Annotated in this window: 42 protein-coding genes and 1 pseudogene (1 of these 43 running past the window's edge); 28 read left to right on the plus strand and 15 right to left on the minus strand. The window is 72.8% G+C overall.

Going from position 1 to position 57671, the window contains the following annotated elements:
- Positions 1–540 precede the first annotated feature (540 nt).
- The 9 genes from QSK52_RS35080 to QSK52_RS35120 all read left to right on the plus strand — a co-directional run bounded on the left by QSK52_RS35080 (position 541) and on the right by QSK52_RS35120 (position 18558).
- Positions 541–1257, plus strand: a complete 717-nt coding sequence (locus QSK52_RS35080; protein WP_285740308.1) for a thioesterase II family protein — start codon at positions 541–543, stop codon at positions 1255–1257.
- A 1-nt stretch (position 1258) separates the two neighbouring features.
- On the plus strand, positions 1259–2083 hold the full coding sequence (locus tag QSK52_RS35085) for a mycofactocin-coupled SDR family oxidoreductase (RefSeq protein ID WP_285740309.1): 825 nt from the start codon (positions 1259–1261) through the stop codon (positions 2081–2083).
- Positions 2080–5046 carry a non-ribosomal peptide synthetase gene (locus tag QSK52_RS35090; protein ID WP_285740310.1) on the plus strand — a complete coding sequence of 989 codons (2967 nt, stop codon included), beginning with the start codon at positions 2080–2082 and terminating at the stop codon, positions 5044–5046. The genes QSK52_RS35085 and QSK52_RS35090 overlap by 4 nt, the downstream gene beginning before the upstream one ends.
- The gene (locus QSK52_RS35095) at positions 5043–6299 is read left to right on the plus strand and encodes an ATP-grasp domain-containing protein (RefSeq protein WP_285740311.1); all 1257 of its coding nucleotides are present in this window, start codon (positions 5043–5045) and stop codon (positions 6297–6299) included. The genes QSK52_RS35090 and QSK52_RS35095 overlap by 4 nt, the downstream gene beginning before the upstream one ends.
- Before the next feature lie 29 nt (positions 6300–6328).
- Entirely contained in the window at positions 6329–9439 is a 3111-nt protein-coding gene (locus QSK52_RS35100) for an amino acid adenylation domain-containing protein (RefSeq protein ID WP_285740312.1), read from the plus strand.
- Between the two features lie 26 nt (positions 9440–9465).
- Positions 9466–14670: a non-ribosomal peptide synthetase gene (locus tag QSK52_RS35105; RefSeq protein ID WP_285740313.1), complete on the plus strand. Its 5205-nt coding sequence runs from the start codon at positions 9466–9468 to the stop codon at positions 14668–14670.
- Entirely contained in the window at positions 14667–15905 is a 1239-nt protein-coding gene (locus tag QSK52_RS35110; RefSeq protein WP_285740314.1) for a cytochrome P450, read from the plus strand. The genes QSK52_RS35105 and QSK52_RS35110 overlap by 4 nt, the downstream gene beginning before the upstream one ends.
- Before the next feature lie 86 nt (positions 15906–15991).
- Complete coding sequence (locus QSK52_RS35115; RefSeq protein ID WP_285740315.1) at positions 15992–17251, plus strand: ATP-grasp domain-containing protein; 1260 nt, start codon at positions 15992–15994, stop codon at positions 17249–17251.
- Complete coding sequence (locus tag QSK52_RS35120; protein ID WP_285740316.1) at positions 17248–18558, plus strand: MFS transporter; 1311 nt, start codon at positions 17248–17250, stop codon at positions 18556–18558. The genes QSK52_RS35115 and QSK52_RS35120 overlap by 4 nt, the downstream gene beginning before the upstream one ends.
- A 170-nt stretch (positions 18559–18728) precedes the next feature.
- Here QSK52_RS35120 and QSK52_RS35125 read toward each other — a convergent pair whose 3' ends face one another.
- From QSK52_RS35125 to QSK52_RS35155, 7 genes are all read right to left on the minus strand, one after another.
- Positions 18729–19721: a 2-hydroxyacid dehydrogenase gene (locus QSK52_RS35125; protein WP_285740317.1), complete on the minus strand. Its 993-nt coding sequence runs from the start codon at positions 19719–19721 to the stop codon at positions 18729–18731.
- A 76-nt stretch (positions 19722–19797) separates the two neighbouring features.
- Positions 19798–20823, minus strand: coding sequence for a 6-phosphofructokinase (locus QSK52_RS35130; protein WP_285740318.1), 1026 nt, complete (start codon positions 20821–20823; stop codon positions 19798–19800).
- A 313-nt stretch (positions 20824–21136) separates the two neighbouring features.
- The gene (locus QSK52_RS35135; RefSeq protein ID WP_285740355.1) at positions 21137–21862 is read right to left on the minus strand and encodes a type 1 glutamine amidotransferase; all 726 of its coding nucleotides are present in this window, start codon (positions 21860–21862) and stop codon (positions 21137–21139) included.
- A 296-nt stretch (positions 21863–22158) separates the two neighbouring features.
- Positions 22159–23415 (minus strand): Mur ligase family protein, encoded by a 1257-nt coding sequence (locus QSK52_RS35140; protein ID WP_285740319.1) that lies wholly within the window; start codon positions 23413–23415, stop codon positions 22159–22161.
- A 472-nt stretch (positions 23416–23887) separates the two neighbouring features.
- Positions 23888–25252 carry a GNAT family N-acetyltransferase gene (locus QSK52_RS35145; protein WP_435053444.1) on the minus strand — a complete coding sequence of 455 codons (1365 nt, stop codon included), beginning with the start codon at positions 25250–25252 and terminating at the stop codon, positions 23888–23890.
- Between the two features lie 106 nt (positions 25253–25358).
- Positions 25359–26807, minus strand: a complete 1449-nt coding sequence (locus tag QSK52_RS35150; protein ID WP_285740320.1) for a pyridoxal phosphate-dependent decarboxylase family protein — start codon at positions 26805–26807, stop codon at positions 25359–25361.
- 47 nt (positions 26808–26854) lie between these two features.
- Entirely contained in the window at positions 26855–27976 is a 1122-nt protein-coding gene (locus QSK52_RS35155) for a hypothetical protein (protein WP_285740321.1), read from the minus strand.
- A 281-nt stretch (positions 27977–28257) separates the two neighbouring features.
- Between QSK52_RS35155 and QSK52_RS35160 the strand changes: the two genes are divergently transcribed.
- A complete protein-coding gene (locus QSK52_RS35160) occupies positions 28258–28563 on the plus strand; it encodes a hypothetical protein (RefSeq protein ID WP_285740322.1) in 306 nt (101 codons plus the stop codon).
- Between the two features lie 40 nt (positions 28564–28603).
- Positions 28604–30445 (plus strand): glutamine--fructose-6-phosphate transaminase (isomerizing), encoded by a 1842-nt coding sequence (gene glmS, locus QSK52_RS35165; protein ID WP_285740323.1) that lies wholly within the window; start codon positions 28604–28606, stop codon positions 30443–30445.
- Positions 30446–30485: 40 nt separating this feature from the next.
- Here glmS and QSK52_RS35170 read toward each other — a convergent pair whose 3' ends face one another.
- Positions 30486–31226, minus strand: coding sequence for a hypothetical protein (locus QSK52_RS35170; protein WP_285740324.1), 741 nt, complete (start codon positions 31224–31226; stop codon positions 30486–30488).
- Positions 31227–31418: 192 nt separating this feature from the next.
- Complete coding sequence (locus QSK52_RS35175; protein ID WP_285740325.1) at positions 31419–31679, minus strand: GlsB/YeaQ/YmgE family stress response membrane protein; 261 nt, start codon at positions 31677–31679, stop codon at positions 31419–31421.
- A 226-nt stretch (positions 31680–31905) separates the two neighbouring features.
- Here QSK52_RS35175 and QSK52_RS35180 point away from each other — a divergent pair, with 226 nt between their 5' ends.
- Positions 31906–32283, plus strand: a complete 378-nt coding sequence (locus tag QSK52_RS35180) for a PRC-barrel domain-containing protein (protein ID WP_285740326.1) — start codon at positions 31906–31908, stop codon at positions 32281–32283.
- Between the two features lie 336 nt (positions 32284–32619).
- Here QSK52_RS35180 and QSK52_RS35185 read toward each other — a convergent pair whose 3' ends face one another.
- Together QSK52_RS35185 and QSK52_RS35190 are read right to left on the minus strand one after the other, a co-directional pair.
- Entirely contained in the window at positions 32620–33126 is a 507-nt protein-coding gene (locus tag QSK52_RS35185) for a hypothetical protein (protein ID WP_352230350.1), read from the minus strand.
- A 195-nt stretch (positions 33127–33321) separates the two neighbouring features.
- A complete protein-coding gene (locus tag QSK52_RS35190; protein ID WP_285740327.1) occupies positions 33322–33636 on the minus strand; it encodes a helix-turn-helix domain-containing protein in 315 nt (104 codons plus the stop codon).
- Here QSK52_RS35190 and QSK52_RS35195 point away from each other — a divergent pair.
- The 11 genes from QSK52_RS35195 to QSK52_RS35245 all read left to right on the plus strand — a co-directional run bounded on the left by QSK52_RS35195 (position 33635) and on the right by QSK52_RS35245 (position 48376).
- Complete coding sequence (locus QSK52_RS35195; RefSeq protein WP_285740328.1) at positions 33635–34126, plus strand: KUP/HAK/KT family potassium transporter; 492 nt, start codon at positions 33635–33637, stop codon at positions 34124–34126. The genes QSK52_RS35190 and QSK52_RS35195 overlap by 2 nt on opposite strands.
- A 97-nt stretch (positions 34127–34223) precedes the next feature.
- Positions 34224–34598, plus strand: coding sequence for a hypothetical protein (locus tag QSK52_RS35200; RefSeq protein WP_285740329.1), 375 nt, complete (start codon positions 34224–34226; stop codon positions 34596–34598).
- 65 nt (positions 34599–34663) lie between these two features.
- Positions 34664–35782 (plus strand): universal stress protein, encoded by a 1119-nt coding sequence (locus QSK52_RS35205; protein WP_285740330.1) that lies wholly within the window; start codon positions 34664–34666, stop codon positions 35780–35782.
- A gap of 214 nt (positions 35783–35996) precedes the next feature.
- Entirely contained in the window at positions 35997–37841 is a 1845-nt protein-coding gene (locus tag QSK52_RS35210; protein ID WP_285740331.1) for an APC family permease, read from the plus strand.
- Between the two features lie 207 nt (positions 37842–38048).
- Positions 38049–40082 carry an APC family permease gene (locus QSK52_RS35215; protein WP_435053446.1) on the plus strand — a complete coding sequence of 678 codons (2034 nt, stop codon included), beginning with the start codon at positions 38049–38051 and terminating at the stop codon, positions 40080–40082.
- A gap of 341 nt (positions 40083–40423) precedes the next feature.
- Positions 40424–40513 carry a K(+)-transporting ATPase subunit F gene (gene kdpF, locus QSK52_RS35220; protein ID WP_033214986.1) on the plus strand — a complete coding sequence of 30 codons (90 nt, stop codon included), beginning with the start codon at positions 40424–40426 and terminating at the stop codon, positions 40511–40513.
- 2 nt (positions 40514–40515) lie between these two features.
- Positions 40516–42177: a potassium-transporting ATPase subunit KdpA gene (gene kdpA, locus QSK52_RS35225; RefSeq protein WP_285740332.1), complete on the plus strand. Its 1662-nt coding sequence runs from the start codon at positions 40516–40518 to the stop codon at positions 42175–42177.
- Positions 42177–44282 (plus strand): potassium-transporting ATPase subunit KdpB, encoded by a 2106-nt coding sequence (gene kdpB / locus QSK52_RS35230; RefSeq protein ID WP_285740333.1) that lies wholly within the window; start codon positions 42177–42179, stop codon positions 44280–44282. Before kdpA ends, kdpB begins: the two co-directional genes overlap by 1 nt.
- 16 nt (positions 44283–44298) lie before the next feature.
- Entirely contained in the window at positions 44299–44916 is a 618-nt protein-coding gene (gene kdpC / locus QSK52_RS35235) for a K(+)-transporting ATPase subunit C (protein ID WP_285740334.1), read from the plus strand.
- A gap of 206 nt (positions 44917–45122) precedes the next feature.
- Positions 45123–47702, plus strand: coding sequence for a sensor histidine kinase (locus tag QSK52_RS35240; protein ID WP_285740335.1), 2580 nt, complete (start codon positions 45123–45125; stop codon positions 47700–47702).
- Positions 47699–48376: a response regulator gene (locus QSK52_RS35245; RefSeq protein WP_285740336.1), complete on the plus strand. Its 678-nt coding sequence runs from the start codon at positions 47699–47701 to the stop codon at positions 48374–48376. The genes QSK52_RS35240 and QSK52_RS35245 overlap by 4 nt, the downstream gene beginning before the upstream one ends.
- Positions 48377–48472: 96 nt before the next feature.
- Here QSK52_RS35245 and QSK52_RS35250 read toward each other — a convergent pair whose 3' ends face one another.
- Together QSK52_RS35250 and QSK52_RS35255 are read right to left on the minus strand one after the other, a co-directional pair.
- Entirely contained in the window at positions 48473–49261 is a 789-nt protein-coding gene (locus QSK52_RS35250; protein WP_285740337.1) for an alpha/beta fold hydrolase, read from the minus strand.
- Positions 49262–49294: 33 nt separating this feature from the next.
- The gene (locus tag QSK52_RS35255; protein WP_285740338.1) at positions 49295–49702 is read right to left on the minus strand and encodes a hypothetical protein; all 408 of its coding nucleotides are present in this window, start codon (positions 49700–49702) and stop codon (positions 49295–49297) included.
- Between the two features lie 257 nt (positions 49703–49959).
- On the opposite strand from QSK52_RS35255, the gene QSK52_RS39750 reads away from it, so the two are divergent.
- Both QSK52_RS39750 and QSK52_RS39755 read left to right on the plus strand, forming a co-directional pair.
- Complete coding sequence (locus QSK52_RS39750; protein ID WP_435053447.1) at positions 49960–50679, plus strand: helix-turn-helix domain-containing protein; 720 nt, start codon at positions 49960–49962, stop codon at positions 50677–50679.
- A gap of 147 nt (positions 50680–50826) precedes the next feature.
- Positions 50827–51906, plus strand: a pseudogene (locus QSK52_RS39755) (IS630 family transposase).
- A gap of 65 nt (positions 51907–51971) precedes the next feature.
- Here QSK52_RS39755 and QSK52_RS35280 read toward each other — a convergent pair.
- On the minus strand, positions 51972–53105 hold the full coding sequence (locus QSK52_RS35280; protein ID WP_285740339.1) for a hypothetical protein: 1134 nt from the start codon (positions 53103–53105) through the stop codon (positions 51972–51974).
- A 443-nt stretch (positions 53106–53548) separates the two neighbouring features.
- Between QSK52_RS35280 and QSK52_RS35285 the strand changes: the two genes are divergently transcribed.
- Both QSK52_RS35285 and QSK52_RS35290 read left to right on the plus strand, forming a co-directional pair.
- A complete protein-coding gene (locus QSK52_RS35285; RefSeq protein ID WP_285740340.1) occupies positions 53549–55333 on the plus strand; it encodes a family 43 glycosylhydrolase in 1785 nt (594 codons plus the stop codon).
- Between the two features lie 68 nt (positions 55334–55401).
- On the plus strand, positions 55402–56643 hold the full coding sequence (locus QSK52_RS35290) for a benzoate/H(+) symporter BenE family transporter (protein ID WP_285740341.1): 1242 nt from the start codon (positions 55402–55404) through the stop codon (positions 56641–56643).
- A 66-nt stretch (positions 56644–56709) separates the two neighbouring features.
- Here QSK52_RS35290 and QSK52_RS35295 read toward each other — a convergent pair whose 3' ends face one another.
- Entirely contained in the window at positions 56710–57318 is a 609-nt protein-coding gene (locus QSK52_RS35295; RefSeq protein ID WP_285740342.1) for an ester cyclase, read from the minus strand.
- Between the two features lie 341 nt (positions 57319–57659).
- Here QSK52_RS35295 and QSK52_RS35300 point away from each other — a divergent pair, with 341 nt between their 5' ends.
- Positions 57660–57671: the beginning of a DUF6325 family protein gene (locus tag QSK52_RS35300; protein ID WP_285740343.1), read on the plus strand. The gene runs 450 nt beyond the window's last position; the window shows 12 of its 462 coding nt (coding positions 1–12); its start codon is at positions 57660–57662; the stop codon falls past the right edge of the window.

Consider the following 57671-nt stretch of genomic DNA (forward strand, 5'->3'; position numbering starts at 1 on the left):
GCCATGGACGCCCCGCCGCTCCCCCCACCGGTCCCGGCGCCGCTCGCGCCGCCGGCGGGACACGCGGACCCGCCCGCCGCCACGACCGGCCCGGTTCCCGGACGGATTCCGGTGGCCGGTTCCGGCCGACACCGAGGGCCGGAAACCCCGCGGCGCATCGACGCGTCCCGTTTCCCGACGCCTCGACCGGCCGAATTCCTCCCGTCCGGCCGATTCGGCCGGACGGAGAGTTCCCCCGGCCCTGGATTTGCGCTAAGGGGCGCCGCACCTCCGCCGCACCGGAATCACCCCTCGACAGCCGCCGCGACCTGTTGCATGATCCGCTTGTCGAGCGGCGCGGGGGCTGTCTGACGGCATCACTGTCTTCTTTTGTGCGAGGTGGAATCGGCGCGCAGTCGATTTCCGGCCCAGGTGGTACGGGCCGTCTTTCTCGTCAGGGAATTGACCAATGCCGGCCGCTCTGCCGGCAGCCCGCGCACGAACACTCGTGCCGGACCGATCCCGTCAATCTTCGAACTTTCCCACGGAGCCGAGAGCCCGATGCTTCCTGCCACGCCTCTGTTGTGCCTGCCCTTCGCCGGAGCAGGCGCCAGCTTCTACATGCCCTGGCGCTCACTCGGCGTCGAGGGCGTCGACGTCCGGCCCCTGCAACTGCCGGGCCGCGAGCGCCTGGTCGACCAGGAGCCGTACACCAACGTGCAGGACGCGGCCGACGGTCTGCTCGCCGCCGCCCTCGAAGCGGCCGGAGAGGGCCCGGTGGCCGTCTTCGGCCACAGCCTCGGCGGGATCCTCGCGTACGAACTGGCTCACCGGATCGCCGACCACGGAACCAATGAACTGGTCCACCTGTTCGTGAGCGGATCGCAGGGGCCCTGGAACGGCCGGTCGGAGCGTGCGACCGGACTGGACGACGACGCGTTCCTGGCCCGCGTCCAGGAGTTCGCCGGCTACACCCACCCGGCCTTCGACATCCCGGAGATGCGGGAACTGCTGCTCCCCGCGCTCCGGGCCGACGTGGAGATGCACGAGGCCTACGTGCCCACCTCCGACCGCAAGCTCGCCGCGCCCATCACCTCGATCCGCGGCGTCGACGACCACCTGGTCTCGGCCGACGCGGCCGACCACTGGCGCGACGCGACCACCGAGACGTTCACCGCCGTGGACGTGCCCGGTGACCACATGTACCTCGACGCGGACGCCGAGTCCCTGCTCGAACTGATCGCCTCGCGGCTCCGGCCCGCGGCTACGGAGAGCTGACGTGCGACTTTCCCAGAAGACCGCCCTCGTCACCGGAGCGGCCCGCGGCCTCGGCCGCGCCTGCGCCCTGAGGTTCGCCGAGGAAGGCGCCGACCTCGTGCTGCTCGACGTGGCCGCGGACATCGCCGACGTGCCCTACCCGCTCGGCACCCCGGACCAGCTGGAGGCGACCGCACGGCTGTGCCGCGAGCGCGGCGCCTCCGTGCTGGCCGCCCGGGCGGACGTGCGGCAGCAGAAGGACGTCGACGCCGTCGTGGCCGACGCCCTCGACCGGTTCGGCCGGATCGACGTCCTCGTCAACAACGCCGGGATCGCGGCCCCCTCGGGCAAGGCCGTCCACGAGATCACCGAGGACGAGTGGGGCGTCATGCTGGACGTCGACCTCTCGGGCGCCTGGCGGACGATCAAGGCCGTGGTCCCGTCCATGGCGAAGCAGCGCTCCGGCAGCATCGTGAACATCTCCTCCACGGCGGGCCTCGTGGGCTACCGCTACTTCGCCGGCTACGTCGCCGCGAAGCACGGTCTGATCGGGCTGACCAGGGCGGCGGCGCTCGACTACGCCGCCCTGCAGATCCGCGTCAACGCCCTGTGCCCCGGTCAGGTCCGCGAGGAGCCGACCCTCGAAGGCCGGATGCTCTCGGAGGTCGCCCGCTCGCTCGGCGTCGCGCCCGAGGACCAGGAGACCGCCTTCCTCGAGTCCCAGCCGATGAACGCGCTGGTCAACCCCGAGGACGTCTCGTCGGCCGCCCTGTGGCTCGCCAGCGACGACGCCCGCCAGGTGACCGGGAGCGTCGTCACCGTCGACGGCGGATTCAGCACGCGATGAGCGCACCCGACCACACGACCGCGCCCACCGCCCGCACCAGCCAGGAGACCAGCATGTCCACCCGGATCAGCCCGCCCCCGACGGCCGGACCCGGCAGCGCGGCCGCCTTCTTCGCGGGGACGACCTTCGACGCGAGGCCCGCCCGCGCGTGCCACGGCCTCGTCCGCCGGATGCCCGAAGGACTCACCGCCGACCGGATCGCCGAACGGCTGGCCGCCGCCCAGGAGAGCGGTGCGCTCCCCGCGGACCTCCGCCTGTGGGTCGAGGACGTGGCCACGGCCGCCGCCGACCCGGCCTCCGAGGCGCTGCGCGTCCGTGAGGCCTCCCGGGCGACCCGGCACGACGGCCGCCTGCGCGCGGTCCTGCTGTCCTACGCCGACGGCGTGGTCGACCTGGTCCTCGTCGCCCACCGCCGTGCCGCGGACAGCGCCGGACTCGACCTCGTCGGCCGGATCCTGGCCGGTGCCGCGGACGACACCGAGCGGCTGACCCTCCCCGGCGACCTGCCGCGCCACACCGCGGCGGACGCCGCGCCGCCGGCCTGGGGCATGGGCGACCCGCGGCGCACGGGTGTCACGGGCGCGGTGCGGATCGGTCCCGTGGCGATCGCCCCGCAGTCCGCCGCCCCCGTCCTGCTCGCCGCCACCGCCCTCCTGCTGGCCCGCTACGCGGATCGGGACCGGACCGTCGGCCTGCTCGCCGTCGACCGCGCGGACCGCGACCGGTTCGCCGCGGTGGACCTGCCGGTCGACGACGGCACCCCCCTCGTCGACCTGGTCCGGCACGCCGAGAACGCCCTCGCCTCCGCCGCGCCCGTCAGTGCCGACCGGCCCGTTCCCGCCGTGGGCATCGTGGTGCTGTCCGAGCAGGACGAGGGCTACCGGCCCTTCCTGGAGCTGCCGTTCCCGGTGACCTTCACCTGGGACCCGCGGCGGGACGGCACCCACGTCGGCCGACTCGACTACGACGAGGCCGCGCTGCACCCCGAGGCGGCCGAGCAACTGGCCCGGCACGTCGGCCGCCTGACGGCCCTCGTCGGCGCCAAGCCGGACGACGCCTTCGGCGACCGGACCCCGGTGAGCGGGGACGTCGAGCTGATGACCGACGAGGAGCGCGCGGCCCTCCTGGACCTCGGACGGCCGCAGCCCGCGCCCCTCCGGCCGGCCACCACCGTCCACGCCGCCTTCGCCCGGCGCGCCGCCGAGCGGCCCGGCGCCACGGCCCTGTCCGACGCCACGCGCGAGCTGACGTACGCGCAGCTCGACGAGGCGGCGACGCGGATGTCCGCCGCCCTGGCGGAACGCGGCGCCGGCCCGGGCACCTTCGTGGGCGTGTGCATGGACCGCGACACCGACCTGGTCGTCACCCTGCTCGCGGTCCTCAAGACCGGCGCCGCCTACGTCCCGATGGACCCGCGCTACCCCGTCGAGCGGTTGCGGTACACCACCGAGGACGCGGGGCTGCGCCTGGTGGTCACGACCCTCGACGAGTTCCCCGCCGCCGACGGCGTCACCGCGGTGCACCCGGGCGCGCTGACCGGATCCACGGCCGCGACCCCCGCGCCCGCCGACGACCCCGACGCGCCCGCCTACGTCATCTACACCTCCGGCTCCACCGGCAAGCCCAAGGGCGTGGTCGTGCCGCACCGCAACGTCGGCGCGCTCATGGCGGCCACCACCGAGGACATGCGGCTGGGCCCGGACGACGTCTGGACGCTCTTCCACTCCAGCTCCTTCGACTTCTCGGTCTGGGAGATCTGGGGCTGCCTCCTCACCGGCGGCCACCTCGTCGTGGTCCCGTACTGGGTCTCGCGCTCGCCCGAGGAGTTCCACGCCCTGCTGGTCCAGCGCCGCGTCACCGTGCTGAGCCAGACCCCCTCCGCCTTCGCATCGCTGCGCGACGTGCACCTGAACCAGCAGCAGTCGCTCGCCCTGCGGCTCGTGGTCTTCGGCGGCGAACCGCTGGACGTCCGCTCCCTGGAGCTGTGGTTCCGGCGCGAGCCGCACGACCGGTGCCGACTGGTGAACATGTTCGGCATCACCGAGACCACCGTGCACGTCACCACCTCGACGGTCACGCCCGTCGAGGTGGCCGCCGGGTCCCGGTCGGTGGGAACGGCCCTGCCCGGGTGGACCCTCTCGGTGCGCGACGCCCGGGGCCGCGTCCAACCCCTCGGCGTTCCCGGCGAGATCTACGTGGGCGGCGCGGGGGTGGCCGACCGCTACCTGAACCGTCCGGAGCTCACCGCCGAGCGCTTCGTCGACGACCGGCTGACCGGCGAGCGCGCCTACCGCAGCGGCGACCTGGGTCGGCTCCGCCCCGGCGGACGGCTCGACCACCTGGGCCGGATCGACGACCAGGTCAAGGTGCGGGGCTTCCGCATCGAACTCGGCGAGATCCGCTCCGTCCTGCTCGACGACCCCACGGTCTCGGCGGGCGCCGTCGTGCTGAACCAGGGCGACGGCGACGCCGCCGGGGTGCGCCTCGACGCCTACGTGGTCCTGCGGCCCTCCGGCTCGGTGGCCGAGGTCAGGCGCCGGCTGCGCGAGGTCCTCCCGGAGCACATGGTGCCGGCCACCCTCACCGCGGTGCCCGGGATACCGCTCACCGTGAACGGCAAGGTGGACAGGGCCAAGCTGCCCGAGCCCGACCAGCTCCCCGCGGCGGAGGCCGCCACCGGGGCCGCTCCCGCGGCCGAGGAGGGGGCCCCCGCGCAGGAGGGCCTCGCCGACGTGGTCCTGCGGGCCTGGCGGGCCACCCTCGGGCCCGAGGTCGGGCCCGACGACGACTTCTTCGACCTCGGCGGCAACTCGCTGCTCGCGGTGCGGCTCTCCGCGGCCCTGCGCCGGGAGGGACTGCAGTCCGTACCGCTGCGCGACCTGTACCTGCAGCCGACGGCGGCGCGCCTCGCGGAGCACCTCACGGCACGGCAGGCGGCCGAGGCCGGGACGGGGCGCCCGTGACCGGCCACGCGCGGAAGGCGCCCCGGGTCGCGGTCGTCCACGACTTCGGCTCCGCCACACCGAACGACGTCCTGGCCGCTGCCCACCGGCTCTGCGACGTGCTCTTCGTCGCGGACTTCGACCGGCCCGGCGCCGCTGCCGCCAGGCCGTCCATGCTGGCACTCGCCGAGGTGGTCGACGTCACCGGGCGCGATCCGGAGGAGCGGGTCCGGCTGCTCCGGGAGGCCGGGGTCGACGGCATCGTCACCTACAGCGAGTACCAGCTCGCCGAGACGGCCCGGCTGGCCCGGGGGCTCGGGCTTCCCCACCACGACCCCGACCTCGTCCCCGCGCTGGTCGACAAGCTGGTGCAGCGCAGGATCCTGGCCGAGGCCGGGGTCCAGGCCACCCGCTGCGCGGTGATCGGCGACGACCCGGCGCAGGCGCTCGACCTCGTCGGCGTGCCCGCCGTGATCAAGCCGCGGATCGGTGCGGGCAGCACGCACACCACCCGGGTGGACTCGGCCGAGGAGTTCCTCGACGCCGCGGCCGTCCGCCCCGACGGCATCGAGTTCGTCGCCGAGCAGATGCTGGAGGGCGACCCCGCGGTGGCCGGCGAGTTCTGGGGGGACTACGTCTCCGTGGAGTCCGTCCACACCGGCTCCACCAGCCGACAGGTCTGCGTCACCGGGAAGTTCGCCCTTGCCGAACCCTTCCGCGAAACCGGGATGCTGCTGCCGGCCACGCTCACGGAGGAGGCCGCCGCCGAGGTCCTGGCCCTGGAGGCCGCCGCGGTGCGGGCCCTGGGGATACGGCACGGCATCACCCACACCGAGATCAAGCTGACGGCCGGCGGCCCCCGCATCATCGAGGTCAACGGCCGACTGGGCGGCTACGTCCCGGAGATCCTCCGCCGGGCCACCGGGATCAACCTGGTGCGGACCGCGCTGGAGGTCGCACTCGGCAAGGAGCCCCGCATCCCGGCGGCACGCCACCGGGGCGTCACCTACCAGTTCTTCCTCACGCCGCCGGCCGTGGCGGGCACGCTCACCTCGGTCGACGGGGTGGCCGAACTCGCCGAACTCCCCGGCGTGCGCAACGTCGAGACGCACGCGGAACCGGGGCGGCTCGTGGACTGGCGCGAGGGCACCCAGAGCCACTTGGGCGTGGTCTTCGGCTCCGCCCCGGACCACGCCACCCTGCGGAAGGTCGCGGAGTCGATCACCGCCACCTTCCGCCCCGTCATCGCGCCGCCCGTCGGCGCGGGCGCCTGAGGCAGGAGCACGAGGAGATGGAACGAACGATGCAACCGACGCAGGGCTACCCGCGCGACGCCACGATCCACGAGCTGTTCCTCCGCCAGGCCCGAGCCACGCCCGACGCCCCCGCGGTGGTGAGCAGCCACGGCACGCTGACCTACCGCGACCTCGCGGAACGCTCGGCCGGACTCGCCGCCCGGATCCGCGCCCACGGGGTGCGCACCGGGGAACTCGTGGCCGTCCGCGCCGAACGCAGCCCCGAGTGGGTCGTCGCCAACCTGGCCGTCCTGCGGGCCGGAGCCGCGTATCTGCCGGTCAGCCCCGCCGAGCCGGAGCGCCGGGTGGAGTACCTGCTCGACGACGGCCGGGTGCGCCTGCTGCTGGGCGACCGCGAGGGCGAACTGCCCGGCGGCCGCGGGACCGAGATGGCGATCTGGGGCGACGGGACCCCGGCGGCCGGTGAACCGGCCGCGGTCGTCGCGGAGGACCTGGCCTACGTGATGTACACCTCCGGCAGCACCGGACGGCCCAAGGGCGTCATGGTCTGCCACCGCAACGTGGTCCGCCTGGTCCGCGGGACGGACTTCGTCGCGTTCTCCGACCGGATGCGGGTCCTGCAGACCGGTGCGGTGTCCTTCGACGCGAGCACCTTCGAACTGTGGGGCCCCCTCCTGAACGGCGGCGCGGTCGTGCTGCCCGAGGAGGACGCCGTCCTGGACGCGGGGCGGCTCGGGGCGGCCCTGCGGGAGCACGGGATCACCACGCTGTGGCTCACCTCGCCGCTCTTCAACCGGCTCGCCCGGCAGGACCCCACCGCGTTCGCCCCGCTGACCGACCTCGTCGTCGGCGGCGACGTGGTCGCCGGCGAGCACGTCGCCGCGGTGCTGGCCGCCTGCCCCGGGGTCCGCGTCGTCAACGGCTACGGCCCCACCGAGAACACCACCTTCTCCACCACCCACCGCATCCGCCCGGAGGAGACCGGTGGAGCGCTGCCCATCGGGCGGCCCATCGCCCACTCCACCGCCTACGTCCTCGACGCGGCGGGCGCCCCCGTCCCCCGGGGCACCGAGGGCGAGCTGTACGTCGGCGGCGACGGCGTGGCGCTCGGCTACCTGGGCCGGCCCGAACTCACCGAGCGGGTCTTCCTGCCCGACCCCTTCCTGCCCGGCGGCCGCATGTACCGCACCGGGGACCTCGCGCGACAGCGGCCGGACGGGACCATCGAGTTCCTCGGCCGCGCCGACGGCCAGGTGAAGATCCGGGGCTACCGGATCGAGCCGGGGGAGGTCGAGTCCGCACTGCGCGGCCACCCCTCCGTCGGGGAGGCCGTGGTCGTACCGCGGGTGCGCGAGGGCGGGGACGCCACGGACCGCTACCTCGCCGCCTACTTCACGGCACTCGAACCGCTCGACGTCCGCGAGGTGCGCGAGTACCTGGCGGAGCGGCTCCCGCGCCACCTGGTCCCCGGCCACCTCGTCGTGCTCGACGCCCTCCCGCTGACCGTCCACGGCAAGGTCGACCGGTCGGCGCTGCCCGACCCGGCCGACCTGCACGACCTGCCGGTGGAGCACGTGCCGCCGCGGGATCCCGTCGAGGAGCGGCTGGTGGCGATCTGGGAGCGCACGCTGCCCGGTGCCACCGTGGGCGTGCTCGACTCGGCGTTCGACCACGGCGTCGACTCCCTGGTGGCAGCCGGTCTCGCGACCGCCATCGGTGCGGAGTTCCACCTCCCGGTGACCGTCGCGGACATCTTCCGCAACCCGACCGTCGAGGACCTCGCCGTCCTGCTCGGCGAACGGGCGCCCGAGCCCCGGCCGCCCGCGGCACTGCCCGCCGCACCGCAGGCGGACCACTACCCGCTCGCGCCCCAGCAGTACCCGCTGTTCGTGGCGCAGCGCAGGGACGAGAACTCGGTCCAGTACAACGTGCCGCTGCTACTGGACCTTCCGGCCGACGTGGACGCGGCGCGGCTCGCGGACGCCTGGCGCGCCCTGGTCGGCCGGCACGAGGTCCTGCGCACCTCGTTCCTGCTGAAGGACGAACCCGTGCAGGTCGTGCACGCCGACGTCGTGGCGGAGCTGAGCCTCGCCGAGGGGGAGCCGCGGCTCGCGGAGCTCGTGCGGCCCTTCGACCCGGCCACCGCTCCGCTGGCCCGGGCGGTCCTGCACCGCTCCGGCGACCGGGCCGTGCTCTTCGTGGACCTGCACCACCTGGTGGTCGACGGGCTCTCCCTCAAGCAGCTCTTCGGCGACCTCGACGCGCTCTACCGGGGCCGGGAGCTGCCGCCGGTGGCGCACCCCTACCGGGACTACGCCCACTGGGCGGCCGCGGGGGAGGGCAAGGAGGTCGCGGAGCGGCAGCGGGCCCACTGGACGTCCGTGCTCCGCGACCGCCCCGCCCCGGCCGAACTGCCCACCGACCGGCCCCGCCCCGCGCTGCGCGACCACGCCGGTGACCTCCTGCCGTTCGGGCTGGGGACCGACCGCACCGCCGCGCTGCGCGCCTTCGCCGCGCAGCGCTCCGTCACGCTCTTCGCGCCGCTGGCCGCCGCGTACGCGGTCTTCCTGTCCCTCGCCACGGGACAGGACGACGTCACCGTCGGGGTTCCGGCGTCCGGGCGCACCGCCCCCGGCCTCGACGCGGCGGTGGGGATGTTCGTCAACACGGTGGCCCTGCGGCTGCGGCCCGCGGGGGACAAGCCGTTCGGCGTCCTCGTCGAGGAGACGGCCGTCACCGCCCGGGAGGCGTTCGCGCACCAGGACTTCCCGTACGCCGAACTCGTCCGGGAGGCCGGGGAGCCCACGCCCGGCCGCAACCCCCTCTTCGACACCCTGCTCGCCCTGCAGGCGAGCGCGCTGCAGACCGTCGACCTCCTCGGGGAGCGCGTCCTGCTCAGGCCCCGCCACACCGGGCAGGGGATGGCCGACCTGAACATGCAGGTCTTCGAGGAACAGGACGACCTGCACATCGAGTGGGAGTACTCGACGGAGCTGTTCGACCGGGCCACGGTCGCCGCCTTCCGCGACACCTTCCTCGGCGTCCTCGACCGGGCGCTCGCGCACCCGGACACGACGGTCGCCGCACTGGGACGGCCCGCCGGGTCCGCCGACACCGCCGCCACGCCGGAACTCCCCGGCATCGCCTTCGACTTCTGATCCACACGCCGAGGAGCACCTCCTTCATGAGTTCTCACCTGACCGTCGGGCAGCGGAAGATCGCCGCCTCGCAGCGGCCCGCCTCGGCTGCGTTCTGGGCCCGCCTCCTCGACGGGTCCCGCGCCACCGGCTTCCCGGCCGACCGCCCCGCCGCCGCCCGCACCGGACGCACCGCCCCCGCCGCGGTGCTCGACCTCGACCCCGCGCTGAGCGAGCGGCTGACCGCCGTCAGCCGCGGCGACGCGACCACCCTGCACACGCTGCTCACCGCGGCCGCGACCGCGCTGTTGAACGCCTACACCGGGGAGTGCGACCTGGTCGTCGGGCAACCGCCGACCCTGCCCCAGCCGCTGGCCCGGATCCTGCCGAACCGGATCGAACTGCTGGCCGACGACACCCTGAAGACCCTGCTGGGCCGTCTGAGCCGGACCACCCTGGACGTGCTCGCCCACCAGGACTACCCGGTCGAACTGACCGGCGCCGAGGTGGAGGTGGTCGTGGCGCTGGAGGGCCTGCACGCCCCGGAGGCCGTCGAGGCGGTCGCCACCGACGTGCTGTTCCACGTGCGGCGCACCGGGACCGGCTTCGCCCTGGACGTGCGGACGGAGGCGGAACGCTTCTCGGCGCAGAGCGCCACCCGTCTCGCCGCCCACTACGCGCGGCTGCTCACCGCGGCCCTGGCCGCTCCGGACAGCGCGCTCGCGGAGCTGGACCTGCGCACCGCGACGGACGCGGACGTGGTCGCCGCGGCCAACGACACCGCCGCGCCGTTCCCCGACGACGTGACCCTCCCCGAGCTCTTCGCCCGCACGGTGGCGGCCACCCCCGACGCCGTGGCCGTCGTGTCCGGCGACGCCTCCCTCACCTTCGCGGAACTCGACCGCGCCACCACCCGGCTGGCCCGCACCCTCCGGGAACGGGGCGTCGGCAGCGAGACCGTCGTCGGCGTCCTGGCCGAGCGGTCGGTCGAGATGCTCGTCGCCGTCATCGCCGTCCTGAAGGCCGGTGGCGCCTACCTGCCGCTCGACGTCTCGCTGCCGCCCGCCCGCATGACGTACATGCTCGAGGACAGCAAGGCGGCGATCGTCCTGGCGCAGGCCGACCGGGCCGCCCTGGTGCCGCCGTCCGTCACCGTGCTGGAGCTGTCCGCGGACACCTCCGAGGACCCCGGGGAGCCCCTGGGGGCGGGGTCCGCGACCGACGCCGCGTACGTCATCTACACCTCCGGCTCCACGGGCGCCCCCAAGGGCGTGGTGGTGGAGCACCGGAGCGTCGTCAACCGGCTGCACTGGATGCAGCGCGCGTACGCCATCGGTGCCGCCGACACGGTCCTGCAGAAGACGCCGGTCTCCTTCGACGTCTCGGTGTGGGAGCTGTTCTGGTGGCACATCGAGGGTGCGCGCGTCGCCCTGCTGGCACCGGGCGGCGAGCGCGAGCCGGAGGCCATCGTCGCCGCCGTCGAGCGGCACCGGGTCACCACCCTGCACTTCGTGCCGACCATGCTCGGCGCGTTCCTCGACTACGTGGCGGCCACCGGCTCCCGGGGACGCCTCACCTCGCTGCGCCGGGTCTTCGCCAGCGGCGAGGCCCTGGGCGCGCACCACGTGCGCCGCTTCGCGGAACTCCTCGGCCACGCCGAGCTGGTGAACCTCTACGGTCCCACCGAGGCGACCGTGGACGTCAGCCACCACCGCACCACCGCGGACGACACCGTGGTGCCGATCGGACTGCCCATCGACAACACCCGGCTCTACGTGCTCGACGAGCAGCGCCGCGAGCGGCCGGTGGGCCTGCCGGGCGAGCTGTACATCGCCGGCGACGGCCTGGCCCGCGGCTACCTCCACCGCGCGGAACTCACCGCCGAGCGGTTCGTGGAGAACCCCTTCGAGGGCGAGTCCCGCGCCTACCGCACCGGCGACCTCGTCCGGCGCCTGCCGGACGGATCCCTGGAGTACCTGGGCCGCAACGACTCCCAGGTGAAGCTCCGCGGCTACCGCATCGAACTCGGGGAGATCGAGCGCCGCCTCCTCGACCACCCGGGCGTCGGCGACGCCGCGGTCGTGGTGCGCACCGGCGCGGACGGCCACCAGCGACTGGTCGGCTACGCCGTGGCCGCCGGAGCCACCGGTGACCGGCCGGCCGAGCAGCAGTTGCGCGAGCACCTCGCCGGGACGCTGCCCGAGTACATGGTCCCGGCCCGCGTCGTCGTGATGGACGCCTTCCCGCTCTCGCCCAACGGCAAGCTCGACCGGGGCGCCCTGCCGGAGCCCGCCGCCGAGGCCGTCGGCCACGTCGAGCCCCGCACCGTGAGCGAGAAGGCGCTGGCGGGCCTGATCGCCGAGGTGCTCGGCCTCGACCGGGTCGGCGTGCACGACAGCTTCTTCGCGCTCGGCGGCACCTCGATCCACTTCGTCACCGTGCTGGCCGGGGCGCGCAAGCTCGGCCTCGCCTTCACCTTCCAGCAACTCTTCGCCAACCCCACCGTCGCCGCCCTGGCGGCCGTGCTGGACGAGGGCGGCACCCGGGAGGACCTGCGCCACGAGTTCGCCCCGTTCGAGCTGATCGGCGAGGAGGAGCGCAGCCGCCTGCCGGAGGACGTCGAGGACGCCTACCCGATGTCGATGCTCTCGGCGGGCACCATCTTCCAGAGCGAGATGACCCGGGGAAGCTCCCAGTACCACGACATCATCGGCTACCTGATCAACAGCTCCTTCGACGCCGGGGCGTTCACCGAGGCCGTGCGGATCCTGGTCGACCACAACCCGATCTTCCGGACGAGCTACCGGCTCAGCGGCTTCCGCGACTACCTGCAGCTCGTCCACAGGTCCGTGGACCCGCCGCCGGTGTTCATCGCCGACATCCGCCACCTCGACGACGCGGCCCAGGAGGCCTGGTACGAGGAGTGGGAACGCGAGGAGAAGGCCCACGCCTTCGACTGGGAGTACCCCGGCCTCATCCGGCTGCACGTCCACGTCCTGCGGGACGACCTCTACCGCTACAGCATCAGCCAGCACAACTCGGCGCTGGACGGCTGGAGCATCAACCTGGTGCACACCAAGCTGTTCGAGATCTACCACGCCCTGTGCAGCGACGGCACGTACACCGGCGAGCCGGTCCCCAACCACCTGCGCAACTTCATCGGCCTGGAACAGCAGTCGATCAACTCGGCGGCGGACCGCCAGTACTGGCTCGACCGGCTGGAGGACCGCCCCCGGACCGTCATCCCGCGCCTGCGACCGCGGGACGAGGAAGCGGCCTTCGACGTCGTCCTGCAGGACGTGCCGCTGCCGCGCGGGCTCTCCGACCGGATCGTCGCGCTGGCCGGACGCCTCGGCGTCCCGGTGAAGACCGTCCTGCTCGCCGCCCACATGAAGGTGCACGCCGTGGTGACCGGCGAGCGCGACGTCATGACCGGCTACGAGCACAGCGGCCGCCCGGAAGCCGCGGACGCCGAGAAGGCGTGCGGCCTCTTCCTCAACTCGGTGCCGATGCGGATGGAGCTCGTCGACGGCAGCTGGGAGGCGCTGATCCGGCAGGTCTACGACACCGAGACCTCCTTCCTCCCGCACCGCCGCTACCCCATGGCCAAGATGAAGCAGGACCTGCAGACCCAGGTGCCGCTGTTCGAGACCGTCTTCAACTTCACGCACTTCTACTCGTTGAAGAAGCTGCGCGAGCTGCCCGAGTTCTCCCTGCTGGACGTCCGCGCCGTGGCCATCACGGAGTTCCCGTTCCGCTCGGAGTTCTCCCGGCACTTCTACACCGACGAGGTGCAACTGAGCCTGCACTACCACACCGACGCGTTCGACAACGACCACATCGTGCGCATCGGCGGCTACTTCGTCGCCGCGCTCGACCGGATGACCGCCGATCCCTCGGACTCGCACGTCTCCAGGCCGCTGCTGGGCGACGAGGAGCTCGCCGCGCTGGCGGAGTTCGGCTCCCGCCCGCTGCCGACCGTGGCCGGCAGCGGGGCCCCCGCGTCCGTCGCCGTCCTCGACCCGGCGGGCCTGCCCGCGGCCATCGGCACTCCCGGCGACATCGTCCTGGTGGACGCGGACGGCACCCGTTCCGTCGTCGGCCGGGGACGCTGGCTCCCCACCGGCGTGCTGGAGCGGATCGTCGAGGACGCGACCGGGCCGGAGGCGCCCGCGGCGGCGGAGGCCGTCGAGGAGGCCGACGGCGAACTCTCCTCGGCCGCCCTGCGCGTGGCGGCGGTCTGGGGCGAGGTGCTCGGCATCGACCCCACGACCATCAGGCTCACCGACGACTTCTTCGAGCTCGGCGGCAACTCGCTGGCGGCGATGCGCGCGGTGATGATGCTCAACGGCCTGCTGACGATCAAGGACGTGATGCGCAACTCCCGGCTGGGCGAGCAGGCCGACCTGGCCGAGAAGCTCGCCCAGGACGAGGGGTCCGGCGTCCTGGTGCGGCTCACGCCCGCCGACGACCGGCCCTCGGCGACCCTCGTCTGCTTCCCCTACGGTGCCGGTCACGCGGTGCACTTCCGCCCGGTCGCCGACGCGATGCGGCGCAAGGACCCCTCCTTCGCCGTGCTGGGCGTCGAACTGCCCGGCCACGACCCCAAGTCCGGTGCCGACGAGCTGAAGCCGGTCACCGACATCGCGGCCCTGGTGGTCGAGGAGCTCCTGGGCCAGGAACGCGGCAGGATCGTCCTGTGGGGCCACTGCGTGGGCTCCGCCCTGGCCATCGAGGTGGCCCGGCTGCTGCGGGCGCGCGACGTCGCCGTGGAACACCTGTTCATCGGCGCCAAGCTGCTGTACGACGCCGCGGCCCTGCGCGAATCCATCGACTACGTCTCCTCGATGACGTACGAGGACATCAAGCACTGGCTCACCGTCGAGACCGGCTTCACGGGCTTCGACGAGCTCGGTGCCTCCTACGCCGACCTGCTGGTGCGCACCTTCCGGCACGACTCCACCAGCGCCAACGCCTACTACCTGACCGCGTACGGAGACGGCGGGAAGACCCCCGGCGCGCCGCTCGACGTGCCGACGACGGCCGTGTACGCGGCCGACGACCCGGTCACCGCCGACTTCGCGGAGCACTACCGGGACTGGGCGCCCTTCACCGGCGTCCCGCGGATGCTGGAAATGCCCGGCGGCGGCCACTACTTCACGCGCACCCGGCCGGCCAAGGTCGTCGAGATCGTCCTGGAGACGCTCGCCGTCCGGCCCGCCTCCGCCGCCCCGAACGGAGCCGAGCGATGACGACCGAAGCCCAGCGGACCGCCTTCCCGGACCTCGCCTCCCCGGCGCAGTTCGTCCCGGAACCGCCCTACCGTGCCTGGGCCGCCATGCGGGACCTGCCGGAACTCCCCTGGCAGGACCGGCCGGACGCCCCCGGCTTCCACTCGGTGACCAGGTACGACGACACGCGGACCGTCCTGCGCGACGTCGCCACGTACAGCTCCGAGTGGGGCATGACGCTCGACAGCACGCTCGGCGTCCGCGACCCCGCGGCGGGCCTGATGATCGAGCTGACCGACAAGCCCCGGCACGCCCGGCTGCGCAAGCTCGTCACCGGCGCCCTCACCCCGCAGTTCGTCCACTCGCTGACCCCGGTCATCGAGCAGCACGCCCGGCGGCTGGCCGAGGCCGCCGTGCGGCAGGGCGAGGTCGACGCGGTCAGCACCCTCACCGCCCCGATGCCGCGGCTGGCCATCGGCTCCATCCTCGGCATCCCCGAGGAGGACCGCGAGGGCGTCGCCGCGATGGCCAGCAGCGCCATCACCGGCACCGAGGCGGCGGGCGCCGCGGCCCCCACGCTGGCCGAGCGCCGCCGCTGCAGCGAGTCCGCCAACAACGACCTGCTGATGTACTTCGTCGAGATCATCGAGGGGGAACCGCACCGGCTGGACCCGAACGGCATGGTCCGCCGCCTGATGGACATCGAGATGGACGGCGAGCGCCTGACGACGGACGAGGTGCTGCTCAACTGCCTCAACCTGGCCATCGGCGGCTACGAGACCACGAAGAACGCCGTGGCGGCGGGCCTGTTCCGGCTCGCCACCACGCCGGGCGCCTGGCAGTGGCTGCGCGAGGACCACGGGCGGATCCCCGCGATGATCGAGGAGGTGCTCCGCTTCGACACCCCCGCCATGCACCTCATCCGCACGGTGACCCGGCCCGCCGTGCTCGGCGGGACCGAGCTCCAGGAGGGCGACACGGTCTGCGTCTGGCTCTCGGCGGCCAACCGCGACCCCCGGGTCTTCGAGGCGCCCGACGAGTTCCGGCCCGACCGCACGCCCAACAACCACCTGTCCTTCACCATCGGACCGCACTTCTGCCTGGGCGCCGTACTGGCCCGGCTGGAGATGCGCTCGCTCTTCACCGAGCTGCTCACGCGCGCGGAGTCGGTGGAGGCCCTGTCCGGTCTGATCCGCAGGCCGTCGAACTTCATCGCCGGAATCGACCGGTTCGACATCGCGCTGCGCCCGGCCTGATCCCACCTTCCCGGTCCGGTGCGCCCCGGAGCCCCGGCCCCGGGGCGCACCCCCGCGCCCCCAACGAGAGAGAAGAGCCAATGCAGATGGAACTCCCCGCCGGCCGGGTGGTCATGGTCGGCTTCGGCAAACTGCTGCTGAACCAGATGGAACAGTTCCTGCCGGAGAACAGCGTGGTGGTGGTCGAGGACCCCGACATCATCCGCAAGCGCGCGGTGCACGACGCCGCGGCCGACCTGCGCTGCGTCGGCTCCGTCGTCGCCGCCCCCTACCACCAGGACCTCGCCCTGGTGGCGGCCGTCGAGGAGCACCTGGCGGGAGAGCCCGTCGCCCTCGTCATCGCCGGTCTGGAGTACGGCGTCCACGGCGCGGCCGTCCTGGCCGAGCGGTTCGGGAGGCCCGGGGCGGGCGTCGGGGCCGCCGCCGTCCTCACCGACAAGCTGAGGCTCCGGGCGGCCGCTCAGGCCGGGGGGCTGCGCAACCCCGAGTGGACCGAGGTCCACGGCCCCGCGGACGCCGAGGCGTTCGCCGCCGGCGGGCCGGTCGTCCTCAAGCCCGCGAACCGGCACGCCTCGCTCGGCGTCCAGCTGCTGGAGCCGGGCGACGACATCGCCGCGGCCTGGGAGCTCACCGTGGCCGCCCAGGACGACCTGATGCTGCCCGACCGGGAGCTGGCCTGGCGCTACATGGCCGAGCGCCGCCTCCACGGTCACGAGTACAGCGTCGAGGCCCTGGTGCGCGGCGGGGACATCCTGTTCCTGAACGTCACGGACAAGCTCACCGCCGGCGGGCGCCACCCGGTGGAGCTGGGCCACGTCGTGCCGGCCGACCTACCGGCCGACGTGCAGTGCGGCTTCGAGGAGGCCATGGCGCGCTTCGTCCGGGCGATCGGGTACGACACCGGCATCCTGCACGCCGAGTGGATGCTCGACGAGGAGGGTCCGGTCCTCATCGAGTGCGCGGGCCGGGTGCCCGGTGACTCGATCACCTTCCTCCTCGACGCGGCGTACGGCGGCAACGTGATCCGCACCCTGGTGGAGCTCCTGGCCGGACGCAGCCCGAAGCTGCCCGCGGGCGCCCCGATGAGCGCCGCGATCCGTTTCCTGACCGCGCCCGCGGGCACGGTCCGGGAGGTGACGGGTGTCGAGGAGGTGCGGCAGCGGACCGGTGTGCTGCGCGCCGCCGTCACGGTGGCCCCCGGCGACCGGGTGGCGGAACTGCGCTCCTCCTGGGACCGGATCGGCGAGATCATGGTGCTCGCCGCGGGTCCGGCCCAGGCCCGGACCGCCGCCGAGGACGCCGCCGCCGCCGTCCGCATCACGGTGGACGCCGAGGACGCGCGGTGAGCGCCGGGCAGGTGCAGGACGGCCGCGCGAACCGCCTGCGCGAGAGGCTGCTGGGCCCGGCCGTCATCCGGGGGGGCGCCGCCTTCCTCGCGATCGGGCTGATCGACGCCGTCGGCACGGGCATGTACCTCGCGGGATCGGCCCTGTTCTTCACCAGGGTCGTGGGACTGACCGCTTCCCAGGTGGGCATCGGCCTCTCGGTCGCCGGCGTGCTGGGACTCGCCGCCCAGCCGGTGATCGGATGGCTGGCGGACCGCTGGACCCCGCGCAAGCTCCTGCTGTTCCTCAACCTCTACCGGGCCTCCGGCTTCATCGCCTACGTGTTCGCCGACGACTTCCTCGGCTTCCTGCTCATCGCGGCCTTCCTCGGCGTCGGCGAGCAGGCGGTGTTCCCGATCTACCAGGCCCTCGCCGAGCAACTGGCGGGCGCGGACGGGCGCGTCGCGATGATGGCGCGCATGCGCGTCGTGTTCAACGTCGGCTTCACCCTCGGCGGCCTGCTCGCCAGTGTCGCCATCGCGGTGGGCACCCGCGAGGCGTTCAGCGCGATCGTGCTGGGCAACGCGGCGTCGTTCGTCGTCGCCGCCCTGCTGCTGACCCGCTTGCGGCTGCACAACCCGGCCGCCCCGGGAGGGCAGAAGGCCGAGAAGCCGCCCCTGCGGCTGGTCGCCCTGCGTGACCTCCGCTATGTGGCCGTCGCCGGGATCAACGGCGTGCTGGTCCTCCACATCGCCCTGCTCGGCATCGGCGTGCCGTTGTGGGTCAGCGAACACACCAGCGCGCCCAAGGCGCTGGTCGGGCTGCTGCTGGTGGTCAACACCGTGCTCGCCGTCCTCTTCCAGGTCCGGGCCTCGACCGGCACCGAGAACGTCGCGGGCGGCATCCGGGCGATGCACAAGGCGGCGGCGGCCCTGGTGGGAGCCTGCGCGCTGTTCGCCCTCGCGGGCGCCGACCTGCCCGTCGCCGCGGTCGTCACCGCCCTGCTCCTCGGGCTGGTCCTGCTGACCGCGGGCGAGCTCTACCAGTCCGCGGGCGGCTGGGGGCTGTCGTACGCCCTGGCTCCGGACCGCTCCCGGGCCGAGTACCTGGCCACCTTCAACCTGGGGACGAGCGCCCAGTTCGTCCTCGGCCCCACCGTCGTCACCGTCGGGGTGATCGGCAGCGGGACCGCGGGCTGGGGGGTGCTCGGCGTCGTCTTCCTGCTCGCCGGCGCGCTGGTCGGCCCGCTCGCCAGGGCCGCCGCGAAGCGGCCCGCGCTGCGCACCGAGGACCTGCCGGCGGAGACCGCCGCGGCAAGCACCGCCTGACGGCGAGGACGTCCACGAGCGCCTCCCGGCAGGCCCGGCCCCGCCGCCCGCCCGCCCGGCCCCGGGCCCCGTCCCCGGACGGGGCACCGGCGGTCCGACGGAGCCCTGCCGGACGGTCCCGCCCCGCTTCCTCGCAGGGCGGGACCGGGCCGTCGGCAGGAGGCGGCCGGTCAGCCCTGCGGCACCAGGGTGTTCTCGCTGGTGCGGCCCTGCGCGAAGTCGTCCACGTTGCGGGCGGTGGCCTCGATGATCTGGCCGACCGCGGTGCGGGTGAAGTACGCCTGGTGCGAGGTGACCAGGACCTGCGGGAAGCTGATCAGCCGGGCCAGCGTGTCGTCGGTGATGCCCTGCACGGAGCGGTCGGTGAAGAACACGTCCGCCTCCTCCTCGTACACGTCCAGGCCGACGCCGGCCAGCCGCCCGGCGCGCAGCGTCTCGACCAGGGCGGTGGCGTCGACCAGGCCGCCGCGGGAGGAGTTCACCAGGATCGCGTCGTCCTTCATCAGGGCCAGCGCGTCCCGGTCGATCACGTGGTGGGTGGAGTCCAGCAGCGGCACGTGCAGCGAGACCAGGTCGCTGCGGGAGAGCAGCTCCTCCTTGCCGACGTACTGCATGCCGAGCGCCTCGCACTCGGGGTTGGGGGCGATGTCCCAGCCGAGCAGGGTGGTGCCGAAACCGGACGCGATCCGGGCGAAGCACTCGCCGATCTTGCCGGTGCCCAGCACCCCGACCGTCATCCCGTGGATGTCGCGGCCCATCAGTCCGTCCAGCCGGAAGTCGAACTCGCGGGAGCGGTTGACCGAGCGGATCAGCCGCCGGTTCACCGCCAGCGCCAGCGTCCAGGCGTGCTCGGCCACCGAGAACGGCGAGTAGTACGAGACCCGGGCCACGGTCAGGCCGAGCTTCGCGGCGGCGTTCAGGTCGATGTTGTTGAAGCCGGTGGAACGCTGGGCGACCAGCCGGGTGCCGCCGGCCGCGAGCAGCGAGAGCACCTCCGCGTCCAGGGCGTCGTTGACGCTGCTGGAGACGACCGGGAACCCGGCGGCCAGCGGGGCGGTGTCGGCGGTGAGGAAGACGTCCAGCATGCGCAACTGGTGCCGCTCCAGGGCGGCGTCGAGCAGCGGGCGCTCGTCGGACTGGACGCCGTACGCGAGGATCTCCATGCGGTGAGGCTAGCTCCGGGGGCGCGCGCGGCGGGCCGCGACGCGCCCCCGGAGCGGGGGAGGAACCGACCGGCCGTCAGATGACGGTCTCGGCCTCCCGGTAGCGCTCCGCCGGGACGGTCTTCAGCTCGGCCACGGCCTCGCCCAGCGGCACCAGCTTGATCTCGGTGCCCTGCAGCGCCGTGATGTGGCCGAAGGCGCCCTTGTGGGCGGCCTCCACCGCGTGCCAGCCGAAGCGGGTGGCCAGGACGCGGTCGTACGCGGTCGGGGTGCCGCCGCGCTGGGTGTGGCCCAGGATCACCGGACGGGCCTCCTTGCCGAGGCGGTGCTCCAGCTCGCGGGAGAGCTGGGTGGCGATGCCGGTGAAGCGCTCGTGGCCGTACATGTCCTTGACGCCCTCCTCCCACGGCATGCTGCCGGGCTCGGGCTTCGCGCCCTCGGCGCAGACCACGATCGCGAACTTCTTCTGCCGGTCGAAGCGCTCGCGCACGACCTCGGTCAGCTTGTCGATGTGGAACGGGCGCTCCGGCACGATGATGGCGTGCGCACCGGCCGCCATGCCCGCGTTCAGCGCGATCCAGCCGGTGTGCCGGCCCATCACCTCGACCACCATGACGCGCTGGTGCGACTCGGCGGTGGTCTTCAGCCGGTCCAGCGCCTCGGTGGCCACCGAGACGGCGGTGTCGAAGCCGAAGGTGACGTCGGTGCAGGCGATGTCGTTGTCGATGGTCTTCGGCACGCCGACCACCGGCAGGCCCGCGTCGCTCATCAGCTTCGCGGCCTTCAGGGTGCCCTCGCCGCCGATCGGGATCACCGCGTCGATGCCCAGGTCCGCACAGTGCTGCTTGGCACGCTCCACGCCGTCGCGCAGGTGGCTCGGCTGCACCCGGGAGGAGCCCAGGATCGTCCCGCCCTGGGCGAGGATGCCGCTCACCGAGTCGAGCGTCAGCGGGCGGTGCACGCCCTCCAGGAGACCGCGCCAGCCGTCCTCGAAGCCGATGATCTCGTCGCCGTGGTCGACCACCCCCCGGTGGACCACGGAACGGATGACGGCGTTCAGGCCGGGGCAGTCACCGCCGCTGGTCAGGACACCAATACGCATTGCTTTGCCAACTCCCGAGCAGGATCGGACGGCCGGACTGGTGGGTGGGAATCGGACATCTCGCCCGAAACTGACCTGCTGTACAGCATACGGTTCCTGCGTCCGGCCGAGCCGAAACCGACGCGGGAGCGGCTTCCTCGACGCACCACACGTAACTGCGACCCGACCGCCGAGGAGGGTGTTGCGCCCGGGCACTCCTATTCTCCTATGAAGTTGCCCCGCCGTGGGACGGCTGACCACATGGCGGTCAGCCGTCCACCGCCGTGACCTCGGCTTACGCGCGGATGAACGCGCGGCGGGGCCGCTCCGGCCGCTACGCGGGGCGGGCCGCGGCGATCCGCTCGGCGCGCAGCTCGTCGTACCAGGTGGTGTCGGCGGGCGGCAGCGCGTTCACGTCCAGCGCCAGCTTGATCAGCATGTCGGCGACCGCGGGGTTGCGGGCCATCACCGGGCCGTGCAGGTAGGTGCCGAACACGGTGTCGCGCCAGGCGCCCTCGGTGCCGTCGCCGGTGCCGTTGCCCCGGCCGACCTGCACCGTGGCGAGCGGGCTGACGCCCTCGCCGAGGTGGGTGACGCCCTGGTGGTTCTCGAAACCGGTCAGCTGCGGCAGGTTCAGCTGCGGGTTCACGTCCGCCAGCACGTCGCCGACGCAGCGGGCGCCCTCGCCGCGGACCGTCCACACGTCCAGCAGGCCCAGGCCCGGCTCGCGCTCGCCCAGGTCGTTGACGAACTCGTGGCCCAGGATCTGGAAGCCCGCGCAGACCGAGAAGATGATCGCACCGTTCTCGGCCGCCCGGACCAGCCCGCCGTCGTTGCGCAGCCGCTCCGCCGCCAGCCGCTGCGGCCGGTCCTCACCGCCGCCGATCAGGTAGATGTCGCCACTGGTCGGCACCGACTGGTCGGAACGCACGTCGATCCGCTGCACCCCGAGGCCGCGCTGCCGCGCCCGCCGCTCCACCACCAGCGCGTTGCCGCGGTCGCCGTACGTCGACAGCAGGTCCGGGTACACCCAGACCACCCGCAGGCTGCTCTCGCTCATCCTCGAAGACCTCCCGAACTGCTGCTGGGGCGCGGGCTGCTGCGGAGCGTCCCCGCCGTACTGCTGGTGCTGCTGGTGCTGCTGCTGGTCGCCGTACGCCTGCTGCCGGTCGTACTGCTGCTGCTCGTACTGCTGCTGCGGGGGCTGCTGCTGGTGCTGCTGCTCGTACCGGTCGTACTGCTGCCGGCCGTACTGCTGCTGGTGCTGCTGCTCGTACTGGCCGTACTGCTGCTGCCCGTAGTCGCCCTGGCCCGGCTCGCCGAACTGCGGCTGCTGCCCGTAGTACTGGTCGCTCATCAGGCCACCACGGCCTTGCGCAGCTGCTGGAAGGCCGTGTAGTTGGCGATGGCCTCGATCCGGCCGCCCGGGGCGGCGTCCACCGCCTGGGCGAGCGTGTCGATCACCTGGAACTGCAGGTTGGCCACCTCCAGCCGGACGGCGAGGTCGAGCTTGCGCTGGCCCATCACGAAGATCGGGTGCCCGGCCAGGCGCTCGTAGTCGACGTCCCACAGCCAGGAGGTGTCGGTGCCGTCCGCGTCCAGCGCGTTCACCGACAGGACCACCGGCGCGGGCGGACCGTCGATCAGCGAGAAGGTCTCCAGCCAGCCGGCCGGGTTCTTCGCCAGCAGCAGCCGGATGTCCCGGCCGCGGTACTGCACCACGTCGTAGCGGCCCGCGACCGCGGCCACCGACTGCATCCGCTGCAGCGCGACCTGCGGGGCCACCCCGAAGACCGCCGCGACGGCGGCCGAGCTGGTGGCGTTCGCCAGGTTGGCGCGGCCCGGCAGCTGCAGCTGGATCGGCCAGGCACCGCGGTGCGGGTCGATCACGTGCGTGCCCTGGAGCGCCCAGTGCGGGTTCGGGCGGCGGAAGCCGCACTCGCCGCAGAACCAGTCGTCACCGGGGCGCTGCATCACGCCGCCGCAGGACGGGCACGACCAGGCGTCCTCCTTCCACGCCTGCCCGGCGGCCACCCAGACCACCTTCTTGCAGGAGGAGGCGGCCCAGGTCACCAGCGGGTCGTCCGCGTTGGCGATGATCACCGCCTCGGTGTCCTTGAGGCCCTCGCGCCACTTCTCGGCCATCATCCGGGTCTCCGCCGCGCGGTCCAGCTGGTCGCGGGAGAGGTTCAGCAGCGCTATGGCCTTCGGCCGGGTGTCCCGGGCGACCATCGGCAGGTACTTCTCGTCCACCTCGATCACGCCGAAGCGGGCGGTGGTGTTGTTGGCCAGCGCACCGGTGATGCCGGCCGGCATGTTCGCGCCCAGTGCGTTGGAGACCACCGGGCCGGCCGCCCGCAGTGCCTCGGCGATCAGCCGGGTGGTGGTGGTCTTGCCGTTGGTGGCGCTGACCAGGACCACGTCCAGGTGCTCGGTGAGGGTCGCCAGCAGGTCCGGGTCGAGCTTGAGCGCGACCTTGCCGCCGATCACCGAACCACTGCCGCGGCCCGCCTTCTGGGAGAGCGCGGCGGCCATCTTGCCGGCCGTCACGGCGATCTTCGCGCGAGCGGGCAGCGAGGCGTCGCGCGGGGCTTCCGAATCGGTGCCTGGCATGCTCAGGGGTTCCTCCTTGCAGCGGCACCGCCCGGGCCGTTCGACGACTCACGGGCGGCGGGGTCGGGCTCAGCCTACCGACTCCCGCCCGCACACTTGAGCAGGGGCGACAACCTGCGGCGCGAGCCCAGCCTTCCGGCAGACGCTCCAGGAGGAACCAGGGGCCCGGGGAACCGCCGGGCACACGGGCATGCACCACCAGGGGCCGGGGAACCGTCGGGCACACGGGTCGTGCAATCCAGGGGCCCGGGGAACGGCGGGCTCGGGGCTGCTGGCGGTGCACTGCCGGTGCGTGCGGTGGCTTCGGGTTCTGTCACGGCGGCCCGAAGCAGCACGGACACGTCGATGGGCTCCGACCGGCAGCAGCTCGGACTCGCCGTTCCCCGAGCCCCTGACGGTGCATCCCGCCGTTCTCCCCGAGCCCCTGAATGCGCATCCCGCCGTTCTCCCCGGGCCCCTGACGGGGCCCTTCTCAGCGGGTCGGCCAGGGGGCCGGGAGCTTCTCGGCGGCCTCGGCGAGGTGGGCGGTGATGACCAGGGTGCCGTCCTCGACCTGGTAGTCCAGCGGGGCGGAGAGCCGTCGCATGGTGGAGATCAGCCCGGTGTTGGCGGCGGTGGTGACGGCGTAGACGGTGCGCACGCCCGCCTCCAGGGCGAGGGCGGCCATCCGGCGGACCAGGTCGACGCCCAAGCCGCGGCGCTGCCAGGCGTCCTCGACCAGCAGGGCGATCTCCGCGCCCTCGTCGTCCCACATCAGGTGGGCGAGGGCGACCAGGCGCCCGTCGGCGGTCTCGACGGCGAGGGTCTGGCCGTGGCGGTGGTCGAGCAGGTGGTCGAGGTAGCGGTCGGCGTCCTTGACCGGGCCGTGGTAGCGGCGGCGCAGCGACTCCGCGGAGCAGCGGGCGTGCATGGCCAGGGCGGCGGGCTTGTCCGCGGGGGTGGCGCGGCGGACGGTCAGCTCGGCGCCGTCCAGGTGGTCGATCCGGGCGGCGACGGCCGGAACGCGCGGGCCGAGGACGGTGTCGAGCTCGACCAGGGCGCGGGCCCGGGCGAACTCGGTGGGCGTGAAGGGCAGGTGGGGCCGGGAGAGTTCGAGCAGGTCGCCGCCCGGGAGGGGCAGTCGCATCAGGTGTCCTTCCAGGCCGGCCTGGGTGCCGTCACCGCGGCCGGGGTACTGCCGGATGGTGGCGCGGCCGAACAACTGGCGCAGTGCGACCGGCAGCTCGGCGGCGTCCAGGGCGGTGCGGGTGGCCAGCGCGAGGACCTGCCGGGGGACGTCGACCAGCTCGTGGGCGTCGGCCCGGTCGGTCCAGATGTCCCAGCCGCCGCCGGCCGCGACGGCCGCGGCGAGTTCGGTGCGGGGCAGCGCCTCGGGAGCGCGGACGATGAACTCGTCGACGGTGCAGTCGGGCAGCGGGTGCGCCTGCATCGAGACGATGTTGACCCGCAGCGCGGCCAGTGCCGTGCACACCCGGGCCAGGCTGCCGGGCGCGTCGGAGACGCTGGTGCGCAGCCGCCACAGGACGGTCGGCTCCTCGACGGGGGTCATCGCGTCGCCGCCCGGCGGTGCGGCCGGGCCGGGCGGGCCGTGCGGGTGCCGGTGGGCGAGCCAGCCGCGGAACAGCGCGGTGGCGAGCATGGCCGCCGCCGAGGCGACCAGCAGCACCGGCCCGTCGTGGCCGTGCACGACGACGTTGGCGACCAGGTCGGCGGCCGCGACGGCGGCGAAGACCGCCGCGAGCTCGACCGTCTCCCTGCGCCAGCGGTGCCCCCGGCTCCGCCGCCGCTCCTGCCGCTCGTCACTGACTCTGTCGTGGGTGTACGCCATGGTGTCCATGCCTGCATGGTGGCGCTCCGCTGTTTCACGATCACGAATCCCCCGTGACCTGACGGTAAATGTCTCGGCGGGCCCCCGTCGGATCGGCGCTGATCCGCTCCCGCGCTCAGTTGGACGTACGGCACCGGTCCAGGAGTTCCGCTCCCGCGGACTTCACCTCGTCCAGCAGCAGCCGCAGGTCCGCCTCGGTGGTGGTGGCGTTCAGCAGGCAGGCCCGGAGCATCTCGCGGCCGCGGTACACGGCGCCGGTGACGAAGACCCGCCCGCGCTGCTGGACGGCCACCGGCAGGAGCGAGTTGAGCCGCTGCAGCCCGGCCTCGTCGAGCCCGGCGGGGCGGTGGCGGAAGGCCACGATGGAGGTCTCGACGGGGGCGACGAGCTCCAACTCCGGGTCCTGCTCGATCCATTCGCCCAGCCGGCGGGCCTGCGCGGTGCAGTGCGCGATGTCCCGGGCGACGCCGGAGCGGCCGCGGTGGGCGATGGACGCCCAGACCTTCAGCGAGCGGAACGGGCGGGTCTGCTCGGTGCCGTACTCGGAGAACCAGCCGAGGTCCCCGGCCGCGTCGTCGCGCAGGTAGGACGGGACGAGGCTGAAGGTGCCGCGCAGCTCCTCGGCGTCGCGCACCAGGGCGCAGCCGCAGTCGACCGGCACGCCCAGCCACTTGTGCGGGTCGAGGGCGATCGAGTCGGCCCGGTCCATGCCCGCGTAGCGGTGCGCGATCGTCTCGTCGAGGACGCCGAAGGCGCCGTACGCGCCGTCGACGTGGAACCACAGGCCCTCGCGCTCGGCCAGGTCGGCGATCGGCCCGAACGGGTCGACGGCGCCGGTGCCGACGGTGCCCGCGGAGGCGACCACCAGGAAGGGCAGCCGCCCGGCCGCCCGGTCCTCGGCGATCGCGGCCGCCAGGGCGTCCAGGACGAGGTGGCCGTCGGCGTCGGAGGCGACGGTGCGCAGGTGCTTGGAGCCGAGGCCGAGCAGTTCGGCGGCCTTGCGCACGCAGCTGTGCGCCTCGCCGGTGACGTAGCCGACCAGCGGGGGCATCCCGGCCAGGCCGTCCTCGCGGACGTCCCACCCGGCCCTGCGGGCGGCGCGGCCGCGGGCGGCGGCCAGGCAGACGATGGTGGCCATCGAGGTGCCGGAGGTGAGCAGGCCGCCGCCGGGCGGGTGCGGGAAGCCGACCAGTTCGGCGATCCAGCGCACCACGGCCCGCTCCAGGTGGACGTCGGCGTGGTCGCCGCCGGCCGAGCTGGGGTTCATCGCGCTCGCGGCCAGGGTGGCGAGCACCCCGGCGGGCTGCGGGGCGGAGTTGACCCAGCCGAAGAAGCGCGGGCTCCCGTTGCCCATCGGGTGCGGCATGATCCGCTGCTCGACGGTCCGCAGCAGCTCCTCCAGCGGGGTGCCGTCCTCGGGCAGCGGGAGGTCGAGCAGCGCGGCCCGCTCCGCCGGGTCCGTCGGCTGCCACACCGGGCGGTCGGGCACCGCGTCGAGGTAGTCGGCCACCAGGTCTGCGGCCGCCCGTGCGGCCCCGCGGAAGTCGTCGTTCACACCGGGCATCGTATGCCCAGGCGGAACCGGCACCACCGGCCCCACCTGGGGAAAGGTCAGTCCAGGGTGCTGGAGAGGCCGCCGGCCGAGCGGCAGTAGCCCTGGATCTGCTTGTCGGTGATCTGGGCGCACAGGCGCCCGGCGGCGCCCGCGCTGGTGTCGTTGACGGTGTAGTAGCTGACCAGGCCCTGGGTGCAGGCCTGGCGCTGCCAGGTGTCCTTGGGGGTGGCGCACTGCTGGGCGGCCCAGTCCGGGCGGTCCAGGTTGTACTTCATGATGCGCGAACCGGCGCCCCGCGAGCAGTCCTGGGCGCCGCCGCTGGCCTGCGCGTTCAGGCACCACTGCAGGGCCTGGGGGAACGCCTCGGGGTGGTTGGCGTAGTCGTGCGAGGAGAGGAAGAAGGTCGGCGCGTAGAAGAAGCAGGCCGACTGGTAGAGGGCGGGCTGCTCGGGGCACGGGTAGAGCGGCTCGGCGGCGAGCTTGTCCGCGGGGAGGTTGGCCTTGGCCTTCTCGTCCTCCTCGTCGGGCGCGAACAGCTGCATGAAGACGCCCTCGGAGCAGGTGATCCGGCGGCTCTGGCTGGGGAACTTGTCGCACAGCGCGCGGGCGGCCGGGATGTCCTGCTTGGTGACGAACATGATGCCGTGGCCGACGCCGTGGATGCACGGGCCGGTGTTGGCCGGGGCGCACAGGGTCAGGATGTCGCTCTGCGGGTCCTTGGAGTTGGCCAGCATCTCCTCGACCGCACCGTGCAGGTAGCCCGCCGCGCAGGTCTCGTGCGGGAAGGAGATCACCTTCTGGAAGTCCTGGTGGTAGCGCTGCACCGCGGCGTGCCCGAGCTCGTGCGCGATCGGGTGGCAGAACCGCACCGTGTACGGCTTGTCCTTGGAGATCTTGTCGAGGTCGGCGAGGGCGACCCCGGGGTCGGTGGCCTCCATCTCGGCCATCAGCTTGTTGCGCAGGGTCGAGCGCGTCCACACCGCCGGGTCGCCGGTGGGGGAGGGGGAGGCCGCCGGGGCGCTCGCGGCGCTGTCGGGCACGGCACCGGGGCGCGGGCCGCCCGCGCCGGTGGTGGCGGCGCCGGCGGACTTCGGCGTCCAGTCGGTCACCATGACCGACCCGAGGCCGAGGACGGCCAGCAGGACGGCGGTGACGACGGCGAACACGCGCGGTTGCATGACGGACGTTCCCCCTGTGATCGACACGGACAGTACGCGGCCCATCCTGCGGGGTGACCGCCGGAAACCCGGCCAGGAACACCGCCAACGGGGTCAGATGCCCGCCACGATCACCCGAACACCGATCCGCCCACCGCCCTACAACGACGGCCCCACATCATAGGTGGCGCCCCACCCGCCCGTTCGGCCACCGTCCTTGAGTACGCCGCGGCTCCGGGAAAGGTTGCGGCGGGGCGCCCCGACTGGTCGTCCTGCCCGAATTCGGGCAGGATCTTTGGCAAATGAACCCTTCCCGCCTAGGCTCCCGCATCGTGCCTGCCTCACCACACCCTCACGAGGACCTGCTCGCCCACCTCGCCAGGACCACCCCCCTGGCCCCGGGGGAGGCCGCGCGGGTCGTCGCGGAGGTGCTGGCGTACTTCGCGGAGACCACCGAGGAGTACGTCCGCCGCCGCCACGGTGAGTTGCAGGCCCGGGGACTGACCAACGAGCAGATCTTCACCCGCCTCGGCGGGGAGCTGGCCGCCCGCCGGGTGGCCGCCCCGCAGCTGTCGGTGCGCCAACTGCGGCGGATGGTCTACGGCTGACGGTCCCCGCCCACCCACGACTGACAGAGGAGCCCACGTCATGTGCGGAATCGTGGCCTACATCGGCCCCAAGGACGCCTCCCCCATCCTGCTGGAAGGGCTGCAGCGGCTGGAGTACCGCGGGTACGACTCGGCGGGCGTCGCGGTGGTCGCCCCCGTCACCAAGTCCGCCCCCGCCAAGCTGCGCCTGTGCAAGGTCAAGGGCCGGGTCGCCGACCTCGCCGCCGCCCTGCCCGCCCGCTTCAAGGGCGGCGCCGGCATCGGCCACACCCGCTGGGCCACCCACGGCGTCCCCTCCGACGCCAACGCCCACCCGCACACCGACAACGAGGGCCGGATCGCCGTCGTCCACAACGGCATCATCGAGAACGCCGACGAACTGCGCGCCAAGCTCGCCGCCGACGGCGCGGTCTTCCGCTCCGAGACCGACACCGAGGTGCTCGCCCACCTGGTCGCCGCGCACCGCGCCGAGGGCGGCGAGCTGGAGGACGCGGTGCGCGCCGCGCTCAAGCTGGTCGTCGGCACCTACGGCATCGCGGTGCTGGACGCCGGGCAGCCCGACCGGATCGTGGTCGCCCGCAACGGCAGCCCGATCGTGCTCGGCATCGGCGAGAAGGAGATGTTCGCCGCCTCCGACGTCTCCGCGCTGGTCCGCTACACCCGCCAGGTCGTCCACCTGGAGGACGGCGAGCTCGCCACCGTCCGGGCCGACGGCTTCCGCACCTTCACCGAGGACGCCCGCACCGTCACCCGGCAGCCCTCCACCGTCGACTGGGAGGTCGGCTCCTACGACACCGGCGGCTACGCCCACTACCTGCTCAAGGAGATCCACGAGCAGCCCGGCGCCGTCGAGCGCACCCTCTCCGGACGGCTCGACGAGCGCTTCGCCACCGCCCACCTCGGCGGCCTCAACCTGGACGCCCGGGAGCTGCGCGAGATCCGCCGGGTCAAGATCCTCGGCTGCGGATCGGCCTACTACGCGGGCGAGATGGGCGCCCAGCTGATCGAGGAACTGGCCCGGATCCCCGCCCACTCCGAGCCCGCCTCCGAGTTCCGCTACCGCAACCCCGTCATCGAGGCCGACACCCTGTACGTCGCGGTCAGCCAGTCCGGCGAGACCTACGACACGCTCGCCGCCGTCCAGGAGGTCAAGCGCAAGGGCGGCCGCGTCCTCGGCGTGGTCAACACCGTCGGCTCGGCGATCGCCCGCGAGTGCGACGGCGGCATGTACCTGCACGCCGGGCCCGAGGTCTCGGTCGCCTCCACCAAGGCGTTCACCTCCACCGTGGTCGCCTTCGCGCTGCTCGCCCTGCACTTCGGCCGCATCCACGACCTCTCGCCCGCCGACGGCCGGCGCATCGTCGCCGGGCTCAAGGCGCTGCCCGACCAGATCCGGCAGGTGCTGGAGCAGCAGCAGGAGATCGAGGCGCTGGCCGCCGAGTACGCCCACAGCCAGGGCATGATGTACATCGGCCGGGTCCGGGGCTACCCCGTCGCCCGGGAGGGCGCGCAGAAGCTCAAGGAGATCTCCTACGTCCACGCCGAGGCGTACCCCGCCAGCGAGTTGAAGCACGGGCCGCTCGCGCTGATCTCCCCCGAGCTGCCGACCGTCGCGCTGGTGCCCGACGACGAACTGCTCGACAAGAACCTCACCGCCCTCGGCGAGATCAAGGCCCGCGAGGGCCGGGTGCTGGCCGTCGCGCACCGCCCGATCGAGGCCAAGCACGCCGACCACTGCCTGGTCGTCCCGAAGAGCGAGCCCGAGCTCGACCCGCTGCTGCTCAACATCCCGCTCCAACTCCTGGCCTACCACGCGGCGGTGGCCCTCGGCCGGGACGTCGACAAGCCGCGCAACCTGGCCAAGAGCGTCACCGTGGAGTGACCGCCCGGTGGTGCTCGGCCGCCCACCGCCGCCCGGCCGCCTACCGGTGCTCGGCCGCCCACTGCGCGAGGGCGGCCCGGGCCGCGGCGGCGAGCTGCGCGGGGTGGGCGGTTCCGGCGGAGAAGCCGCCCAGCGGGAGGCGGGTGCCCGGCTCCGCCGGGAAGTCGTCCAGGAACCACTCGTCCTCGTCGTGGGAGTGGAAGTACAGCCGCCACTCACTGCCCTCGTGGCGGAGCCTGGCCCAGCCCTGGTGGTCGGGCTCGTCCGGATCGCCGAAGACCTCGACCGCGTCCTCCTCCGGCACCAGCAGGTCCCCGAGCAGCTCGGCCGTCCCGCGCAGCGCCCCGGCGAGCGTGCCGGGCACCGGACGCAGCAGCGGAACGGTCGACAGCTCGGCGAGCAGGCGGTCGGCGGCCTCCTCGGACGGGGCGGCCGCTAGCAGCTCCGGCAGCCCGGGCGGGACGGGCCCGGCCTCGCCGCGCTCCGCCATCGCCGTCAGCAGGTCCAGCAGCCGCCGCTTCGCCCGCTCGGCGTGCCACTGGACGGCGGTCAACGCCGCCGCGACGGCGCCCACCTGCTCCGGGGTGTGCAGCGCCCAGGGCGAGGCGAGCGCCCCGGCGAGCTGCTCCGTGTGGTCCGCGGCGCAGAAGGCGTACCAGGCGGTGGCCTCCGGCCCGGTGACGCCCAGGCCGTCGAGTTCCTCGGGCGTGCAGCCCGCGCAGTCCCTGCCCCAGCCCTCCAGCAGCTCCAGCCAGGCCGCCCTCGTCGTCGTCTCGCTCATGCGGGGTCCCTCCGGGAGTCGCCCCGCCCGGATCGGACCCGGTGGGGCAGTCGTTGCCGCCACCTTGGTACGGCGAGGGGCCGGCGGTCCCGGTTTTCCCCGAACGGGTGACAAGGTCCGTCGGCGCGCGGACGGCCCGGACCGCGCCCTGGGGCGGTCCGGGCCGTCGGTGACGGTTCGGGTGACGGTGCGTCAGACGCGTCGGCGGGCCCAGAACGGGGTGACCAGCAGGATCAGGACGGCGGCCGCGCCGATCTGGAAGAAGTGCCGGATCCAGTCGACGCCGTCGGTGTCGGCCACGCCGAACGCGCTCGCCAGGAAGTTGCCGATGATGCCGCCGACGATGCCCAGCAGGATGGTCAGCCACAGCGGGATCGGCTGGCGCCCGGGGATGACCAGCTTCGCCAGCAGGCCGATGACCAGACCGGCGATGATCGCCCAAAGGATCGACATGGTTCCTCCTCGTCTCACGGATGCGCGGCCGAACGGCGCCGCGGCACCCGCATGCCCCGTCTTCCGCCTCCGATGCCTGCCCGGTCCACCGGATTCCCGCCCGGCGCTCCCGCCCGGCGCTCCCAGCCGGGGCGGACGGCATGGACCGGCCGCCACCGGGCAACCGCCCCGAGCGGCCGGGGCGGAACGACCGCCCGTCAGGAGCCGCCCGTACGGAGGGACGAGCATGAGCGAGCAGCAGCGGGACGTCGACCTGTGGACCTACCGGGACGCGTCCGGCCACCGGGTGGGCATCGACCTGGTCGGGTTCCACGTCGAGGCCGAGGACGGGCCGATCGGCCGGGTGGACCGGATGGCGGAGGACTTCGGGCCGCAGTACCTGGTGGTCGACACCGCGCCGTGGATCTTCCACCACCGCGTCCTGCTGCCCGCCGTGACGGTCCGCGAGGTCGACCTCGAACGACGCACCGTCCGGGTCGACCGCACCAAGGAGGAGATCGGCTCCGCCCCGCCACTGCTGCACGCCGAGCAGCACACCGACCACGACCTGCGGGCCGAACTGGCGCTCTACTACGGCCCGTTCTACGGCAGCCGACTGCCCTGAGCTGCTGCTCCAGCACGTGACCAGCGGTTCTTGCCAACGCGGGCAGGTGGCCGACCATCCGGGGTCAGCAAAAGGTCAGCAAGTTTCCGGAGGTACCGGCCACCATGGCAACCACAGGCCTCATCCGCGGGATGGGCAGCTTCTTCAAGGAGTGCGAGCATCCCGAGTCCCGCTGGAGCAAGTGCCCCCACGAGTACAGGATCAGGTACCGCAACGCGGCGGGACAGCAGACCGAGGAATCCGGCTTCGCCACCCAGCAGAAGGCCGTGACCCGGCTCGCCGAGGTCCACCACGCGCGCAAGAACACCCCGCAGAGCCAGCGCAAGGTGTCCCGCGTCAAGCAATGGGCAGGTTTTCGGGTTGGGGAAAGTTGGGGACGAGCGGGTCCGCGGCGCCGGTGTGGACGTCGTGGGGCCGGTTCCAGGCCAGGGCCTCGTGCGGTCGGACGGTGTTGTCGTCGCGCCGGTAGTCCTCGGCGTGCCGGGCGAGCTCGGCCAGTGGCTTTCCGGCCAGCGACTGCGCTTCCCTGATGGCGAGTTCGATCGCGGCGACGGCGTCGTGCTGGTTCGCGGTGGGCGAGATGTGCCAGCCGAGCTCGTACTTCGACCAGTAGTCGCGGCAGCCCGCGAACCGCCAGGTCCCGCCCCCGGTGGTCTCGAACTCGGAGAAGTCCAGCTGCCGGACCTGGTTCGGGCCGGTGGGCTCGGTCGCGAAGGCGGCCTTGCGGCGGGCGGCGAGCCGGCGCCGCTCCCGCTGGTAGCTGGCCTCCAGCAGCAGGCCGCCGTCCCGCAGCAGCCGCAGCACGGTCGCCTGGGAGACGCGGTGGCCGTCGTGGCGACACATCGCCCACACCTTGCGGTGGCCCCAGGCCGGGTGGGCGAGCGCGTGCCGGCGGGCGGTCTTCCGGACGCTCTCACGGGCCGGGCGCGGCCACGGTCCTCGGGCCTGCGCGCCCTGGCGGGCGTGAGTCTGGTGGCGGCGCCAGGCCCGCGCCCGCCAGGGCGCGTCGATGAGCCGGCATGCCCGCCCCGGTGCGGATCACCTCGCGGTCCGCGGAGGGCCCGGTCGGCCCTCCGCGGACTTCTTCCACACCCGCAGCTCGACCGCGGCCTCACCCAGCGCCTGGGTCAAGTCGGCGATCCGGGCTTCGAGTTGCTGTTCCCGGGTGCCGGGGCCGGACTTGCCCGCGAGGCCGGCCCGGCCGGACTCCGGGAACTGGTGCTTCCAGGTGCCGATCGACCGCTCGGACACCTTCGCCCGCCGCGCGGCCTCCGCGACGGTCATCTCACCGGCCAGGATCGACAGCACGATCCGGACCTTCTCCTCCGGCGGCAGCGCCGACGGCCTCACCATGATCGATCAGACTCCTTCAAGCAGCAGGACCCGCAACAAACGAGCCCTGCCACAAAGTCCGACGCGCGACATCGACGACCTCGGCTACGGCGAGGACGGGATCGTCCACGTCACCGCCCGCTTCGGCTACATGGAGACCCCGGGCGTCCCGGCCACGCTGGCTCTGCTCGACCCAGCCGACACCGAAGGAGTGCTGGACCTCGACCGGGCCTCCTACTTCCTGTCGAAGATCGAACTGCGCCGGGGGAAGCAGCCGACGATGGCGACCTGGCGCAAGCGGCTGTTCATCGCCACCTCCTACATCACCGCCGACGCCGTCGAGCACGTCGGCCTCCCCCCGGGACCGGACGGTGATCACGGGGTCGCACATCGAGGTGTGAAGGTGCGCCAAGGGCCGAAGGCCGCCTCCTCCTCGTCAAGGAAGCGTAGGGAATCCCGTCAGGACGCCGTCAGGACCACGGGATCCGCCCTCGGGAGGGCCATCCTCTGATCCGGCGGTCGAGTGGGAGCGCACGGAGAGGGACGAGCCGGACATGGGGCTGTACGCGAGGCGGCGCGGCCGCGGTTGGACCCGCCCGCTGGTACCGGTGCAGAGGGTGGACGTCTCGCTGGCGGCGGCCCTGGTGGCCGCGGCCGTCCTGACCGCGGTGCTGGCCGCGGTCGGCGAACTGAGCGGGGGCGGGCCCGCGTTGCTCGCCTTCACGGTCCTGAGCGCGGTCGTCGGCTCCGTCTCCCGCAGGCGTGCCGCGCCCGCGATCGGACTCGCCGCCTGGGCGTTCTTCGACGGCTTCGGCGTCCACCACCACGCCGAGCTCGGTTGGGACGCGGGGGGCGCCGACTGGCGCAGGCTCGGCCTGTTCACCGTCGCCGCCTTCGCCGCCGCGGTGCTCGGTCCGCCCCGCCGCCGGATCCGACCCGTCCGCATCACCGTGCCCGCCGCCCCGCCCCGCCGGCGGACGTAGCGCCTGTTCCGATCGGCGACCATGGAGGGGAGGGGCCGATCCGAGCGGGGAGGGAGGCCGCCGGCATGCCACGCGGACGGCTGCGCGTCTACCTCGGAGCAGCGCCCGGGGTCGGCAAGACCTACGACATGCTCGAAGAGGGACAGCGCCGCGCCGCCCGGGGCACCGACGTGGTGATCGCCCTGGTGGAGGACCACGGCCGCCTCCCCACCCGCCGGATGGCCGAAGGGCTGGAGACCGTCCCCCGCCGGACCCTGACCTACCGCGGCACCGAGTTCACCGAGATGGACCTCGACGCGGTTCTCGCCCGCCGCCCGGCCCTCGCCCTCGTCGACGAACTCGCGCACACCAACGTCCCCGGCAGCCGCCACGGCAAGCGCTGGCAGGACGTCGAGGACCTGCTCGACGCCGGCATCGACGTGATCACCACCGTCAACATCCAGCACCTGGAGTCGCTGAACGACGTCGTCGAGCAGATCACCGGAACCCGGCAGCACGAGACCGTGCCCGACGACGTGGTCCGCCGCGCCGACCAGATCGAGGTCGTCGACATGTCCGCCGAGGCACTGCGCCGCCGGATGGCCAACGGCGACGTCTACCCGCCCGAGCGGATCGAGGCCGCGCTCACCCACTTCTTCCGGATCGGCAACCTCACCGCCCTGCGCGAGATCGCCCTGCTCTGGGCCGCCGACCGGGTGGAGGAGGCACTGCTGCGCTACCGCCACGGCCACGGCATCCAGCGCCCGTGGAGCACCCGGGAACGCGTCCTGGTCGCACTGTCCGGCGGGCCCGAGGGCGAGACCCTGGTGCGGCGGGCCAAGCGCATCGCCTCGCGCGGCGCGGGCGGCGAGTTCCTCGCCGTGCACGTCACCCGCGACGACGGCCTGGCCGGCGCCCCGCCCGCCCGGCTGGCCCGGCAGCGCGCCCTGGTGGAGGAACTCGGCGGAACCTGGCACACCGTCAGGGGCGAGCACCCGGCCCGGGCCGTCGTCGACCTCGCCCGCCGGGTCGACGCCACCCAGATCGTCATCGGCGCCACCCGGCACAGCCGCCTGCGCAACATCCTCAGGCGTGGCACCGGCGAAGCCGTCATCGAAGCCTCCGGCGACGACATCGACGTCTACGTCGTCACCCACTCCGAAGCAGCCCACGGCCGCCTGCTGCGCCGTCGACCGCGCCGATGACCCGTCAAGACCCGGCACCCGCGGGTCGGGAAGCCGCCAGGACGGCCGGGGCCGGCCGCTCGGCGGCGGCCTGCCGGGGCCGTGGCCGCTCCGCCTCGCCAAGACCGCGTCAAAGGCCCGCCGGACGGTGTCAACGTCCCGTATGCAGGCGGGGCCCACGTGCCGGGAGCGAGCAGGATCGGACCGCACCGCGTCTCCCGGAGGTCCGAGCAGCATGTCCCACACCGCCCAACAGCCGCAGTCCGACACCGAGCCCCCGGATACCGGGGCGGCCGGGGAACGGCACCGGTTGAGTGCGTTCGGCGGCCTGGCCGCCCTGTCGCTGGACGCGATGGCCTCGGTGGCGTACGGCCCCGAGGCCGTCGTGCTGGTGCTGGCCGCGGCCGGTTCCCACGGGCTGGGCTTCACGTTGCCGGTGACGGTGGCGATCGCGGTGCTGCTGGCCGTGCTGGTCGCCTCGTACCGGCAGGTGATCGCCGCGTTCCCGGACGGCGGCGGCTCGTACGCGGTCGCCAAGGCGCACCTGGGCCGGCGGACCGCGCTGACGGCGGCGGCCTCGCTGGTGATCGACTACGTGCTGAACGTGGCGGTGTCGGTGACCGCCGGCGTGGCCGCGCTGACCTCCGCCTTCCCCGGGCTGTACGGCGACCGGGTGTGGCTCTGCCTGGGGGTGCTGGCGCTGGTGACCGCGGTGAACCTGCGGGGCGTCGCCGAGTCGGCCCGGTGGTTCACCGCGCCGACCGCGGTGTTCGTGGCCTCGATCCTGGCGATCGTGGTGGTGGGCCTGTTCCGGGACGTCCCGGCCTCGACCGTGGCCGCCGCCGGGCACGCCTCGGTCCTGGCCGGCACCACCACCACCGTGGGCGCGCTGCTGCTGGTCAAGGCCTTCGCGTCGGGCTGCTCCGCGCTGACCGGCGTGGAGGCCGTCGCCAACGCGGTGCCCGCCTTCCGCACGCCGGGCGTCCGGCGGGCGCAGCGTACGGAGGCGGCGCTCGGCGCGCTGCTCGGCGTGATGCTGGTCGGCCTCGCGGTGCTGATCGGCCGCTTCCACCTCCAGCCGGTGGAGGGCGTGACCGTGCTGGCCCAGCTCGCGGACGCCTCGCTCGGCCACGGCTCCGGCTTCTACCTGGTGCAGTTCGCCACCGTCGTGCTGCTGGCGCTGGCCGCCAACACCTCCTTCGGCGGACTGCCGGTGCTGCTGCACCTGCTCGCCCGGGACAACCACCTGCCGCACGTCTTCGCCCTGCGCGCCGACCGGCAGGTGCACCGGCACGGCGTGCTGTTCCTCGCGGCGGTCTCGGCCGCCCTGCTGGTCGCCTCCGGCGGCGACGTGAACAGCCTCGTGCCGCTGTTCGCGATCGGCGTGTTCGTCGGCTTCACCATCTGCCAGATCGGCATGGTCCGGCACTGGCGGCTGATACGAGGGCCCCGCTGGCAGGGCAGGGCGACGCTCAACGGCTTCGGCGCGCTGCTCACCGGCGTCTCCACCCTGGTGGTCACCGGGACCAAGTTCACCGAGGGCGCCTGGGGCATCTGCCTGGTCCTGCCGCTGCTGGTCCTCCTGTTCGAGCTGGTCCACCACGCCTACGCCCGGATCGGAAACCGCCTGGAACTCGGCCGGATCCCGGGCCCGCTCACCCCGCAGCACTCCCTGGTGATCGTCCCGGTTCACGCCATCACCCGGCTCACCCGGGAGGCCCTGTCCACCGCCCTCTCCCTCGGCGACGAGGTCCAAGCGGTCACCGTCGTGCACATCGCCCCGGATCCCGAGGACCGGGCCGCCGCCGAGGCACTGCGCCGCGACTGGGAGCTCTGGCGGCCCGGCGTCGAGCTGGTCGAGATCACCGACGGCCACCGGCGGCTGGGCCAGCCCCTCGCCGGGTACGTCAACGCCCTGGCGGCCGCGCGTGCCTACGACCGGATCACTGTCCTGATCCCCGAGACCGAACCCCGCCACGTGTGGCAGCGGGCCCTGCAGAACCAGCGCGGCGCGGTGATCGACCGGGCGCTGCGCCGCCGCACCGACGCGGTGGTCTGCCGGTTGCGGATGAGGACCTGAGTGCGGTCGGCTCGTGCGAATAGTCCGAATTGTTCGTTCGGGCTGGATAAATTGACGATTCCTTAACGCCCTCCTCGATGCCCCGAGCTGGCCTGTCGACGATCTTCCAGGCATCTTCTGACCTGCGGAAACGTAGAGAAACGGGACGTGTGGACGTGTGCTGGCGCACCGGTTCCCCCCACGTCGGCGGCCCCTACTCTCGCTTACGTGTTCAACGTGCCCCAGGCGCTCAAGCGCCTCGTGATCGGCCGCGCCATGCGCAGCGAAGAGCTCGGCGAGACGCTGCTGCCCAAACGGCTGGCGCTGCCGATCTTCGCCTCCGACCCGCTCTCCTCGGTGGCGTACGCGACCGGCGAGATCCTGCTGGTGCTGACCGTGGGCGGCACCGCCTTCCTGTACCTGACGCCGTGGATCGCGGCGGGCGTCGTCGCGCTGATGGCGGTCGTGGTGATGTCCTACCGGCAGGTCGTGCACGCCTACCCCTCCGGCGGCGGCTCGTACGAGGTGGTGTCCAAGAACCTCGGCGCCAACTCCGGCCTCGTGGTGGCGGCCTCGCTGCTGGTCGACTACGTGATGACGGTGGCGGTCTCGGTCGCCTCGGGCGTGGACAACATCATCTCGGCGTTCGGCGGTCTCGCGGACCACCGGGTCGCGCTGGCGCTGGCCTTCGTGGTCCTGCTGGCGGCGATGAACCTGCGCGGGGTCCGGGAGTCCGGGAAGGCGTTCGCCGCGCCCACGTACCTGTTCATCGGCGGCATCCTGCTGATGGTGGTCACCGGCCTGGTGCGGGTGGTCTTCGGCGACAACCCGCAGGCCCCGACCGCCGCCTTCGGCGTCAACCCGGAAGACGGCAAGGACACCCTGCAGGGTCTGGGCCTGCTGCTCCTTGGCCTGCGCGCGTTCGCCTCCGGCTGCACCGCGCTGACCGGCGTCGAGGCGATCTCCAACGGTGTGCCGGCCTTCCGCACACCGAAGGCGAAGAACGCCGCGGCCACCATGGCCGTCATGGGCATCACCGCGGTGGTGATGTTCGTCGGCGTCACCGTGCTGGCCCTGACCTCGCACGTGCACTACGTCGAGAACGCCTGCCAACTCGTCGGCATCACCGGTGACTGCAGCAGCTACACCCAGCAGACCGTGATCGCCCAGCTCGCCTCGACCTTCCTCGGCGGCGACACCAGCGTCCTGTTCTACTTCATCCAGGCCGTGACCGCGCTGGTGCTGATCCTGGCCGCGAACACCGCGTTCAACGGCTTTCCGTTGCTGGCCTCGATCCTGGCCGAACACCGCTACCTGCCCCGGCAGATGCACACCCGCGGCGACCGGCTGGCCTTCTCCAACGGCATCATCGCCCTGGCGGTGGTGGCGGGCGGGCTGCTGTGGTTCTACCGGGCGGACGTCACCAGCCTGATCCACCTGTACATCCTGGGCGTGTTCACCTCCTTCACGCTCTCCCAGATCGGCATGGTCCGGCACTGGAACCGCACGCTCGCCACCGAGAGCGACCCGGCGGTGCGCGGCGCCGCCCAGCGCTCCCGGATCATCAACGGACTCGGCGCGGTCACCACCGCGCTGGTGCTGGTCATCGTGCTGATCACCAAGTTCACGCAGGGAGCGTGGCTGGCGGTGGTCGCCGCCGTGCTGCTGTGGCTGATGATGCGCGGCATCCGCCGGCACTACGACGCCGTCGCGGCGGAGCTGGCCGTCGAGGATCCGCGCGAGGAGTCGGCCAAGCCCTCCCAGGTGCACGGCGTGGTGCTCGTCTCCAAGCTCCACAAGGCCACCCTGCGCGCCCTCGGCTACGCCCAGGCGCTCAGCCCGGACACCCTGGAGGCTCTCACCGTCGCCGTCGAGAACGACGCCACCGACGAGTTGAAGGCCCAGTGGGACGCCTACGGGATCGAGGTCCCGCTGAAGGTCCTCGACTCGCCGTACCGCGAGATCACCAAGCCCGTCGTGCAGTACGTGCGCGAGTACCGGCGCTCCTCGCCGCGCGAGGCGGTCGCGGTGTTCATCCCCGAGTACGTGGTCGGCCACTGGTGGGAGCACCTGCTGCACAACCAGTCCGCGCTGTGGCTGAAGTCCCGGCTACTGTTCACCCCGGGCGTGATGGTCATCTCGGTGCCGTGGCAGCTGGCCTCCGCACCGCGCGCCGACCGTCCGGCCGGCCGGGCCCCGGGCGCCGTGCGCCGGGGCGAGCCCGCACCGGTCAAGGGCGCGCCCGAACCGCAGAGGACCTGACGCCGGTTCCCGGTGCCCCGGACAGCCCCGCTGTCCGGGGCACCGGCACGTTCCGGCCGGGTCCGGGTCTCGGCCGCATGACGCGGGCGTCAAGGCCGCGTCAATGTTGCCCGTTCACCCGTATGGAGGGCGTCAGGGAGCCGGGAACGGCGCTGACCGGCTGGTTTGCTGCTCTCGCCGGTCCTTCACCGGCCCCGCCCGGAGCGTCCGCGGACCTCCGGCGGTGACAGCCCCCTTCGACCAGTTGGTGGAGCGATAGCCATGCTCGATCTCGTCTTCGTCGGTGTCACGGTCGCCGTGTTCGCCGTCATCGCCCTCATCGCGAAGGGGGTCGAGAAGCTGTGAGCGCCGAGCACGTCGCAGGTCTCATCGTCGCCGTCGCACTCGTCGGCTACCTCGTCGTCGCGCTGATCTACCCGGAGAAGTTCTGACCATGAGCTCCACTCTCGCAGGGTGGCTGCAGGCACTCGCCCTCGTCGGCGCGCTGGCCCTCTGCTACCGCCCCCTGGGCGACTACATCGCCCACCTCCTCACCTCCGCCAAGCACCTCAGAGCCGAGCGCGGTCTCTACAAACTGGTCGGCGTCGACGGTGACGCCGACCAGCGCTGGCCGGTGTACCTGCGCTCGGTGCTGGCCTTCTCCGCCCTGTCGATCCTCTTCCTGTACGGGCTGATCCGCCTGCAGACCCACCTGCTGCTGAGCCTGGGCGTGCCCGAGATGGAAGCGCACCAGGCGTGGAACACCGCGGTCTCCTTCACCACCAACACCAACTGGCAGTCCTACTCCGGTGAGTCGGCGATGGGCCACCTGGTGCAGATGGCCGGTCTCGCGGTGCAGAACTTCGTCTCGGCGGCGGTCGGCATCGCGGTGGTCGCGGCGCTGATCCGCGGCTTCACCCGCCACCGCACCGACCGGGTCGGCAACTTCTGGGTCGACCTGACCCGGATCTGCCTGCGCCTGCTGCTGCCGCTGTCGATCCTCTTCGCCCTCGTGCTGGTCGCCAACGGCGTGGTCCAGAACTTCCACGGCTTCCACGACCTCGCCACCCTCGGCGGTGACACCCAGTCGATCCCCGGCGGGCCGGTGGCCTCCCAGGAGGTCATCAAGGAGCTCGGCACCAACGGCGGCGGCTTCTTCAACGCCAACTCGGCGCACCCGTTCGAGAACCCGAACGGCTTCACCAACTGGCTGGAGGTCTTCCTGCTGCTGGTGATCTCCTTCTCGCTGCCCCGCACCTTCGGCAAGATGGTCGGCGACCACCGCCAGGGCTACGCGATCGTCGCCGTGATGGGCCTGTTCTGGGTCGCCTCCGCGGCGCTGATCACCTTCTCCGAGCACCAGCACGCCGGCACCGCCCTGCAGGCCGCCGGTGGCGCGATGGAGGGCAAGGAGCAGCGCTTCGGTATCGCGGCCAGCTCCCTGTTCGCCGCGTCGACGACACTGACCTCGACCGGTGCGGTGGACTCCTTCCACGACTCGTACTCCGCCTTCGGCGGCGGCCTCACGATCTTCAACATGATGCTGGGCGAGATCGCACCCGGCGGCACCGGCTCCGGCCTGTACGGCATGCTGATCCTCGCGATCGTCGCCGTCTTCGTGGCCGGCCTGATGGTCGGCCGCACCCCCGAGTACCTGGGCAAGAAGCTCGGCGGGCGGGAGATGAAGTTCGCCTCCCTCTACATCCTCACCACCCCCGCCCTGGTGCTGATCGGCACCGGTATCGCCATGGCGCTGCCGGGCGAGCGCGCCGGGATGCTGAACTCCGGAGCGCACGGCTTCTCCGAGGTGCTGTACGCGTTCACCTCCGCGAGCAACAACAACGGCTCGGCGTTCGCCGGAATCACCGTCAACACGCCCTGGTACGACACCGCGCTCGGCCTGTGCATGGCCTTCGGCCGGTTCCTGCCGATGGTGTTCGTCCTGGCCCTGGCGGGTTCGCTCGCCCAGCAGCAGCCGGTCCCCGCGAGCGCGGGCACGCTGCCCACCCACAAGCCCCTGTTCGTCGGCCTGCTGTCGAGCGTCGTCCTGATCGTCGTCGGCCTCACCTACTTCCCGGCCCTCGCTCTCGGGCCGATCGCGGAAGGTCTCCACTGATGTCCAGCACCCTTACCCCCGCACCGGCCGTGCAGGGCAACACGTCGCACAGAGTGCAGTCCGGTCTGCTCGACCCGAAGCTGATCGCCAAGTCCCTGCCCGACGCGGTGAAGAAGCTCGACCCCCGCGTCATGGTGAAGAACCCGGTCATGTTCGTGGTCGAGGTCGGCTCGGTCGTCACCACGATCTCGGCCATCGCTTCGCCTTCGGTGTTCGCCTGGTCGATCACCGTCTGGCTGTGGCTCACGACGGTCTTCGCCAACCTCGCCGAGGCCGTCGCCGAGGGCCGCGGCAAGGCCCAGGCCGACACCCTGCGCAAGACCAAGACCGAATCCGTCGCCCGACGCCTCACCAACTGGCCCGCCTCGCAGGCCGAGGAAGAGGTGCCCGGTACCGCACTGCGGCTTGGTGACCACGTCGTCGTGGAGGCCGGACAGACCATCCCCGGTGACGGCGACGTCGTCGAGGGCGTCGCGTCCGTCGACGAGTCGGCGATCACCGGCGAGTCCGCGCCGGTCATCCGCGAATCGGGCGGCGACCGTTCCGCGGTGACCGGCGGCACGAAGGTCCTGTCGGACCGGATCGTGGTGAAGATCGCCTCCGAGCCTGGCAAGTCGTTCATCGACCGGATGATCGCCCTGGTGGAGGGCGCCGCGCGGCAGAAGACGCCCAACGAGATCGCGCTGAACATCCTGCTGGCCTCGCTGACGATCGTGTTCCTGGTCGCCGTGGTGACCCTGCAGCCGATGGCCACCTACGCGGGCGCGCCGCAGTCGATGATCGTGCTGGTAGCGCTGATCGTGGCGCTGATCCCGACCACCATCGGCGCGTTGCTCTCCGCGATCGGCATCGCGGGCATGGACCGCCTGGTGCAGCGCAACGTGCTCGCCATGTCGGGCCGCGCGGTCGAGGCGGCGGGCGACGTCGACACGCTGCTGCTCGACAAGACCGGCACCATCACCCTCGGCAACCGGCAGGCCGCCGAGTTCCAGCCCGCCGAGGGCGTCACCGCGGATGAGCTGGCCGGCGCCGCGCAGCTCTCCTCGCTCGCGGACGAGACACCCGAGGGGCGCTCGATCGTCGTCCTGGCGAAGACCGGGTACGGTCTGCGCGAGCGTGCGCAGGGCGAGTTGGCACACGCCACCTGGGTGCCGTTCACCGCGCAGACCCGGATGTCGGGCGTCGACCTGGACGAGGCCGAGGGCCTGCACCAGGTGCGCAAGGGTGCGGCAGGGTCGGTGTCCCGCTGGGTGACGGACAACGGCGGCAGCGTCGGTGCGGACGTGGCGCAACTGGTGGACGGCATCTCGGCCGCAGGTGGCACTCCGCTGGTCGTCGCCGAGAAGAACGGCTCCGCTCCGGCCAAGGTCCTCGGTGTCATCTACCTCAAGGACGTGGTCAAGGAAGGCATGCGCGAACGCTTCGACGAACTGCGGCGCATGGGCATCAGGACCGTCATGATCACCGGCGACAACCCGCTGACCGCCCGGGCCATCGCCGAGGAGGCGGGCGTCGACGACTTCCTCGCCGAGGCCACCCCCGAGGACAAGATGGCGCTGATCAAGCAGGAGCAGGCGGGCGGCAAGCTGGTCGCGATGACCGGCGACGGCACCAACGACGCCCCGGCGCTCGCCCAGGCCGACGTGGGCGTGGCGATGAACACCGGCACCATGGCGGCCAAGGAGGCCGGGAACATGGTCGACCTGGACTCCAACCCCACCAAGCTGATCGAGATCGTCGAGATCGGCAAGCAACTGCTGATCACCCGGGGCGCGTTGACCACCTTCTCGATCGCCAACGACGTCGCCAAGTACTTCGCGATCATCCCGGCGATGTTCGCGGGGGTGTACCCGGGCCTGCGCCACCTCAACGTCATGGGCCTGCACAGCCCGACCTCCGCGATCACCTCGGCGATCGTCTTCAACGCCCTGGTCATCGTCGGCCTCATCCCGCTCGCCCTGCGCGGCGTCAAGTACCGCCCCAGCGACGCGAGTTCGCTGCTGGCCCGGAACATCGGCATCTACGGGATCGGCGGCCTGATCGTGCCCTTCGTCGGCATCAAGGCGATCGACCTGCTCGTCCAGTTCGTCCCCGGCCTGAGCTGAGAGAGGCCAGAACCCCGTGCCCACTTTTCTGCGCACCCACCTCACCGCACTGCGGATGCTGCTGGCGATGACCGTGATTCTCGGCCTCGCCTACCCGCTGCTGGTCACCGGCATCAGCCAGGTCGCCTTCGCCGACAAGGCCAACGGCTCGATCGTGAAGACCGACGGCAAGGAAATCGGCTCCAGCCTCCTCGGTCAGAACTACAACCTCCCGAAGAAGGATCCGAACAACGCCGACGAACAGGCCCAGCCGGACCCGAAGTTCTTCCAGCCGCGCTTCTCCGCCGGCAGCTACGACCCGAAGGCCTCCGGCGCCTCCAACCTCGGCCCCAACGACGAGAAGCTGACCCGGACGATCCAGGACCGCCGCGCCGCGATCGCCGCCTTCGACGGCGTCGACCCGGCCAGCGTCCCGGTGGACGCGGTTACCGCCTCCGGCTCCGGACTCGACCCGCACATCTCCGTCGCCTACGCCAAGGAACAGGTCTCCAGGGTCGCCAAGGAGCGCGGCCTGTCCGCCGACACGCTGAACCACCTGATCGACACGTACACCGAGGGTCGCTCACTCGGCTTCCTCGGCCAGGACGGCGTCAACGTCGTCCTGCTGAACAAGGCGATCAGCGAGCAGAAGTGACGATGTTCGGCGGAGCCGAGGGGATGCCCCGGACGACCGGCTGGTGACAGGCCGACCCGGGCGAGGGGAGTGGATCCCGCGCCCGGGTCGGCCTGCCACGTTCGCCACCACAGCCGGCAGCCGCCCAGCGGAACAACTCGATCCGAGCAGTCGCTGTCGCCGACAGCCCCCTCCCCGGCCGCTTTCGTACGGAAAGAGCAGCGCCCATGTTCCGTGACCTCACCCCCGGCACCACCACGCGCCGTGGGCAGTTGAGGGTGTACCTCGGTTCGGCCCCAGGCATCGGAAAGACCTACCGGATGCTCGACGAGGCGCACAGACGGCTCGACCGGGGCGCGGACGTGGTCGTCGGATACATCGAGTGCCACAGCCGACGGCACACCGAGAACATGCTGCAGGGCCTGGAGACGGTACCGCGCCTGACCCGGACCTACCGGAACAGCGACTTCCAGGAGATGGACCTCGACGCGGTCCTCGCCCGCCGCCCGCAGGTCGTCCTGGTGGACGAGCTCGCGCACACCAACATCCCGGGCGGACGCAACGCCAAGCGCTGGCAGGATGTCGAGGAACTGCTCGCCGCCGGGATCGACGTCATCACCACCGTCAACGTCCAGCACCTCGAGTCGCTGAACGACGTCGTCCAGAAGATCACCGGAATCCCGCAGCGCGAGACCGTCCCCGACGAGGTCGTCCGGCGCGCCGACCAGATCGAACTCGTCGACATGGCCCCGCAGGCCCTGCGCCGCCGGATGGCGCACGGCAACGTCTACAAGGCGGAGAAGGTGGACGCCGCGCTCTCCAACTACTTCCGCGTCGGCAACCTGACGGCCCTTCGGGAGCTCGCCCTGCTGTGGGTGGCCGGACGGGTCGACGAGGGCCTGCGCGACTACCGCGCCAGCCACAACATCGACCGCGTCTGGGAGACCCGGGAACGCGTCGTCGTCGCCCTCACCGGCGGTCCCGAAGGCGAGACGCTGATCCGCCGCGCCGCCCGGATCGCCGACCGCACCGCCGGCGGCGAACTGCTCGCCGTGCACATCAGCCGCAGCGACGGCCTCGCGGGCGCCTCCCCGGGCACCCTCGCCGAACAGCGGCAACTGGTCGAGAACCTCGGCGGCAGCTACCACGTGGTGGTCGGCGACGACGTCCCGACCGCGCTGCTGGCCTTCGCCCGGGCGCACCACGCCACCCAGCTGGTCCTGGGCACGAGCCGCCGCGGGCGGCTGAACCGCTTCCTGACCGGCCCCGGCACCGGCCAGACCACCGTGGACGGCTCCGAGGACATCGACGTCCACATGGTCACCCACGAGTTCACCGGCCGCGGCCGGCTCCCCTCCCTCGGCCGCCGCCACTCCCGGCGGCGCACCGTCGTGGGAATCCTCGCCGGCCTCGCGGTGCCCGTGATCCTGACGGCGGTGCTCTCGCAGTTCCACAGTCAGGTGAACCTGACCACGGACGCGCTGATCTTCCAGCTCGGCGTCGTGGGTGTGGCGCTGCTCGGGGGCGCGACCTCCGCCCTGCTGGCCTCGCTGATCGCCTCGCTGCTGCTCAACTACTACTTCATCCCCCCGGTCCACACCTTCACCATCGGTGAACCCAACAACGTCATCGCGCTGATGGTGTTCGCGGTGGTCGCGCTGACGGTCTCCACGGTGGTCGACCACGCCGCCCGGCTCACCCAACGGGCCGCCCGCGCCACCGCCGAGGCCGAGACGCTGTCCACGCTGGCCGGAAGCGTCCTGCGAGGCGCGGGCGCGCTGCCCGAACTGCTGGACAAGACCCGCACCGCCTTCGCACTGGACTCGGTCGCCCTGCTCGATCGCGTGAGTGGTGAGGCCCTGGGCCGCAGCGACGCGGAGGGTGACCCGGCTTCGGACCGCACGGTCACCGAACTACCGGTCGGATCAGGTGCGTTGCTGGTCCTGGCCGGGCGCCGCCTGCCCGCCGCCGACCAGCGCGTGCTCACCGCCTTCGCCGCCCACATCGCCGCAGCCCTCGAACGCGATCGGCTCGCCACTGTCGCCGCCGAGGTCGAGCCGATCAAGGCCGCGGACCGGATGCGCACCGCGCTCCTCGCCGCGGTCAGCCACGACCTGCGCACCCCGCTCGCCGTCGCCCTCGCCTCCGTCGGCTCGCTGCGCAGCCCCGACGTCGAGTTCTCGCCCGAGGACCGGGCCGAACTCCTCGCCACCGCCGACGAATCCCTCGTCAAGCTCACCCGCCTGGTCGACAACCTGCTCGACATGAGCCGCCTGCAGGCCGGTGCCCTCACCCTGCACCTCGAACCCACCCACCTGGACGAGGTGCTGCCCCGCGCCCTCGACTCCCTGCCCGACGCCTACGCGCCGGTCCAGCCGCTCGACCTCGACACCGCGCCACCCGTGCTCGCCGACCCGCCACTGCTGGAACGGGTGCTGGCCAACGTCATCACCAACGCACTGCGGTACAACGCGCCCGGCGCACCCGTCCTGGTCGCCGCCAGCCACCACCTCGACCGGGTCGAGATCCGGGTGATCGACCGCGGCCCCGGCATCCCGCCGGGCGACCGCGACCGGGTCTTCCTGCCGTTCCAGCGTCTCGGCGACACCGACAACACCACCGGCGTCGGTCTCGGCCTCGCCCTCTCCCGCGGCCTCGCCGAGGCGATGGGCGGCTCCCTGGAGGTCGAGGACACCCCGGGCGGCGGAACCACCATGCTGCTCACCCTGCCCGCGGCCGAGCAGGCCGACGCCGACCTGAGCGTGGACGTCCCGACCACGGACGAGAACGGAGGGCCGGGACAGTGACGCGGATCCTGGTCGTGGACGACGAACCGCAGATGCTGCGCACGCTGAAGACCAACCTGCACGCCCGTCGCTACGCGGTGCTCACCGCGGCGACCGGGGCCGAGGCCCTGGACGCGGCCGGCCGCACGCCGCCGGACGCGGTGCTGCTCGACCTCGGCCTACCCGACCTCGACGGCATGGACATCATCCGCGGGCTGCGCGCCTGGAGCGCCGTGCCCATCATCGTCCTCTCCGGCCGCACCGACGCCCACGAAAAGGTGGAGGCTCTGGACGCGGGCGCGGACGACTACCTCACCAAGCCGTTCGTCATGGACGAGCTGCTCGCCCGCCTGCGGGCCGTCATGCGCCGGCCCACGAGCGAGCCCGCCGCCGTGCCGCGGTTCACGGTCGGCGCCCACACCGTCGACCTCGCCGCCGCCGTCGTCACCGGCCCGGGCGGACCGGTGCGACTCACCCCCACCGAGTGGAAGATCATGCGGCTGCTGCTGGCCAGCCCGGGCCGCCTGGTGTCCGGCAAGCAGCTGCTGCGCGAGGTCTGGGGCCCGGACGCGGAGGGCCACGGCAACTACCTGCGGGTCTACCTCGCCGGCCTGCGGCGCAAGCTCGAACCCGACCCCGCCCGACCCCGTCACCTGATCACCGAACCCGGCATCGGCTACCGCTTCGAACCGTGACGGGCCGGAGGGGGTGCCGTGGACCCCGGACCGTCCGGTGCCTGCGGTCGCCATGAGGTTCCGTGCAGCCGTGGCACGGGCGTGCTCCGGTCGGATTCAGGTGTGCGTGCCGGCCACGTCGCGCACGGCCCCGGCGACCGCCGCGAAGTCCTTCTTGAGGATCTTGTCGTGGTTGCTGGCGACCTTCGCGCTGATCCTGATGTGCGGGTTCCGTTCGGTCACGGCCCGGAGGCTCGCGCGGATCCGCTCCTGCTCGTCGCCCTTGCTGCCGAGGGACGTCCCGGACGCGACCACGTACCGTGCCGGGACCGTGATGGCGTCGAGGACCGGACCCAGCGCGCTCGCGCGGGCGACCTTGCCGAGTTCGATGTTGCACTCGGCCATCTGGGCGGCGGTCATCCGGGGCGTCAGGCCGGTCGGGCGGGCCAGCGCGACCAAGGGGGAGAGCCGCCGGAACAGCTTGCGGATCCGCTGCTCCATCGCGTCGTCCAGCCAGTCGTGGGGCTGCGCGCCGTCGACCATGACCGCGCCCAGGGCCCGGTCGGGGTTGCGGCTGGCCCAGTGCGCCGCGACGAACGCCCCGTAGGACCAGCCCACCACCACCGCGCGCTCGACACCGCGGGCGGCGAGCACCGCGTCGACGTCCGCGACCATGGTCTCGAAGGAGTAGTCCGCCGAGCGTCCCGACTTCTTGCCGCGGGCCCGCATGTCGTAGGTGACGTGTCGCCAGTCCGGGCCCAGTTCGGCGATGGTGTGCCGCCAGTAGCCCTGGGTGGCGAACTGGCCGTTGAGGTAGATCACGGGGGTTCCGGTGCCGCCGGTGTCGGTGACGGCCAGGGTCGTGTCGTCCACCGGCACCGTGCCGGTCCACTGCGCGCTTGTCATGACGGTCTCCTGCTCGTGGGGGCTGGCGTGTCGTCAGGCTGCGTCGAGGGCAGCGGTGATCTTGCGGATGATGTCGGCGAGGACCGGGCCGGGCCCGCCCTTGAGACCCCGGGTGGCCGCGTCGACGGCGACCAGGACGGTGCTGCGGAAGTTCTCGGCCTCGGCCTGGTCCAGCCGCTTGAGCAGGGCCATCGCTGCGGTCAGGGCCGGCAGTACCTGGTCCGCGACCGCGGCCACGGACTTTCCGTCCACCTTCGCGCCCTCGGACTTCTCGGCGAGCACGTACCCGACCAGGCCGGTCGCGGCCGACAGGGCGATGGAGCCCTCGGTGGCGATCTTGTGCGGCTTGTCGGTGGCGCCGGCCGCGGTCAGCAGCGAGATGGCGCCGTAGGCGGCAGTGCGGAGGGTCAGCTTGTCCTGCTCGGAGAGGGTGATTGACACGAGGTGCTCCTTCTGCCTGGCCGGTGACTGTTCGGAAATCCCTGAACTCGCATGACCGTACATTGCGTTTACTTATCCTGCAACAACTCTGGGTGATGAAAAGCCCTGTGGTAGAGGAGGTTTGGCCTCACCATTGCAATGACTGTGGTGCTAAATGCAAGTGGCGCAGGGGCATCGCATTGCAATGACCCTCGTGCGCTCGGCTACTCTGCATCTGGAAGCGGGGCACCGCGCAGACCCTGAGGAGACGAACACCGATGCCCGGAGGAAGGCTCACCGACGAGGACCGTCAGCAGATCGCGGCCGGGCTGGCCGAAAAGCTCGGATACACGGAGATCGGCCGACGCCTGGATCGGCCGGCCTCCACGATCATGCGCGAGGTGACCCGGAACGGCGGACCTGACGGCTACCGGGCGGCCCGGGCCCGGGAAGCCACCCGACACCGAGCGCGCCGCCCCAAGCAGGCCCCGCCCAGTGAACCGCTGCTGCTCCCCGACGCGCAGGGACGCGATCCACACGTGGTCCGGAAGGTCGCGGAGTCCGTCACCGCGTTCATCGAGCAGCAGGGCATGCCGTCAATGGCGTCCAAGGTGCTGGTCTGCCTGCTCGTCACCGACGCGGGCAGCCTCACCGCCGCCGACCTGGTCCAGCAACTGCGGGTCAGCCCGGCGTCCGTGTCGCACGCCGTCGCCTTCCTCGAGCAACAGGGCCTGCTCCGCCGGGAACGACTTCCCGGCGAGCGCCGCGAGCGCTACGTCATCGACGGCGAGATCTGGCTCCGCTCCACCCTGACGGCGGTCCAGCTGCACAGGAGCCTGGTGGCCGAACTCCGCAGCGCCGCCGAAGCCCTCGGACCCGCCACCCCGGCCGGCGCCCGCTTCAGTGACTCCGCCGAGTACCTGGCCCTCATGAGCGAGACCCTCCAACAGGTCGTCGACCAGTGGCAGCGGAGCCGGACAGATGACGGCGTGGCCTGATGCGGGGGTTCCGCTGGTGATGGACGCTTCCAGTTGCTGCATCGTCGTGGTGAGGACGGTGATGGAAGCAGTACCGACTTCGGCACGTCGGGGTGAATCTGTGTGGAGTGCCTGATGAGCCTGCAGCGGTGGCCGTACCGATGATGTGTGAGATATGCGGATGGTGGCGGGCTGACCGCCGCGGGACGGCTGCGCCGGGAGTCGGTGCGGGTGCAGGCGGCCGCGTTGTTCGAGCAGGAGGTGAAGCCGGCGGAGGTGGCCAGGCGTCTGCGGGTGAGCTTGAAGTCGGCTCACCAGTGGCATCAGTTGTGGCGTGAGGGCGGGGTCGAGGCACTTGCGTCACGCGGCCCGGGCGGGTCCCGGTGCCGCCCGTCCCCGCGCTGCCTGGCCAAGCTCGCCGCGCATCTGGAGCAGGGGTCGACCGCGCGCGGCTGGGTGGAGGACCGGGTGTGGACGGCGGCGAGGGTGGCGACGCTGATCGGGCGGAAGTTCCACGTCACGTACAGCGTCTCCGGGGCGACGCGGCTGATGCACCGGCTCGGTTTCAGCCCGCAGGTCCCCGCGCGCCGGGTGGCCGAGCGCGACGAGCAGGCCGTCATCGCGTGGAAGGAGGTGACCTGGGAGGAGGTAGAAGGGCTCGGGCGGCCTGCGGGGCTACGTCTGCTTCGAGGACGAGGCAGGCTTCACCCGCCGGCCGCCCCGAGGACGCACCTGGGGCCGGCGCGGCCGCACGCCGGTCGTGACCGTCAGCGGCCGCCGCTCGGGACGCCTGTCAGTGGCCGGGCTGATCGCGATGCGGCCCGGCTCCCGCACCCGGCTGTGCCACCGCCTGCGTGCACCCACCCCGCGGCCAAGGGCGTGCGCCGCAGCATGGGCGAACGCGACTTCATCGCCCTGGTCGACGGCGCCCACCAACTCGTCAAGGCGTCGATCGTGCTGGTCCGGGACCGCCTGAACACCCACGTCTCCCACGCCATGCGCGAGTTGGTCGCCGAGCGCGCCTGGCTGACGGTGTTCCTGCTGCCCGCCCACTCACCCGACCTCAGCCCCGTCGAGTGGGTCCGGGCACACGTCAAGCACAGTCTCGCCAACCTCGCCGTCATGGCCCTCGACCGCCTCGAAGCCCTCGTCCGCCACCGGCTCAAACGCCTGCAGTACCGACCCGACACCCTCGACGGCTTCATAGCCGGTACCGGCCTGGCCCTCGACACCCCAACATCACCTTGACAAGCCGAAGTCAGTACTGCCCCACCGCCCGGAGCGGCACCGAGGAGCCTGTTCCCGGTGCGCCGTCACCCTCCGGCGGTCAGTGCCGTCCGGGCTACTGCTGCGCCGTGGTGGTCCGGGCCGAAGTGCGTCTGCCAGTCGGCGAGGACGGCGGTGAGCGTGTCGCTGCCGCTGCCCCGGCGGAGTTCGGCGGTGCCGAGGAGGGTGCGCAGTTCGAGGGCCCGGTGGTGGGCGGGGGCGAGGTGGGGGAGGGCGGTACGGGCCCGCCGCTCCGCTCCGGCGAGTTCGTTGCGGGCCAGCAGGACGGCGGCCTCGGCGTGAGCGAGGGCGGTGCGGTCGTGCACGGGCAGCACCTGCACCCCGCCGGTGAGCGTCCTGGCCGCGGCCACCGCATCGGCGGCCTCCGCGACCCGACCCCGTGCGAGCAGCGCGCGGGACAGGTTGACCTGCAGCACCACGGCGAACCGGCCCCGGCCGGCCACGGTGCGTAGGCCCTTCCGGAGCAGGGGCTCGGCCTCCTCGGGGCGCCCGCGCAGCACCAGGCCGAGGGCCCGGTTGTTGTCCACCGCGACCGGGACGAGGAGGCCCGCCGGGCCGGACAGCCGGGCGGCCCGGGCGCGGAGCTCCACCGCCTGCTCGTCCACCTCCGCGAAGCGGCCCAGGAACACCAACTGCGCGAGCCGGTCGCTGCGCAGCTTGCAGGAGTGCGTCCCACCGCCGGGCAGGTCGAGGGCGTGCCCGGCGGCCTCCGCGAACAGCTCGGCGGCCTCCCGGTGCCGCCCCGACGAGCCGACCGCGATCGCCAGCCACTGGCGGGTCTCCCAGGTGCCGTGTCCCGCGGCGAGCACCCGCCGGGCCTCCTGCTCGGCCTCCGCCGCCCGTCCGCCGAGCTCCAGCACCACGGCGAGTTCGCCGCGCAGCGTGCCGTCCGACGCGCTGTCGGGTGCCACCACCGCGAGCGCGGACCGGAGTTCGGCCTCCGCACCGTCGAGCTTCCCCGCCGCGCGCAGTGCCCCGGCCACCAGTGTGCGGGCGCGGGCGGTCGCCTCCGCGCCCGGCCCGAACACCGCGGTGCAGTGCTCGACGGCCCTGCGGGCCTCCCGTCCGGCCCGCCAGGGCGCCGGGCCCGCGGCGACCAACTCGGCCTGCCGGAGGGCGTTCTCCGCCCGGGCCCGCCTGCGTCCGCTGAACAGGCCCATGGGCGGCCTTCCTTCCGTTCGGGTGGCCGTGATCGTAGCGTCCACGGACGACGGACCGTCGGGCGGACGTCCCACGGGCGCAGGAACCGGGCCGGAACCTCCGGCGACCCGACGGGGACCGGCCCCGCAGCTCCGTGACGACGTGCGGCGGTCCGTCGACCGGGCGAGGCGCCGCGCCGCCGACCCGGATGCGGAGCGTCTGCCTCCCCTTCGGGCGGAACTCTGGCTGGTCCTGTACATGCTGAGGGAGACTCGGGTCAGGCGCGGCGCGTTCAACTGCACTGCGGGTCCACCCTTCCGCATGCCCGCAGCCAGGAATGTTAGCGCTAACAGCGCCTTCCGCTGGTTGCCGTCGCCGCCACCCGTTCATCCCCCCTATCCGACAAGGGACCCACACAGTGACATCCACACTCCAGCGGTGGTCGCAACGCTTCCTCGCCGTGATGACCAGCCTTCTCTGCGCGGTGGCGTTCCTCCCGGCCGCGGCCCGGGCGGACAACCCGATCGTCCAGCACGTCTACACCGCCGACCCGGCGCCGCTGGTCTACAACGGCCGGGTCTACCTGTACACCGGGCACGACGAGGACAACTCGACGACCTTCACGATGCGCGACTGGCGGGTGTGGTCCTCGTCGGACATGGTGAACTGGACCGATCACGGCTCGCCGATGAGCCTGGCGACCTTCAGCTGGGCCGGTTCGGACGCCTGGGCGGGCCAGGCCGTCCACCGCAACGGCAAGTTCTACTGGTACGTGCCGGTGCGCATGACCAACGGGTCGCAGGCCATCGGCGTCGGGGTCTCGGACAGCCCCACCGGGCCGTTCCACGACGCGCTCGGCCACCCGCTGATCCAGAACGCCGAGATCGACCCCACCGTCTTCGTCGACGACGACGGGCAGGCCTACCTGTACTACGGGAACCCGCGGCTGTGGTACGTGCGGCTCAACGCCGACATGATCTCGTACTCCGGCAGCCCGACGCAGGTACCGCTGACCACCGCGGGGTTCGGCACCCGCACGGGAGACGCGAACCGGCCGACCCTGTACGAGGAGGGCCCGTGGTTCTACAAGCGCAACGGCCTGTACTACATGGTGTTCGCGGCGAAGTGCTGCTCCGAGTTCATCGCCTACTCCACCTCGCCCGGCCCGACCGGGCCGTGGACCTACCGCGGCACCATCATGCCCACGCAGGGCAGTAGCTTCACCAACCACGTCGGCATCGTCGACTTCAACGGCGGCTCGTACTTCTTCTACCACAACGGCGCCCTGCCGGGCGGCGGTGGCTACACCCGGTCGGTCGCGGTGGAGAAGTTCGCCTACAACGCCGACGGCACCATCCCGACCATCACCATGACGACGGCCGGGGTGCCGCAGGTCGGCACGCTCGACCCCTACGTCCGTCAGGAGGCCGAGACCATCGCGTGGGGCAGCGGCATCGAGACCGAACCCTCCAGCGAGGGCGGGACGGACGTCGGCTGGATCGAGAACGGCGACTACACCAAGGTCAAGGGCGCGGCCTTCGGCACCGGTGCCACCTCGTTCACCGCCAGGGTGGCCTCGGGCGCCGGCGGCGGCCGGATCGAGTTGCACCTGGACGGCGTCACCGGGCCGACGGTCGGGACCTGCACCGTGCCGGGCACCGGGGGCTGGCAGACCTGGAGCACGGTCTCGTGCCCCGTCACCGGTGCGACCGGGACCCACGACCTGTACCTGCGGTTCGTCGGCGGCAGCGGGTACCTGTTCAACCTGGACTGGTGGCAGTTCGCCTCCGGCCGGTCCGCCTTCTCGTCGACCGCGGTCGCCCAGCACAGCGGGTACTGCCTGGACGACCCCGACCTGAGCACCGCCGACGGCACGCAGTACCGGCAGTACACCTGCGGCGCCGGTGACGGGCAGCAGTTCGACTTCCGCCCGGTGCAGGGGGCGGCGGACACCTACTCCGTGGTGAACCGCCACAGCGGCAAGTGCCTCGACGTCGCCGGCGCCTCCACCGCGGACGGGGCGGTGGTCGAGCAGTGGACCTGCCACGGCGGCACGAACCAGCAGTTCACGCTGCGGCAGGCCGCCGCCGCCGACTACCAGCTCGTCGCGGTGCACAGCGGCAAGTGCGTGGACGTCAGCGGGATCTCCACCGCCGTCGGAGCACTCGTCCACCAGTGGACCTGTGACCCGGCCAGTGCCCTGACCACCAAGAAGAACCAGGTCTGGCGCCTGAGCGGCAAGAGCTGAACCGGCGGGGCGGGGCGGCCGGAACGGGAGCGCACCACGGCGGTCCGGTGGGACGGGATACTGCTGCAATGTCAGACCATCGGACCGTCGCTCCGGTCGGGCTCGCCCCGGCCCAGCCCCCCGCCCCGCTGCCGGACCGGCCCTCGCTGCGGCGGGACGTCTCGCTGCCCGCCCTGCTGGCAGGGCTGGTGTGCATCGCCGTCTCCTTCTCCGGCCCGCTGGTCGTCGTGCTCGCCGCGGCCGCCGCCGGGCACCTGGACCGGGCGCACACCTCCTCCTGGATCTGGGCGGTGTCGATCGGCAGCGGACTGAGCTGCCTGCTGCTCAGCTGGTGGACCCGCACCCCCGTGATCGCCGCCTGGTCGACCCCCGGCGCGGCGCTGCTGGTCGGCAGCCTCGGCGCGTACCCCTACCCGGAGGCGGTCGGGGCGTTCCTGCTCAGCGCGGTGGCCGTCGCGCTGTTCGGCGCCACCGGCCTGTTCGGGCGGCTGATCAGGGCGATTCCGGTCGGCATCGTCAACGCCATGCTGGCCGGCATCCTGTTCACGTTCGGCGCGGGGATCTTCGCCGAACTGCACGCCGCCCCCGTCCTGGTGCTGGGCAGCTTCACCGTCTTCCTGCTGGCCAAGCGCCTCGTGCCGCGCTACGCCGTCCCGCTGGCGCTGCTCGCGGGCGCGCTGCTGGCCGCGGCCACCGTCGGACTCCCGCTGCACCTCGGCTCCGGCGGCCCCACCCGTCCCGTCTGGACCACCCCCGCGTTCTCCTGGTCCGCCGCCGTGGGCCTGGCGCTGCCGCTGACCATCGTCGCGCTGGCCTCGCAGAACGCCCCCGGCCTCGGCGTCATGCGGGCCTCCGGCTACCAGCCCGACGACCGGCTGCTGGTCGGCGCGACGGGCGGCCTGTCGGTGCTGCTCGCCCCGTTCGGCTCGCCCGGCGTCAACCTGGCGGCGATCACCGCCGCGATCTGCACCAGCCCCGAGAGCCACCCCGACCCCCGCCGGCGGTACGTGGCCGGGATGGCCACCGGGGTGCTCTACCTGCTGGTCGGCAGCTTCGGCGGGGTCCTGGTCAGCCTGTTCACCGGCCTGCCGCACGCCCTGATCGCGGTGATCGCCGGCGTCGCCCTGCTGGCCTCCTTCCAGGGCAGCCTGGCCGCCGCGGTCGCGGAGGAGCGGGGCCGGGACGGTGCGGTGGTCACCTTCCTGGCCACCGCCTCCGGCATGACCCTGTTCGGCATCGGCGCCCCGTTCTGGGGCCTCCTGCTGGGCCTGGGCACCCACGCCGTCCTGACGTACCGTCACCGGGGCTGATCCGTAAGGACACTGACGCCATCCCGCCCGCCCCGCTCCCACCGCGCGGGTGCGGGGAGGGGCGGATCAGCCGCCGACGCCCAGCTGGGCCAGCAGGGTCTCGTTGTCCTCGACGTGCCAGTCCTCGACGATCCGGTCGGTGCCGACGTGCTGGATGTCGATGGCGTTGAACTCGACGTCCTGGCCCCGGCCCCGGACGCCGTGGAAGGTCCCGGTGAAGTGCCCGCGGAAGACCAGCCGGGCGGTGATCTCGTCGCCGGTGACCAGCAGGTCGGAGAGCTCGCAGGTCAGGTCCGGCACCGCGGCGCGGAAGTTCGCCGAGGCGGAGAGCGGTCCGGCGGGGCCCTGCGGACGGCCCGCGGGCAGGGTGTTGTCCCTGAACTGCGGGCTGACGGCGGCGTCCAGGTACTTCTGCTCCCCGGTGTTCCAGAAGGTGTACAACTGCTGGGCCAGGTGCACCTCCTGGGCGGCCCGCCGCTCGCCGATCGAGCGGTCGACGGTGACCGCTCCGGGCAGGACCAGGCCGGGGGAGCGGTCGACCAGGCGCTGCGGCCAGGCGTGCGCGGCCGACGGGCGGCCGACGTCGTGGGCGCGGGCGGCGGCAGCGGTGCCGCCGCCCAGGCAGGCCACCGCGGCGACGAGGGCGGCGGTGCGGGCGAGAGCGTGCGAACGCATGGGAGTCCTTCCTCCGTGGAACGTCGGGACCGGCCGCCCGCCACTCGCGCGGCAGCCGCACTCCGACCCTCTCGCCGACCCCGGCCATGAGTCCAAGGCTTGCTTTCTACCCGAGCGATAAGAACCGCTCATGGCAACGGCGACGCCCCGGAGACCGGGAACCCGGCCACCACGGGCGGCACCGGACCCTCCACCCGCCCGCGCGGGCGGAGGGTCCGCCCGCCGGGCGGGGGGCGGACGCGCGCGTTAGCGTGGGACCGGACCGAGACCGCGGCACCGCCCGGGTCTCGGCCCCGGTCGCGCTACCGGCGGCCGGACGGCGTCTTCCTCCTGGAGCTGACGTGAACGACCGC

The organism is Kitasatospora phosalacinea, from assembly GCF_030268885.1.
Lineage (GTDB): Bacteria > Actinomycetota > Actinomycetes > Streptomycetales > Streptomycetaceae > Kitasatospora > Kitasatospora phosalacinea_C.

Excerpts from the sequence above, each read along its gene's own strand:
- QSK52_RS35240 (WP_285740335.1), top strand. The coding sequence starts at position 45,123 with ATGTTCCGTGACCTCACCCCCGGCACCACCACGCGCCGTGGGCAGTTG.
- QSK52_RS35150 (WP_285740320.1), bottom strand. The coding sequence starts at position 26,807 with ATGCCCGGTGTGAACGACGACTTCCGCGGGGCCGCACGGGCGGCCGCA.
- QSK52_RS35195 (WP_285740328.1), top strand. The coding sequence starts at position 33,635 with ATGATCGATCAGACTCCTTCAAGCAGCAGGACCCGCAACAAACGAGCC.
- QSK52_RS35105 (WP_285740313.1), top strand. The coding sequence starts at position 9,466 with ATGAGTTCTCACCTGACCGTCGGGCAGCGGAAGATCGCCGCCTCGCAG.
- QSK52_RS35175 (WP_285740325.1), bottom strand. The coding sequence starts at position 31,679 with ATGTCGATCCTTTGGGCGATCATCGCCGGTCTGGTCATCGGCCTGCTG.
- QSK52_RS35080 (WP_285740308.1), top strand. The coding sequence starts at position 541 with ATGCTTCCTGCCACGCCTCTGTTGTGCCTGCCCTTCGCCGGAGCAGGC.
- QSK52_RS35190 (WP_285740327.1), bottom strand. The coding sequence starts at position 33,636 with ATGGTGAGGCCGTCGGCGCTGCCGCCGGAGGAGAAGGTCCGGATCGTG.
- QSK52_RS35130 (WP_285740318.1), bottom strand. The coding sequence starts at position 20,823 with ATGCGTATTGGTGTCCTGACCAGCGGCGGTGACTGCCCCGGCCTGAAC.
- QSK52_RS35295 (WP_285740342.1), bottom strand. The coding sequence starts at position 57,318 with ATGCGTTCGCACGCTCTCGCCCGCACCGCCGCCCTCGTCGCCGCGGTG.
- QSK52_RS35180 (WP_285740326.1), top strand. The coding sequence starts at position 31,906 with ATGAGCGAGCAGCAGCGGGACGTCGACCTGTGGACCTACCGGGACGCG.
- QSK52_RS35090 (WP_285740310.1), top strand. The coding sequence starts at position 2,080 with ATGAGCGCACCCGACCACACGACCGCGCCCACCGCCCGCACCAGCCAG.
- QSK52_RS35155 (WP_285740321.1), bottom strand. The coding sequence starts at position 27,976 with ATGCAACCGCGCGTGTTCGCCGTCGTCACCGCCGTCCTGCTGGCCGTC.
- QSK52_RS39750 (WP_435053447.1), top strand. The coding sequence starts at position 49,960 with ATGCCCGGAGGAAGGCTCACCGACGAGGACCGTCAGCAGATCGCGGCC.
- QSK52_RS35250 (WP_285740337.1), bottom strand. The coding sequence starts at position 49,261 with ATGACAAGCGCGCAGTGGACCGGCACGGTGCCGGTGGACGACACGACC.
- QSK52_RS35170 (WP_285740324.1), bottom strand. The coding sequence starts at position 31,226 with ATGAGCGAGACGACGACGAGGGCGGCCTGGCTGGAGCTGCTGGAGGGC.
- QSK52_RS35115 (WP_285740315.1), top strand. The coding sequence starts at position 15,992 with ATGGAACTCCCCGCCGGCCGGGTGGTCATGGTCGGCTTCGGCAAACTG.
- QSK52_RS35100 (WP_285740312.1), top strand. The coding sequence starts at position 6,329 with ATGCAACCGACGCAGGGCTACCCGCGCGACGCCACGATCCACGAGCTG.
- glmS (WP_285740323.1), top strand. The coding sequence starts at position 28,604 with ATGTGCGGAATCGTGGCCTACATCGGCCCCAAGGACGCCTCCCCCATC.
- QSK52_RS35140 (WP_285740319.1), bottom strand. The coding sequence starts at position 23,415 with ATGCCAGGCACCGATTCGGAAGCCCCGCGCGACGCCTCGCTGCCCGCT.
- QSK52_RS35110 (WP_285740314.1), top strand. The coding sequence starts at position 14,667 with ATGACGACCGAAGCCCAGCGGACCGCCTTCCCGGACCTCGCCTCCCCG.
- QSK52_RS35285 (WP_285740340.1), top strand. The coding sequence starts at position 53,549 with ATGACCAGCCTTCTCTGCGCGGTGGCGTTCCTCCCGGCCGCGGCCCGG.
- QSK52_RS35145 (WP_435053444.1), bottom strand. The coding sequence starts at position 25,252 with ATGGACACCATGGCGTACACCCACGACAGAGTCAGTGACGAGCGGCAG.
- QSK52_RS35160 (WP_285740322.1), top strand. The coding sequence starts at position 28,258 with ATGAACCCTTCCCGCCTAGGCTCCCGCATCGTGCCTGCCTCACCACAC.
- kdpB (WP_285740333.1), top strand. The coding sequence starts at position 42,177 with ATGTCCAGCACCCTTACCCCCGCACCGGCCGTGCAGGGCAACACGTCG.
- QSK52_RS35280 (WP_285740339.1), bottom strand. The coding sequence starts at position 53,105 with ATGGGCCTGTTCAGCGGACGCAGGCGGGCCCGGGCGGAGAACGCCCTC.
- QSK52_RS35210 (WP_285740331.1), top strand. The coding sequence starts at position 35,997 with ATGTCCCACACCGCCCAACAGCCGCAGTCCGACACCGAGCCCCCGGAT.
- QSK52_RS35185 (WP_352230350.1), bottom strand. The coding sequence starts at position 33,126 with ATGTGTCGCCACGACGGCCACCGCGTCTCCCAGGCGACCGTGCTGCGG.
- QSK52_RS35205 (WP_285740330.1), top strand. The coding sequence starts at position 34,664 with ATGCCACGCGGACGGCTGCGCGTCTACCTCGGAGCAGCGCCCGGGGTC.
- QSK52_RS35125 (WP_285740317.1), bottom strand. The coding sequence starts at position 19,721 with ATGGAGATCCTCGCGTACGGCGTCCAGTCCGACGAGCGCCCGCTGCTC.
- QSK52_RS35290 (WP_285740341.1), top strand. The coding sequence starts at position 55,402 with ATGTCAGACCATCGGACCGTCGCTCCGGTCGGGCTCGCCCCGGCCCAG.
- kdpA (WP_285740332.1), top strand. The coding sequence starts at position 40,516 with ATGAGCTCCACTCTCGCAGGGTGGCTGCAGGCACTCGCCCTCGTCGGC.
- QSK52_RS35135 (WP_285740355.1), bottom strand. The coding sequence starts at position 21,862 with ATGAGCGAGAGCAGCCTGCGGGTGGTCTGGGTGTACCCGGACCTGCTG.